This window comes from Prosthecodimorpha hirschii (assembly GCF_001305515.1).
GTDB lineage: Bacteria > Pseudomonadota > Alphaproteobacteria > Rhizobiales > Ancalomicrobiaceae > Prosthecodimorpha > Prosthecodimorpha hirschii.
In genome coordinates this window covers 214,929-272,417 of sequence record NZ_LJYW01000001.1, presented here as the reverse complement: position 1 = coordinate 272,417, position 57,489 = coordinate 214,929, and the positions used below count along the sequence as shown (strand labels likewise).

Here is a 57,489-nt window from a genome sequence, read left to right as displayed (position 1 = left end):
TCGGCGCGCTCCATGTAGACGCCGATGCGGGTGAAGCAGTAGCTGTCCGACCGCAGCATGGTCCGATAGGCCGATCCGTCGAAGGACAGCGAGGTCTGCTTCACGAAGCGCAGGAAGTCGGCCAGCCGGGACAGATTGTGGTCGCGCGGGCTGTAGTTCTTCAGTTCCAGCCAGGCCGAGTTGATGGTCTCCCAGAGTTCGGTCGTCAAAGCGGTGCGGACCGAGCGCGCATTGGTGCGCGCATTCTCCAGGCAGTTCTTGATCGAGGATGGATTCTGCGGCGAGAAGGCCAGGAAATCGACCACGGTTTCCGGCGTCGCCTCGTCGTAATGGGCGGCGAAATTCTCCTTGCTCCCGGTCGCGGCCAGGGCCGATTCCCACTCGTTCGTGGCGCTGCCGTAGCCGGCCGGCAGGGCGGCCAGACGGGAGGCGGCGTCGATGATGCGGGCGGTGTTCTCGGCGCGCTCGACGTAGCGGGAGAGCCAGTAGAGGCTGTCGGCTGTGCGGCTCAGCATCGGACAGGGTAACCTTTCGGCAGCGCGGGACCAATGGCGGCGGATCGGGGCTGGTGGGGCTCCCGTCAGGGACGGTGGCGGGATTGCTGCTGTTGCTGCTGCTGGAACTGCATGATGGCGGCGTCGGTGATCGGCACGTCGACGACCCAGGTATCCTTGGTGCCGCCGCCCTGGCTGGAATTGACCACCAGCGAGCCTTCCTTGAGGGCGACGCGGGTCAATCCGCCCGGCACGGTCTTCACCCCGTCGGCACCGGTCAGCACATAGGGGCGCAGGTCGACATGCCGGGGCGCGACGCCCTCGCCGACGAAGGTCGGCACGGTGGACAATGCGAGCGTCGGCTGGGCGATGAATTTCGACGGATCGCGGATCAGCTTCTGCCGGAAATTCTCGATCGTGGCGCTGTCGGCCTTCGGCCCGACCAGCATGCCGTAACCGCCCGATCCGTCGACCTCCTTGACCACCAGTTCGGGCAGGTGCTCGAGCACATATTTCAGGGCGTCGGGCTCGCGGCAGCGCCAGGTCGGCACATTGGAGAGGATCGGCTCGGCGCCGGTATAGAAGCGGACGATCTCCGGCATGTAGCTGTAGACCGCCTTGTCGTCGGCGCAGCCGGTCCCGACCGCGTTGGCGAGCGTCACGTTGCCGGCGCGGTAGGCCGACAGGAGCCCCGGCACGCCCAGCACCGAATCGGGCCGGAAGGCGAGGGGATCGATGAAGTCGTCGTCGACGCGGCGATAGATCACATCGAGCCGTTTCGGTCCCTCGGTCGTGCGCATGTAGACGATGTTCTCGCGCACGAACAGATCGCGGCCTTCGACCAGTTCGACGCCGAGCTTGTCGGCCAGGAACGAGTGCTCGTAATAGGCCGAGTTGAAGGCGCCGGGCGTCAGGACCGCCACGGTCGGCTCGCCGGGTGCCGAGCCCGGCGCGACCGATTTCAGGGTCGCGAGCAGTTCGTCGGCATAGTTCTCGACCGGCGCGATGCGATGGCGTGCGCAGAGATCCGGGAAGAGGCGCATCATCACCTCCCGGTTCTCCAGCATGTAGGAGACGCCCGATGGCGTGCGCGCATTGTCCTCCAGGACATAGAAGGTGTCGGCGTCGACGCGGACGATGTCGATGCCGGCGATCATCACGTAGATGTCGTGCGGCAGCTGCATGCCCTGCATCTCGGGCCGGAAATACGGATTCCGATAGACCAGATCCTCGGGCACGACGCCCGCCTTGAGGACCTCGCCCTTGCCGTAGATGTCCTTCAGGAACATGTTGAGCGCATTGACGCGCTGTTCCAAACCCTTGGACAGGCGCTGCCATTCCGGTCGGGTCAGGACGCGCGGCACGATGTCGAACGGAATCAGCCGTTCCTCGCCCTCGGCGTCGCCATAGACCGCGAAGGTGATGCCGATTCGCCGGAACAGGAGCTCGGCTTCCTGCTGCCGCTGGCGCAGCGTCTCCGCCGGGGTCGCGGCGAGCCATGCCTGGACGAGCTCATATCCCGATCGGCAACCGTCCCCCAGAGCCGTCATCTCGTCGAACGCCTTGGCGATCATGCGGGTCGCTTCCTTGCCGATTTGCTGATCCCATTTCCGCAAAGGTCGTGCCGTCGCGCAAGCCGGATTCATGACCAGCAAAGACCCGGAACTCGACTTTTTCTGCCGCAGGCTTCGGCAGTATGCCCGTTTTTGCGACATTCGCAGTTGACGTGTCTGCCTTTCCGTGAGGCGGCGGGATTTCGCTGCATGCGAGTCACCCGGCGCCGGCGGACCGGCGGCCACGGCTAGCCTGCGACGGGCGTGGGGAATCGGGTACGGCAGGGGGCCGAACCCGCACGTCAGCCCCGAGGCCCCATGCGCTTTCCCCGTCCCCTGATCACCGGCCGTCTCGTCCGCCGGTACAAGCGCTTCCTGGCGGATGTCGATCTCGACACCGGCGAAAGCGTCACCGCCCATTGCGCCAATCCCGGCTCCATGCTCGGCCTCGCGGCGCCTGGCATGCGGGTCTGGCTGTCGCGGTCCGACGATCCCAAGCGCAAGCTCGCCTATTCTTGGGAATTGGTGGAAGCCGACGGGGCGCTGGTCGGGATCAACACGGCCTGGCCGAACGGACTGGTCGAGGCGGCCGTCCGGGACGGCACGATCGGCGAACTTGCCGGCTATGCGGCGTTGCGCCGCGAGGTCAAGTACGGCCGCAACAGCCGCGTCGACATGCTGCTGGAGGACGAGGCCCGCGGCCGCGCCTATGTCGAGGTCAAGAATGTCCATCTGCTCCGGCGCGCGGGCCTGGCCGAATTCCCCGACAGCGTGACCGCGCGCGGTGCCAAGCATCTCGACGAACTGGCCGATCAGGTCGCCGAGGGGCACCGGGCCATGATGGTCTACCTGATCCAGCGCCCGGACGCCGACCGCTTCGCGCTCGCCGCCGACATCGACCCCACCTATGCCCGCGCCTTCGACCGCGCCGCCGCCCGCGGCGTCGAGGCCGTCGCCTATGCCTGCCGGATCACGCCGGAAGAGATCGCCGTCGAACGCAAGGTGCCGATGGTGTAGCGCACGGGATCCGGCAGCCCTTCGTCGGGCGGCCGATCGGGCATCCCGAAGCGCCGGCGGTGCGCCGATCGCGAAGCGGCGCTGTCCATCAGGGCCGTTCGAGGGGCAGGGATCGCCGGAAGTTCATGGCGAAAGTCCTCGCGACGTTTTATATGAACAACCAATCTGTGCGGCCCGCCGCTTCCCGAACTCTCGCGGATCTCCTTCCATGGTCACATATGTCGATGCGGCGACGGCGCCGCACAGGAATACAGGCGCGATCCGGCTCTACGGCCCCGACGGCTTCGCCGGCATGCGCAAGGCCGGGCAACTGGCGGCGCGCTGTCTGGACGAGCTCGCCGCGCTGGCCAAGCCGGGGACCACGACCGACGAGATCAACGATTTCGTCTATGCCTTCGGTATCGAGCACGGCGCGCTGCCGGCAACGCTGAACTATCGCGGCTATACCAAGAGCACCTGCACCTCGATCAACCATGTCGTCTGCCACGGCATCCCGAACGAGAAGCCGCTGCGCGACGGCGACATCGTCAATATCGACGTGACCTACATCCTTGACGGCTGGCATGGCGATTCCTCGCGCATGTACCTGATCGGCGAGGTCAAGCGGGCGGCCGAGCGGCTGGTCGAGGTGACCTACGAATCGCTTTTGCGCGGCATCGCGGCCGTGAAGCCCGGCCGCACGACCGGCGACATCGGCGCGGCGATCCAGGACTATGTCGAGGCGGAGCGCTGTTCGGTAGTGCGCGATTTCTGCGGCCACGGCGTCGGCCTTCTGTTCCACGACGCGCCGAACATCCTGCACTACGGCCGCCCGGGCGAGGGCATCGAGCTGAAGCCGGGCATGATCTTCACCATCGAGCCGATGGTCAATCTGGGCCGGCCGCACGTGAAGGTGCTCGCCGACGGCTGGACGGCCGTGACGCGCGACCGCTCGCTTTCCGCGCAATTCGAGCATACCGTCGGGGTGACCGAAACCGGTTGCGAGATCTTCACGCTTTCGCCGGCCGGATTGCACAAGCCGCCCTACAGGATCTGACGCCGGCCATGACAGGCTTCGACGAAGCGAGTCTTCCCGCATCGCAGGAGCCCCATTGGCACGGCCACCGCGAACGGCTGAAGGCGCGCTTTCGCGAGTCCGGTGCCGACGGCATGCCGGACTACGAACTCCTCGAACTGCTGCTGTTCCGCTCCATTCCGCGACGCGACGTGAAGGGCCTGGCCAAGACGCTGGTCGCCCGCTTCGGTTCCTTTGCCGAAGTCCTCGCCGCGCCGGTCGACCGGCTGACCGAGGTGCCGGGCATCGGCGAGGCGGTCGCGGCCGATCTGAAGCTCGTGCAGGCCGCCGCCCAGCGTCTGGTGCGCGGCGAGGTGTTCAAGAAGCCGATCCTGTCGAGTTGGAGCCAGGTGATCGACTATTGCCGCACCGCCATGGCCTTCGAGGCCCGCGAGCAGTTCCGCATCCTGTTCCTGGACAAGAAGAACGGCCTGATCGCCGACGAGGTGCAGCAGGTCGGCACCGTCGACCACACGCCGGTCTATCCGCGCGAGATCATCAAGCGGGCGCTGGAACTCTCCGCCACGGCCGTGGTGCTGGTCCACAACCACCCATCCGGCGATCCGACCCCGTCGCAGGCCGATATCACCATGACCCGCCAGATCATCGACGTGGCGAAGCCGCTCGGCATCCTGGTCCACGACCACATCATCGTCGGCCGGGACGGCCACGCCAGCTTCCGCGGGCTGAAGCTGATCTGACGCGTCGCGTCCGGCCGTGCGGCCCGTCGCTCAGTCCGTTCCGGCGTCGCCGCGGCCGCGCGCAAAGGCGCGCGGGGAGACGCCGTAGGTGGCTTTGAAGGCGCGGCTGAAATGCGCCATGTCGTTGAAGCCCCAATCGAAGGCGATCTCGGTGATGGTCCGTTGCCGTCCCGACCGGGCCAGTTCCTGACGGCAACGATGCAGGCGGCGCAGGCGGATCCAGCGCGAAACCGAAGCGCCGTTGTCGGCGAAGGTCGTGTAGAGCGTGCGGATCGACATGCCGTGGGCCCGTGCGATGCCGGCCGGCGAGAGGTCCGGATCGGCCAGGGCCGCTTCGATATAGGCGCAGATCCGGCGGAACTCCTCGCTGCCGGTGGACGGCCGCGGAGCGACCTGGGCGGTGAGCGCGGCCGAGACCAGACCGAGCACCGGTTCCATCACGGCGCCTGCCTGTCCGGTCTCGATGGTGTCGATCTCCCGGGCGAGACGGCGGAGCACATCGCTGGCGAGGGCCCCTGCGCCCGACCCGCCGCGGACGACCGCGCCGGCGTGCCGCTCGGGATCGGCGAGCCAGCCGGACAGTTGCGGCTTCGGGATCAACAGCGTCAGCTTGCGCAGCGGGGACAGGACGCGGAACTCCATCTCCCGCTCGCTGTCCCACATCACGAAGTCGCCGGGCTCCAGCACCGCCTCGCGACCGTCCTGGCGGATCACCTCGCGTCCGCCCAGTTCGAACAGCACACCGAAATAGGCGCCCTCCGTCCGGGCGATTTCCGGGCGACCGCGCCGACCGGTGCAAGGATCGCACGCGCATTCGACCACGTCGACGGCACCAAACCGCCGCCGGGTGACGGCGGCGCGGAAGGGCCGGTCGTCGCTCCGCTCCAGCGTCCATTCGAGATGGCTGGCATTCAGCGCGGCGCGCCAGGCGTCATATCTCTGGCCGGGTCGGATGGAGGCTGCCGTCCACCTGTCTGCGATCATGCGCCCGCTCCCGCGATCCGGACCGGCAGGCCGGCCCACTTGCGAGAATGGTCAAGTCGGGGCGCAGGCACAAGCAAGACGCATATCCTGCCGGGACGGATGATCGGCACGCATCGGCCGTGGAAGGACGATCGCCAAAGAGCCGAGTTCCGGGAGGAATGACCCCATGAGACGCGATATCTCGTTCAAGACCGAAGACGGCGTGACCCTGCGCGGCTGGCACTACCTGCCGGACGGGCGTACGGGCCGCGTCCCGACCATCGTGATGGCGCACGGCTTCTCGGCCGTGAAGGAGATGTATCTCGATCGCTTCGCCGAGGCCTTCGCCGCCGCCGGCCTGGCCGCGCTGGTTTTCGACAACCGCAACTTCGGCGCCAGCGACGGCGAGCCGCGTCTGGAGATCGACCCCTGGCAGCAGGTGCGCGACTATCGGGATGCGATCACCTTCGTGCAGGGGCTCGAAGAGACCGACCCGGATCGCATCGGCGTCTGGGGATCGAGCTACAGCGGCGGACATGTCCTGGTGCTTGGCGCCATCGACAAGCGGATCAAATGCGTCGTCTCCCAGGTGCCGCTGGCCAGCGGCCATGACAATGCGCTGCGTCTGATCCGTTCCGACACGATCGCGGCCGTGCGCGGCCTGTTCGATGCCGATCGCCGGGCGCGTGGCGCCGGCGAGCCGCCGGCCATGATTCCGGTCGTCAGCGAGGATCCGGCCGGGCCGGCCGCGCTGCCGACGCCGGACAGCTGGACCTGGTTCACCGAGACCGGCCGCCTCCGGGCACCGTCCTGGAAGAATGAGGTGACGCTCCGTTCGGTCGAGATGTTCACCGAATACGAGCCGGCCAGCTACATCCGGTCGATCAGCCCGACGCCGCTTCTCATGGTCGTTGCCCTCGGCGATGTCCTGACGGTCGCCGACCTGGCGCTGGCCGCCTACGAGAAGGCGCTCGAGCCCAAGAAGCTGGTCACGCTCACCGGCGGCCATTTCGACGCCTATGTGAACGACTTTGCGGCCGCGTCGTCTGCCGCGGCCGACTGGTTCCGCCGGCACCTGCTGGCGGCCTGACGGCCGTCGAGCCGGCGTCCTGCCGCACCCGGCCCAGCCCGCGGGCCGGGTGCGGCAGGCCTCATGCTGCAAGCGGTTGCCTTTTCGGTGGGCTGCCTAAAAATGCGCTCGACAGGGGCGTGGGCGCAGTGTGAACTGACGCCCCGATGACGGTGGTCCGCGCGGGCCGCCGGGCCAGTTCGGAGGCGTCCATGTCGATCGGAATTGCGAAAACTATGCTTGCCGGCGCGGTTGCGCTGGTATTTGGCGCCGGGGCGGCGCTGGCACAGACCAAGGACGTGAAATTCACCCTCGATTGGGCCGTGCAGGGCAACCACGCCATCTGGACGGTCGCGCAGGAGAAGGGCTACTTCACCAAGGAGGGCCTCAACGTCAAGATCGACCGTGGCTTCGGCTCGGGCGATGCGGTCACCAAGGTGGCGAGCGGCGCCTATGACATCGGCTTCTCGGACATCAACGCGGTCATCAAGTTCGTCGGCGACAATCCGTCCAATCCGGTGCTCGGCGTCTTCCAGACTTTCGACAAGACCCTGAACTCGATCATCACGCTGAAGAAATCGGGCATCAAGTCGCCGAAGGACCTGGTCGGCAAGAATCTCGGTGCGCCGGAAGCGGACAGCTCCCGCCTGATGTTCCCGGCCTTCGCCAAGGCGGCCGGCATCGATGCCGCAGCGGTGAAGTGGACCTCCATGCAGCCGCAGCTGCGCGAGGCGATGCTGGTGCAGGGCCAGGTCGACGCCATTTCGGGCTTCGCCTCGACCTCGGTCTTCAATCTGACCGGCATCGGCGTCGCGGCCGACGACATCGTGATCTTCCCCTTCCCGGAAAACGGTCTCGACCTCTACGGTTCGACCGTGATCGTCCGGAAGGACTATGCCGAGAAGAACCCCGAGATCGTCGCCGCCTTCGTGCGTGCGACCATCGCCGGTCTTAAGGATATCGCCAAGGACCCGGACGGCGCGGTGCCGTCGCTCTCCAAGGTCGATCCGCTGGTGAAGGCCGATCTTGAGAAGGCCCGCCTGAAATTCGTGCTCGACCGTGCCATGCTGACCCCCAGCATCAAGGCGAACGGCTTCGGGCATGTCGACCCGGCGCGGATGCAGAAGTCGATCGAGGTTGCGGCCGAGGCCTATGCGCTGAAGGTGGTGCCGAAGCCCGAGGACATCTACACGACCAAGTTCCTGCCGCCGGCCGATCAGCGCAAGCCCTGACGGGCGGTCGGTCGGACCATCCGGACGCGGGCCCCGCCGGGGCTCGCGTCATTTCGATCTTAACGCGCCGGCCGGTCCCAACGCGGATCGGCGACGGCCCGATCCGCTCGTTACGGAGCGGATCGCTCCCATGCGGATCCCGGCCTAACGGCCGTGTGCGGCAGCGGCGACGGTTGCCTTGACGCCGGATTCGAACAGGCGATCGAGGGCTTCGATGACCGGCCCGGTAAACCGGGGATCGGCCGGAAGATCGCTGCCGAAAATCTCGCGGATGGCCATCAGGCCGCGCGCGATCTGATGCGAATCGCCGTCGGCCTCGGTGATCACGTCGGCGAAGCGCGCCCCATGCGGATCCCGGCCTAACGGCCGTGTGCGGCAGCGGCGACGGTTGCCTTGACGCCGGATTCGAACAGGCGATCGAGGGCTTCGATGACCGGCCCGGTAAACCGGGGATCGGCCGTTCAGGATCCTCCGGGGCGACCAGCACTTCGCCGACGGCGCCGATCACCCGCAGGCTCTCGCCCGCCGCCGAGCGCACGGCGATCGTATAGAGGCCGTCCTGCGGCGCCAGGGCATCGCGCGTGTCGGCGCTGCGCAGGCTCGCGGCGACGATCCCCCAATCGGTTTCGCCGCGTGCGAGGATGTCGTCCAGGTAGACGGCCTGATGGGCGCGGTGGAAGGCCCCGATGCCGAGATGGATCACGCCGGGCGTGACGCCCGCACGATCGTAGGCGGGGCGGGCGACGGCGGGCGGAAGGGCGTCGAGGGTCGCGGCGGCGAGGCGCATCGGACGTCTGGCTCCTTGGGACTGCTTTTCGATTGTGGCGGGACCTTGACACGACCCCGTGAGATGCGTCAACGTTCAGGTCAATTGGTCTGACCAATAGACCGAGCCGACGATGCATCTCCCGCACGAAGATGCATGGCCGGAGAAAAGGTTCCGCTCAAGTCGGAATCGGGGGGAATTCGTTCGGGGGTTCGCGTGCCGCTCGAAGCCATCGCACCGCGCCGGCTGTACCGCCAGGTCGCCGACCAATTGAGGACCCTGATCGATCAGGGCGAGTATCCCGTGGGCGGGCGACTGCCGACGGAGCGTGAGCTGGCCGAGCAACTCGGCGTGTCGCGACCGACCGTGCGCGAGGCCTTGATCGCGCTCGAAGTGGAAGGCCGCCTGCGCATCCGCGTCGGCTCCGGAATCTATGTGGTCGAGCCGCCGGCGGTGCCGACCGCGGTCGATCACGCCGGGGAGGGGCCGTTCGAGGTGCTGGCCACCCGCGAATTCCTGGAAGCCGCGGTCGCCGCGGAGGCCGCGCGCCGCGCCACCCCGCTCGAAATCGCGGAGATCGACGAAATCCTCGCCCGCATGCAGGATGCCGAGAATCCGAGCGAGGAGGCGATCGTGCTGGATCGCGCCTTTCACATCACGCTGGCCGGTATCGCGGGCAACAGCGTGCTGGTCCGGATTGTCGGCGATCTGTTCGATCAGCGGATCACGCCCTTTTTCCGCCAGCTGGCCAGCTACTTCGAAAACCGCGAAAGCTGGGCGGCCGCCCATCGGGAACATCGCGCCATCCGCGACCGGATCGCTGCCCGGGATCCGGACGGCGCCCATGCGGCCATGCGGGAGCATATGCGGCGCTCGCAGGAGCGCTTTTCCGCTACCTTCGGGGAGGGCGGCCCAGCGCCGTCCCCGCCCGCCGACCGGACCCGTTCGCGGGGCCCCAAGCAACCGGCCGGTTGAACCGATCAGGTTGCAAGCCTGCTAAAATCTTCACGCAAGGGAGGAATTCCATGTTTGGACGGACCACGCTACTGATCGCCGCCGCGCTCGGGCTGACCCTCGGCACCAGCGCCGCCGAGGCCCAGATCAAGCTCAAATGGGCGCATGTCTACGAGACCTCCGAGCCCTTCCACACCGAATCGGTCTGGGCCGCGCAGGAATTCGCGAAGCGGACCAACAACAAGTACCAGATCGAGGTCTTCCCGGCATCGCAGCTCGGCAAGGAGACCGACATCAACCAGGGCCTTTCGCTCGGCTCGGTCGACATCATCATCTCCGGCTCGTCCTTCGCGGCGCGTGCCTATCCGCCGATCGGGGTGACCTACTACCCCTTCATCTTCCGTGACGCCGACCACCTCCTCGCCTACACCAAGAGCGATACCTACAAGGAACTCGCCAAGGGCTACGAGGACAAGACCGGCCATCACATCGTGGCGACCACCTATTATGGTGCGCGCCATGTCACGTCCAACAAGCCGATCAAGGCCTGCGCGGACATGAAGGGCCTCAAGATGCGCGTGCCGGACGTGCCGGCCTATCTGGCGATGCCGCGTTCCTGCGGCGCCAACACGACGCCGATCGCCTTCGCCGAAGTCTATCTCGCCCTGCAGAACGGCACCGTCGAGGCGCAGGAGAACCCGCTGACCACGATCGAGGCGAAGAAGTTCTACGAAGTGCAGAAGCACATCGTGCTGACCGCCCATATCGTCGATCATCTGAACACGATCGTCGCCAAGGGCACCTGGGACAAGTGGTCCGCCGAGGACCGCGCCACCTTCGTGGCCGTCGCCCAGGAAGCGGCCGCGCGCGCCACCAAGCAGATCCAGACGCGCGAAGCGGAACTGGTCGGCCTGTTCAAGGAGAAGGGCCTGACCGTCTCCGAGGTCGACAAGAAGGACTTCATCGACGCGGTCGCCAAGGGCGTGACCTTCGAGCAGTTCGGCTACCGCAAGGCCGACTACGACAAGATCGTCGCCATCAAGTGATCCGAGCCGGGGCGGCCCCGCGCCGCCCCCGTGCTTTTCGTCCTGAGGCCGGGGCGCCGCGCGTGCGGCGTCCCGAGCCCCCGGCCGTTTTTTCATCCCCAGACGATTCCGAGCCGAGGTCGCGCATGGCCCAGGAAATCCACACGCCGGTCACGGCGGAAGAACTCGCCCAGGTCTTCGACGAAGCGCCTCCGGCCGCCGATATCAGTGACTTCGCCATCGAGGACTGGGTCGCCATCGCCCTGTTCTGGACGATGGCCGGCATGGTCTTCGTGCAGTTCTTCACCCGCTACGTTCTCAACGACAGCTATGCCTGGACCGAGGAAATCGCGGTCTATTGTCTGATCGGCGTGGTTTTCGTCGGCTCGGCGATGTGCGTGCGCATGACGCGGCACATCCATGTCGACTTCCTCTATCGCTACCTCCCGTCGATCCTCGGGCGGATCCTGTCCCTGATGGTCGATCTCGTCCGGATCGCGTTCTTTGCCTATCTCGGCTACGTGTTCCTCAAATACATGAACATCGTCTCCGACGAGCAGATGACCACGGTCAATCTGCCCAAGGCCTGGGTCTTCACGATCGTCTTCCTGTCGTTCGAGCTCATGGCGTTCCGGGCCTGCGAAGTCTTCCTGGCCAATCTCCATCGCGGCTACTCGCCCCTCGAACGTCCGTCGGCTTTCGACGGTTCGGAGGACTGATTCCCATGCTGTTGTTGCTCGGTTCCTTCCTCGGCCTGATGATCCTCGGCGTGCCGGTCGCGGTCTCGATGGCGTCGGCGTCGATCCTGTACATTCTGACCTATGGCGTCGCGCCGGACGTGATCGTCGCCCAGCGCATGTTCGCAGGCGTCGAGAGCTTCCCGCTGCTCGCGGTGCCCTTCTTCATCCTGGCCGGCAACCTGATGAACATCGCCGGCGTGACCGGCCGCATCTATTCCTTCGCGGTCTCGCTGGTCGGCTGGATGAAGGGCGGCCTCGCCCAGGTCAACATCATCGGCTCGGTGATCTTCTCGGGCATGTCGGGCACCGCCATCGCGGATGCGGCCGGCATCGGCACGATCGAGATCAAGGCGATGAAGGACCACGGCTATCCGACCGAGGTCGCGGTCGGCGTCACCGCCGCCTCGGCGACGCTCGGGCCGATCATCCCGCCGTCGCTGCCCTTCGTCATCTACGGCATGATGTCGAATGTCTCGATCGGCGCGCTGTTCCTCGGCGGCGTCATCCCGGGCGCGGTCATGACCATCTTCATGATGCTGACCGTCGCCATCTTCGCCCGCCGCTACGGCTGGGGCTCGGATGCCCCGTTCGAGTTCAAGCGGCTCGCCGAGGCCGGCCTCGAAGTGCTGATCGTGCTGGCCTTCCCGGTCGCCGTCTACGCCATGCTCGAATACGGCCACCTGTCGCAGAACGTGGCGATCGGCATCGCCCTGGTGGTCCTGCTGGCGCTCGACTGGACCTTCAACTTCTCGGCCGTCATGGCCCTGATGACGCCGGTCATCCTGATCGGCGGCATGACGCTCGGCTGGTTCACGCCGACCGAAGCGGCCGTTGCGGCGGTCCTCTGGTCCCTGTTCCTCGGTCTCGTGCGCTACCGCTCGATGACCCTCAAGACGCTCGCCAAGGCGACCCGCGACACGGTCGAGACGACGGCCTCGGTGCTGTTCATCGTCACCGCCGCGTCCGTCTTCGCCTGGCTCCTGACCGTCAGTCAGGCGGCGCAGCTGCTCTCCGACGCGATCCTGTCGATCACCCAGAACAAGTGGGTGTTCCTGATCCTCGTCAATCTGCTGCTGCTGTTCATCGGCTGCTTCCTGGACACCATCGCGGCGATCACCATCGTGGTGCCGATCCTGCTGCCGATCGCCCTGAAGCTCGGCGTCGATCCGATCCATTTCGGCCTGATCATGACGCTCAACCTGATGATCGGCCTGTTGCATCCGCCGCTCGGCATGGTGCTCTTCGTGCTCTCGCGCGTCGCCAAGCTGTCGGTCGAGCGCACCACCGTGGCGATCCTGCCCTGGCTGGTCCCGCTGTTCGCGGCGCTGTTCGCGATCACCTTCATTCCGGAACTGACGCTCTGGCTCCCGAAATATATGGGAATGCTGAAATGACCGCCTCTGCTCTCGCCGCGACCCTGTTCGGCCCGGAAGACCTCCGGATGATCGAGCATCCGCTCGGTCCGCTCGCCCCCGGCATGGTGCGCATCCGCTTTGGCGCCGCCGGCATCTGCGGCTCCGACATGCACTATTTCCGCCATGCCCGGACGGGCGACTTCGTGGTCAAGGATCCGCTGATCCTCGGCCACGAGATCGCCGGCGAGGTGGCCGAGATCAACGCCGACGCGCCGGGCCTGAAGGTCGGCCAGCGCGTCGCCGTCAATCCGTCGCGCTGGTGCGGCCATTGCGCCCGCTGTCGCGAGGGCCGCGCCAATCTGTGCGAGAACATCTACTTCATGGGCTCGGCCTCGAAGTATCCGCACATGCAGGGCGGCTTCGCGACCCTGTTCGACGCGGTGCCGGCGCAATGCGTGCCGGTGCCCGACCATGTGCCGCTGAAGGCGGCCGCGCTGGCCGAACCGCTCGCGGTCTGCCTGCACGCCGTGCGGCGGGCCGGCGACATTGCCGGCAAGCGCATCGTACTGTTCGGCTCCGGCCCGATCGGGCTCCTGACGCTGCTCGCCGCCAAGCGGGCCGGCATCGCCTCGTCGGCCATGGTCGACATCGCCCCCGCACCCCTGGCCTTTGCGGCCCGTCTCGGTGCCGACGACATCGTCGACGTGTCGGGCGGAGACGATGGCTTGAAGGATCTGGCGGCCCGCAATCCTTTCGACGTCGCCTTCGAGGTCTCGGGCACGGCCGCCGGCCTCGCGTCGGCGATCGCCACGGTCCGTCGCGGCGGCACCATCGTGCAGATCGGCAACCTGCCCGGCGGCTCGATCCCGGTGCCGGCCAATGCGATCATGGCCAAGGAGATCGACTTCCGCGGCTCGTTCCGTTTCGACCGGGAATTCGACGAGGCCATCGCGCTGATCGCCGATGGCGGCGTCGACGTGCTCCAACTCGTCACGGCCGAGCGCCCGCTGGCGGAGGCGCCCGACGCGCTTCGCCTCGCGCTCGATCGCTCCCGCAGCGTGAAAGTCGTTCTGACGGCGAACTGAAGGCAATCGACAGATGCGTGAAGGCTGGCGGTGGTACGGACCGAACGATCCGGTGTCCCTCGACGACGTACGGCAGGCGGGGGCGAAGGAGATCGTCACGGCGCTGCACCAGATTCCGATCGGGCAGGCCTGGACGGTCAAGGAAGTCGAGGAGCGCAAGCGGATCGTCGAAGGCGGTCCGCGGACGCCGCTCGCCTGGACCGTGGTGGAGTCCATTCCGGTCCCGGACGACGTGAAGCGGCTCGGCGGCCGGGCGAAAGCCTCGATCGACGCCTGGATCGCATCGATGGAGGCGCTGGCCGCCTGCGACGTGAAGATCATCTGCTACAACTTCATGCCGGTGGTCGACTGGTGCCGGACCGATCTCGAATGGGAGCTTCCCAACGGGGCCCGGGCGCTGCGCTTCGACCGCGACCGCTTCGCCGCCTTCGAACTCTTCATCCTGGAGCGGCCGGCCGCCAAATTCGAGTATTCGCCCGAGGTCCAGGCCCGCGCCAAGGCGGTCTATGACGGCTTCACCCAGGCCGATATCGACTATCTGGTCATGGTCATCGCCAGCGCGCTGCCGGGCTCGACGACCGATCCGCTGACCATTCCGCAATTCCGCGACAAGCTGGAGAGCTACCGCGAGATCGACGCCGCGGTGCTGCGGCGCCATCTCGTCGAGTTCCTGGAACCGGTCTGCCGGCGCGCCGACGAACTCGGCGTCAAGCTGACGCTGCATCCCGACGATCCGCCGCGGCCGCTGTTCGGCCTGCCGCGCATCGCCTCCTCGGCCGAGGATTACCGGGCGCTGTTCGCGGCGGTGCCGTCGCCGGCCAACGGCATCTGCTTCTGCACCGGCTCGCTCGGGGTCAGGGCGCAGAACGACCTGCCGGCCATGGCGCGCGAATTCGGCCCCCGGATCGGCTTCGCCCATCTGCGCGCAACCAAGCGCGAGGCGGACGGCGTCTCCTTCCATGAGAGCGATCATCTCGACGGCGATGTCGACATGGTGGCGGTCGTGCGCGCGCTGCTCGAAGAGGATCACCGCCGGGCGGAGGGCTCGAAGATCGTGTTCCGGCCCGACCACGGGCACCGCATGCTCGACGATCTGGCCGCCACCAAGCGCACCAACCCGGGCTATACGGCGATCGGCCGCCTGCGCGGACTGGCGGAATTGCGCGGCGTCATCCGCGCGCTCGAGACGGTGATGTAGGCCTGCGAGAGGCTTTGCGCCCCCGGCGTGCCGGGGGCGGCAGCGGGTCGCCTGGGGCGCTTCCGCCCCCTTGCCCCAAGACCTGCCGGGATGCCGTTCAGGCCACAGACTGGATGGTCGACAAGGCCGGCAGGCGGCGATGCGCCGAGAAGTAGCCGACCTGATCGGCGGCGATCGGCCGGCCGAACAGGTAGCCCTGGCCGTAGCTGCAGCCGGACTCGACCAGCATCTGCGCCTGTTCTTCCGTTTCGATGCCTTCTGCCACCGTCGCGATGCCGAGGCTGCGTGCCAGCATGGTCACGCCATGGACGATGGCCGCGTCCTCGCGGTCGGTGGTCATGTCGCGCACGAAGGAGCGGTCGATCTTCAGGGTCGCGATGTTGAACTGGCGCAGATGCACCAGCGAGGAATGGCCGGTCCCGAAATCGTCCAGTGCGATGTAGACGCCCTCGGCATCGAGCGTGTCGAGCACCTTGGCGACGGCGACATTGTCCTGTTCGACGAGCGAGTTCTCGGTCGCCTCGATGATCAGCCGGTTGGGCGGTATGCCGCGGGTCGCCAGGGTATCGAGGACCCGCTCGGCGAAGCCCTCGGATTTCAGGTCCGCCGCGGTGACGTTGACGGCGACGCAGCCGAAATCGATGCCGGCATCGAGCCAGGCGCGCATGTCGCGCGTGACAGCATCCAGCATGTAGCGGCCGATCGCCACCGCCAGTTCGGGAATGTCGAACACCTCGGCGAAATCCGCGGCCGTCAGCAGGCCTTCCTGCGGATGGTTCCAGCGCAGCAGGGCCTCGTAGCCGCGGATGGTGAAATGGCTGAGATTGACCACGGGCTGGTAGTGCGGAACCAGTTCCCCGTCGCGCAGGGCCTGCCGGAAGCGCACCGTCAGGGTGTTCAGGCGGACCAGCTTGGCGCGCATGTTCTGGTCGAACAGCGTCAGCCGATTGCGCCCCTCCGCCTTGGACGCATAGAGCGCCACATCGGCATTCTGCATCAGGGTGACGGGCTCGGTGCCATCCTCCGGAACGATGGCCGCACCGGCACTGCCCGAGATCTGGATGATCTCGCCGTTGCAGATGATCGGATCGTCGAAGATGCGCGGCACCTCGGCCAGCACGGTCGCCGGATCGCGCCCCGAACCGGCCACGACCAAAGCGAATTCGTCGCCGCCGAGGCGGGCGACCATGTCGGTCGGGCCGGCCAGCCGCGCCAGGCGACGCGCCACCACGCGCAGCACGGCGTCGCCGGCGGCATGGCCGAGCGTGTCGTTGATGATCTTGAACCGGTCGAGATCGACCAGACACAGAGCGACCTGACTGCCTTCCCCCTTCGCCTGGGCGATCGCCTCGGCGAGACGATCCTGGAACAGGGCGCGGTTGGGCAGGTCGGTCAGGGGATCGTGATGCGCCAGATGCTTGATCCGCGCCTCGGCACGGAGGCGTTCGGTGATGTCGACGACACCGAACAGCAGCGCCGGCCGGTCCTCGAAATCGATGGTCCGGATGAAGGGCAGCACGTCGATCGGGGTGCCGAAGGCGCGCCGATGGCGTTGCGGGCGCGGCGCGGCATGCCCGTCCGTGGTCGCCTGCAGGTCGATTTCCGATCGCATGACATCCGGACAGCCGATGCAGATGTCCGGCAGGGCCATGGCCAAGGCTTCGGCGCGCGAATAGCCGTAGAGATGCAGTGTCGCGTCATTGACGGCGATGACCCGCAGCGTTTCCGCATCGCACAGCCAGAGCGGCACCGGGTTGCGGTCGAACAGGAGCTTGATGCTGGTTTCGCGCTGCTTCAGCTCGGTGATGTCGACCCGAATGCCGATCGTGCCACCGTCGGCGGTCTGCCGCTCGTCGTATCGGAACCAGCGGCCGTTCTCGAAGCGCTGCTCGCGGACCGCCACGGCAGGCGGTGTCGGCCGGTCGAGCAGGGGGCCGATATCGGCGGCGCTCCCGCCGGTCGGCGGCTCCGGCCGCCATGGCTTCACGACATCGGGAAAGAGTTCGCTGTAGCGCCGGTTCCACAGTTCCAGCCGCTTTTCGGCATCCATGAACACGATGGCTTCGGGCAGGATGTCGATGGCCTCGCGCAGCCGCGCATGGGCCGCCCGCGCCACGGCCTCGGCCGCCTCGGCCTTCTTCTGAGCCTTCGCCAGAACGACGCTCCGGCGGCGCAGTTCCAGGCGGTCGACCGTGATCCGCGCCAGACTGGCGATGGCGTCGAGCTGGCTCTGAAGCACCTCGGTTCGCGGACTGGAATCCAGGCAGCAGATGGTCCCGATCTGATAGCCCTCGGCATCCGTCAGCGGACAGCCGAGATAGAAGCGCAGGTGGGGGGGACCGACCACGTAAGGATTGTCTGCGAAGCGCGGATCGGTGGTCGCGTCCAGCACCACGAAAATCTGTCCGCTGGCGAGCGTATGGTCGCAGAAGCTCACGTCGCGCCGCAGGAAGGGCAGATCGATGCCGACGCTCGCCTTGGTCCAATGGCAGGACTCGTCGGCAATGCACAACAGGGCGATCGACGAATTGATGACGGTCGCGGCGAGGCGCGCGATCTCGTCGAACGACGCTTCCGGGGGAGTTTCCAGAATATGGTACTGGCGCAGCCGCCGCAGGCGCTCGGCCTCCGTCGGGGGCGTCGGGCGGCCGGATCCGGCCCTGTCGGAAAGCGCGATCGACTGCATTCCGCCTTTCTATGCCGGCAGCCGTTAAAGTGGGGTTTCGTGAATATGTGAGAAACGGCCTCTTCCCGCCTTCCATTGGCTTATGTTGCAGTGCACAAAGAAGCCTTAGTGCGACGCTATTCTTGAGACAGACCGAGACCGAGGATGTCCTCGAGGCGGTCGCCACAGGTGATCAGGAATGACGATCTCGTTCGAACCGCGCAGCGACAATGGCCTGGCCGATGGGGCGTCTCTGGCGGGGTTCTTCTCCGGCAGCGGCTTCGCCGGCGCGGCTCGATTGACCGAGATCGAAGATTTCGGCGCCAATCCGGGCCGCCTGACGATGCTCTGTCATGTGCCGCAGGATGTCGCCGGCCCGATGCCGCTGGTCGTCGTCCTGCACGGCTGCCAGCAGACGGCGTCGATCTACGATCGGGGCGCCGGGTGGGCCGCCATGGGCGACCGGCACGGCTTTGCGGTCCTCTATGCCGAGCAGCAGCGGCGCAACAATCCGCATCTGTGCTTCGACTGGTACCTCCGCAACCATTCCTCGCGCGACCGCGGACAGCCCGCTTCGATCCGGGAGATGATCGATCGCATGGTGGCCGATCATCCGATCGACAGGACGCGCATCTTCGTGACCGGGCTGTCGGCGGGCGGCGCGATGGCGTCGATCCTGCTCGCCACCTATCCGGAGGTCTTCGCCGGCGGCGCCATCCTGGCCGGATTGCCCTATCGAGCCGCCACCACATTGCGCGGCGGCGTCGACGCCATGACCCGCGGCACCGGACGCAGCCACGCGGCGCTGGCCGATGCCGTGCGCGAAGCGACCGACCATGCCGGACCCTGGCCGCGGATCAGCGTCTGGCACGGCACGGCCGACGACACGGTAGCGCCGGCGAATGCGGAGGAGATTGCCGGGCAATGGCTGGCCTTGCGCGGACTGGACCGCACGGCGCCGACCCATGACCGTCACGACCGGTCCGGGCGCCATGTGGTCTGGTCCGACGGAAGCGACCGGCCGGTCGTCGAACTGCGCCTTCTCGACGGTCTCGGCCATGGGGCGCCGGTCCGCGCCGGCGCCGCGACCTGGCCGATGCCCTTTTTCCTGCCTGCTGCGGTTTCATCGACCGAAGAGATCGCGAATTTCTTCGGGCTGCTGCCGGAAGCGGCCGCGCGCCCGACGCCGGCCTTGGCGGCCATCGACGACAAGGGCGGCTTCGGCGCCTGGATCGCGAGCCATCTCGGTTCGCTGCTCGACCGGTTGCGCTTGCGCGGCTGAGGCGGCGGGCCGATCCTGCGCGGGGATCGGCGAACCGAGGGGCGCCGGCCAGGGAGCCTGGGAGTGCCCGGGCTCCGGTGCCGGGCCTTCGCGTCAGGGAGCGGGACGATGCTGTTCATGGTCATCGAGCGGTTTCGGGATGACGATATGGTCCCGGTCTACGAGCGGCTGCGCGAGCGCGGGCGGATGCTGCCCGAGGGGCTTGAATATGTCGACAGTTGGGTCGAGGCCGGCTTCGGCCGCTGCTTTCAGCTGATGCGCTGCGACGATCTCGCGCTGCTTCAGGCCTGGGTGCTTTCCTGGCGCGGCACCGGCGCCACCTTCGAGATCGTCCCGGTGTTGCCGTCCGCGCTCAATCGCGCGGTCGTCGAGGCCGCCGAGAATCGCAATCCGCCAGCAGCCGGCGCCTGAGCCGGTTCGGGCTGCGCAGCCGGATGCTGCGGGCCGCCGGTGGCGCAGCCGGGCTGCCCGGCGCTGCACGCCACGGCATTTCGCATCCGCCGCCATCGCGAGCATCGGTTTGCGCCTGCGAGCGAATAAACGCGATTGAATAGGATATAAAAAAGATAGATTATAGGCATGGAGGTGCCGAATGTTCCATTCCGTGCTGTTGACCTCTGACGATCTCCTGCAGGGCGCCGGCTACACCGACGATCCGCTGCCCGCACGCCTCGATCGCGAGGCCGACACGCTGTTGACCCGCCTCGGTCGGCACCTGCGCCACGCGGTGACGATCGTCGTGGTGATCTCTGCGGAGATCGACCGGCGCACCCGTCTTCTCGTTTCCGAATTGGTTCAGTAGGCCGCTCTCCGCCATGACTGCGGGGCTGCTCTCGCGGCTCGCCCGGCGCGGCAGGGCAGGGCTTCCATCGCGGGCGGGCGGATCGAGGACATGCGTCTGCGTGCCGCTCTGCGCCTGCCCCGGTCGGAAGCGAGCGCCGTGGGTTGCCGCGTTGCGCTCGCGGCCTGCCGCGGCGCCAGCGGGGGGCCGGCAAACGAACTTTGTCGATGCCTGCCGAACGGATCGCGACGGCTCGAAATCGCCATGGTCCCGATCGCGCGATTGACCACGCTTCAATCCCGACGTAACGCTCGCGCGCGTTCGGGAAAAAGCGGTTATGTTGACCAACAAAGGGAAGTATGGGCTGAAGGCCCTTGTCCATCTGGCCGGGCTGACGCCGGGGACGACGACCTCGATCGCGGCGATCGCCGAGGCCGAGAATATCCCGAAGAAGTTCCTCGACACGATTCTGCTGGAACTGCGCAATGCCGGCCTGGTGCGCTCGAAGAAGGGACCGGGCGGCGGCGTCGCGCTCGCCAAGGCACCGGAGGAAATCCGCGCCGGAACCGCGATCCGCATTCTCGACGGGCCGCTCGCCCCGATCGGCTGCGCCAGCCGCACCGCCTACCAGCCCTGCGACGACTGCGCGGACCACGACAGCTGCGCGATCCGGCTGACCATGGTCGATGTGCGCGATGCGATGTCGCATATCCTCGACAATACCAGCATCGCCCAGATGGCGACCCGCGCACGCAATGCCGCCGTCTGGTCCGGAGGCAGGCTCTGACGGTGCGCGGCTTCGCGCCATCGCGTTGCGTTCCGTTGCCGTGCCTACGCCCGGCCCCAATCGGTGACTGCCGGATCGCGGACCGGCCGGGCCGCGACCTCTCCGGGGGTTTGACGACCATGACCGTTCCTTTGCCGGCCTGAAGGGCTCGGCCCGGTCGCGCCCGTCGAAACGCGTCCCACCATGCCGGTCGCCCCGCGGGCGGCCGGACCGGCCCGCTGATCCGGCTCGGATTCGCCCATCGATCGCGACCGCAGGACTCTCGCCTTCGGCGTTTCCGAAGCATCCTTTTTCCGCGTCGACCGGGTCCGCCCTTTCCGCGCACCGTGGCCGGCGCCCTCAAGCGAACCCCATGCTTATTTGCCTTCGGACTTGTGCGGAGGTTGCGTCCGTGTCGATAAAGTTAATAATAACGATAGACTAACATATCGAATGGAGCGAACGGATGGCCGGACTCGATACAGCTCCCGCGCAGACGCCGGGTTGCGATGCGCCGGTCCCTCATTTGCCCGGGTGGATGGCACGCCAGTCTATAGGACCCACGAGGAGCCACTGGTATTCTATCGGAAAATTTCCCGTATAGCTTGCGTTCGGTCTGCAAACGATTAGCATGTAAATGAACAACAGTTGCCAGGGAGTGAATGAATGTTCGGAATCGTGAGAAATCTTTCGCAAGTGTTTGATATTGGCTCGAAACGGGCCTCGGTTGGCTCGACTGTTCGAAGATAACTTCGGAAATTGTGTAAGCAATCGTATTTTTGTCAAAAAAAGGTCCGCATGAAATTCCACGTGTTCGCCAGTGACGATGGTGTGGTCGGACGAACAATCCTCATGGAGCGCGCCTATGGCCCGGCTTGATGCAACCCTTTCGTCGACGCTGGATCGAGACCCGCCGATCCCGTCCTTCGGTTCGAACTGGTTCGCGCCCGTGCTGAACATCTTCCGGGACCCGCCGGATTCCCCGCTGGCCCGCATCGACGATCGCATCGCCGCCCTTCGGACCGCCGCCGACAGCCGGATTCCGGCCCTGCCGGCGGCCACCCGACTGGCCAAGATGCTGTTCGATTTCCGTGGTCCGACGCCCCAGACCCTGCGCGCTCTGGAGGACCTGCAGGCGCGGGTTCCGGCCCTTGCGCGCAGCTTCACGGGCCGTCTGAGCGCGATCCAGGCTGCCGCTTACGGCGAAGCCTTCAACTGGGGCAAGGCGGTCGAGGTGACGGCGCCCCTTTATCGGCGCAACAAGGTTGCGGCCGTGGCGATGTCGAGCCTCGCCGTGATCGAGAAGATGCACCTCTTCGGGATCGACAAATCGGGGGTCGGCGCGTCGGCCGGCGAGGCGCTGCGGCGCAGCCAGGAGCACGAGGCGGGGTTCCTGGAACGCCTGACCGATCGTTCGGTGTCGATCGCCGTGGTCGGCAATTCGCCGATCGAGATCGGGCGCGGGCAGGGCGCGGCGATCGACCGCCACGACCTCGTGGTGCGCTTCAACAACTATTCGGCCGACCCGGCCTTCCACGTCGACTATGGCGGCCGGGCCGACATCTGGGTGCGCGCGGCCGGCCATACCGGCGTCTGGTCGCGGCCGGGCAGCAAGTTCTCGTCGATCGTGTTCAGCGGCCCCGACCGCCGGCACCACGGCTTCGCGCCCTGGGATATCCTCGATGTCGTGGGCTCCGGCGGCAATCCGGTCTTCGTGCCGACGCCGGTCTATGTCGACCTCGCGGCCGAACTGCAATATGCGCCGAGTGCCGGGCTGACCTTCCTTTACTGGCTCCGGCGCCTGCGCGGCGCGTTCCAGGACGCCAACGTGTCGGTCTACGGCTTCGCCCTGATCGATCAGCCGCCGGGCGGCTCGCGGCACTATTTCGAACGCCCGCGGTCGGTCGCCCATGCCACCAGTTCGCACAATTGGATGGCCGAGGCCGAACTCTTCCAACGGATCCTGCAATCGTGACCATGCTCGCCCTGGCTCGCCGTTCTGCGCTCGAGCCCCTGGCTTCCTATCTGGCCCTGCGCCTGCCGCGGCTTTCGGGATCGCCCGCGCTGCTCAATGCCGCCGACCGGCTGTTCGCCGCGCTCGGCCGCGATCCGGGCCGCAGCTTTCTTTATGCGGCCCGCATCCGGCGCCGCGAGGACGCCGTCCCGTCGGGTCGGCGGCTCGCGATCCTGGCCCATCTCCTGACCCGCGCCGGCGCTCATGGCGATGCCTTCGCGGTGGTGCGCGACGCGGTCGCGGCGACCGGCCATGACCGCGACGGGACCGCGGCGGCGCTGCTGACCTCGATCGCCCAGGAATGGATCGTCTATGCCGACGGCGACGCCGTTCTCGACCGGGTCCGCGGCCTGGCGGAACTCCCTGGGTTCGTCGGCACGGTCCCGGACATGCTTCTCGCCGTTTGCGCGCGCCGATCGCTGATCGAGCCGGACATGCTGGCGCGGTCGGCCGCCATCCTGGCGGATCCGGAGATCGAACCGACGACAGGCCAGGCCGCCCTGGAGCTGCATCTCGGCCGCTATGGCGTCGACACGGTGGCGGTCGAGGCGGCGATCCGGCTTGCGGCGCGGCCCGATGCGGCGGCCGGTCCGCCCAGCCTGCGGCTCGCGGCCGTTCTGGAGGCGGGCGGAGAGCAGGATCGTCTCGTCGGCTACTACCGCCGGCTCGGCGCCCCCGTCCATAAGCTGGTCCCCGAAAGTCCGGCCCTGGCGACCGCCTGTCTGGCAGTCCCCGGCGGCAGTGCCGATCTGCGCCGCATGGCCGAAGCGACCCTCGAGCGCCGGACGCAGGTCCGCGCCGCGCAAACCCGTCTCGTCGCCGATCTGGCCGATCCCGCACAGGACTGGGCGATCGTCGGCAATGCGCCGGCCGGGCGCGGCAGCGGGCAGGGCGCGGCGATCGACGGCCATGCCCAGGTGGTGCGCTTCAACCGCTTCTCCGTGGAGCCGGAATTTGCGCCGGATTTCGGCCGCAAGACCACCCTCCATGTCCGCCCGCTCTGGTTCGGCGGCGGCGAGACGGCCGCGCCGCGCGTCGTCGTCACCGGCCTGCACGGCGAGATCCTGTGCCGGTCCTGGTCGGCGATCGGGGCGCTGCAGGCCCGCGGCCACGACGTCGCGTTCTTTCCGCCCGATGTTCAGACGCGTCTCGTCGCCGAACTCGGCCGGGCACCGAGCGCCGGCCTGACCTTCGCCGCCCTGGCGGCGAGCCTGCGCGGCGGGCGAGGGGTCGACCATTACGGCTTCTCCTTCACCGACCAGACCCAGGGCGGGCGCATCGCGCATTATTTCGATGCCAAGGCGCCGTCGGGCCGGCATGCCTGGCAGCGGGAGCGGAGGCTCTTCGAGGAGGTCACGGGCACCCGGTTGCCGGCGCCGCCGGTGGTGCCGGTGCATGCCGAGCGCGACGATCGCCTGCGCATCCGCTTTGTCGGCGATCATGCCGGCTACCATGCCGGCTCGGATGCCGTGACCGCCTATTTCCGACAGGCGTTCGAGGCGGTCGGGCGGGTCGTCGAGGCGCATGAGGACTACGACGTGGTCGTGGTCAACGGCGAAGGCTCGATGCACCACGGCGTGCATTCCTTCCATCAGAAGATGCTGAAGCTTGCCGAGGCGGTGGCGCGCCGACGGCCGGCCTTCCTGGTCAATACCGTGTGGCAGAAGAACGGGCGCCTGTTCGACCATGTCCTGCGCCACCTCGATGCCATCACGGTGCGCGAGCGGGCCAGCCAGCGCGACCTGAAGGCCCGGCACGGCATTGATGCCGATCTGCGCCTCGATGCCTCGTTCTGGGCGCCGGTGGCGCCGGTCGAGCCGCGCGAGACCTTTGCCGGCGGCATGGTGGTCACCGACTTCTATTCCCGCCAGTTCGGCAACTTCGTGCGCATGACCGGCGGCCTGCTGAAGGCCAAGCCCTATATCGACATGGGTGAATACGGCTGGTCCGAACTGGTCGCCAGCCTGCGCACGGCGTCGCTTCTGGTCACCGGGCGGCACCACGCGGTCTATGCGGCCTGCCGCGCGCGGCTGCCCTTCGTGGCCATGGCCGGCAACACCCACAAGATCGAAGGCCTGATCGAAGCCTCCGGGCTGCCGATCCCGATCGCGCGCGAAGCACAGGAACTGCCGGGCCTGATCGACTGGGCCGACCGCCACCGGTCGACCTATGTCGAACTGTTCGACTGGATGGAGGCGCAACCCCGTCTCGACCTGCAGGAAAGGCTCGCCGCCCTGCCGATCCGGCGCCGCTGAACGGCGCCGTCGGCCCTCCGTCCCCGCTTTCTCCGGCCCGGATCGGTCTGCTCGAAATCTCCAGAGTGGACCTTATGGGCAGTCCAATTCGAGTGACACACTACTGTCATCGAATGGCAACGTCCTGGTGACGACAGGTCCAGGCGTGGGAGGCTCCGGGTGACGGCCGATTTGTTCGCGGCAGACTTCAGACCCGATTGTTATTGGTGGGATCGGACGCCCCGTGCGGCAGCCGGATCGGGGGTTTTGCCGGCTAAAGCCGATGTCGTCGTGATCGGCTCCGGCTATACCGGCCTGCACGCCGCGTTGCAGACCGCCCGCGCGGGGCGCGCGACCGTGGTGATCGATGCCGAGGATCTGGGCTTCGGCTGCTCGACCCGCAATGGCGGGCAGGTCTCGACCAGCGTCAAGCCGGGCTTCGATGCGCTCGCCCGCCGCCACGGGCCGGAGCGCGCCTTCCGGATCATCAGGGAAGGGCAGAACTCGCTCGCCTTCCTGAAGGATTTCATCGTCGCGGAGGGGATCGACTGCGACCTCGTTCGCCGCGGCCGCTTCCATGCCGCCCATAGCGCGGCCGAGTACGAGGCCCTGGCGCAGACCTTCGCCAACCAGCCGAAGGGCCTGGAGACCGAGGCCCACATGGTCGCCCGCAGCGCCCAGCGCGCGGAGATCGGCTCGGACTTCTATCATGGCGGTGTGGTCCAGCCGCAGCATGTCTCGGTGGACCCGGCGCGCTACCATCAGAGCCTGCTCGACCGGGTGCGGCAGGCCGGGGCGACCCTGGTGGGCCGCTGTCCGGCGACTGCGATCGAGAAGACCGCGACCGGCTTCACGGTGACGACGCCGAAGGGGCGGATCGCCGCCCGCGACGTGCTCGTCGCCACCAACGGTTATACCGGGCCGCTGACGCCCTGGCTGCGGCGCCGGGTGATCCCGATCGGCAGCTACATCATCGCCACCGAGGAACTGCCCGAGGCGACCGTCGAGCGGCTGTTCCCGAGCGGCCGGCACATCACCGACAGCCGCAAGGTGGTCTACTACTACCGCGCCTCGCCGGACCGGCGCCGCATCCTGTTCGGCGGCCGGGTGTCGCTGTCGGAAACCGATCCGCGCGCGAGCGGGCCGAAGCTGCTCGCCGACATGGTGCGCATCTTCCCCGATCTCGCCGGCACGCGCATCGCGCGGTCCTGGATGGGCTTCGTCGCCTACAGTTTCGATGAGCTGGCTCATGTCGGGCGCCACGAGGGGCTGTGGTACGCGATGGGTTACTGCGGCTCCGGCGTCGGCATGGCGAGCTATCTCGGCATGCGCATCGGCCAGCAGATCGTCGGGCTGAAGGAGGGTGCGACCGCCTTCGACGGGCTCGGCTTCCAGACCCGGCCCTTCTACACCGGCAATCCCTGGTTCCTCGCGCCCTCGATCCTCTATTACCGCTGGAGGGATCGGCGGAGCTGACGGCGCAGCCAGAAAAGGCGCGGGGAGGCGACGGACCCCCGCATCAGAACCATCGACCCGTCGACATATCGCTTGCAGGGAGAGACGCGATGCAGAGCCTCAAAGCCGGAATTCTTGCCGCCCTCGCCGCCGTTCTGGGGGCGACCACGGCCATGGCCCAGGAACTGACGGTGGTATCCTTCGGCGGTTCCTACCAGGAAGCCCAGAGCAAGGCCCTGTTCCAGCCGGCCGCCAAGGCGCTCGGCATCCGCCTCAAGGAGGAGACCTATACGGGCATCGCCGACCTGCGCCTGAAGGTGAAGGCCGGTGCGGTCGCCTGGGACGTGGTCGCCAGCGGCTCGGGCAGCGCTGCCCGCGCCGGCGCCGAGGGCATCCTCGAGAAACTCGACTACAAGGTCATCGACGTGTCGAACTTCCTGCCCGGCACCGCGCAGGACTACTGCGTCGGCGGCGACGTGTTCTCGACCGTGCTGGCCTGGAACACCAAGACCTACGGCGATGCCGGTCCGCAGAGCTGGGCCGACTTCTGGGACGTGAAGAAGTTCCCCGGCAAGCGCGCCTATCGCAAGGGCGTCGCCGGCGCGCTCGAACCGGCGCTGATGGCCGACGGCGTGCCGCCCGAGAAGGTCTACGAGGTGCTGTCGGCGCCCGGCGGCATCGACCGCGCGATCAAGAAGATCCGCGAGCTGAAGCCGCATATCGCGGTCTGGTGGTCGTCCGGCGCGCAGCATGCGCAGCTGATGAAGGACGGCGAGGTCGACATGGTCACCGGCTGGAACGGCCGCTTCGACGTGGTCGCCAAGGACGGTGCCAAGGTCGCCTATACGTTCAATCAGGCCCTGCTCGACTACGACTGCTACGCCATCGCCAAGGGGGCGCCGAACAAGGACCTGGCGATGAAGTTCCTGGCCGAGATCAGCAAGCCGCAATACCAGGCCGAATTCACGAAATACATCACCTACGGTCCGACCGACAAGCGCGCCTACGAGATCGGGGCGATCGAGGCCGGCTATGCCAAGCGGCTGCCCTCGCATCCCGACAATGCCAAGAAGCAGCTGACCATCGATCTCGCCTGGTACATCAAGAACGAGGCGGCGGCCGCGGCGGCCTATCAGAACCTCCTGACCGAGTGATACGGTCGGCCGGGCCGGCGGAAAGGCTCCCGTTCGATCCGCCCGGCGCGAACGGACGGGACCCTGCCGCCACCCTGCCATTCGCCGATGCCGCCCGCCGGCGGCATCGGTCTCGCGGGCGACGGGTGGGCGGACGGCCCGCCGGCGCCTGAGACCGGCAACAGACCGCTGCATCGCGATCCCGCCCGCAAATCCGGGGGCGGCGCGCGGCGGCGTGCCAGGACGCTCGATCGAGAAGGGGCTCCCGATCCCATGGGTCCAAGTGCGGCGCTCGACATCACCATCCGTGAATTGACCAAGGCCTATGGGCCGGTGCGCGCGCTCGACGCGGTCGATCTGGACATCCGCGCGGGCGAATTCCTGACCCTGCTCGGGCCGTCCGGCTCGGGCAAGACGACGCTCCTGATGGCGCTGGCAGGGTTCCTGCGGCCCGATCGGGGCAGCATCCGTTTCGGCGGGCGCGAGGTGGTGCGGCTCGCCCCGCACAAGCGCGACATCGGCATGGTGTTCCAGAACTATGCCCTGTTCCCGCATATGGACGTGGCCGCCAATATCGCCTTCCCGCTGAAGCTCAGGCGCGTGGCGGCGGCCGAGATCGCGCGCCGCGTCGAGGCCGCGCTCGCCATGGTGCAGCTCGGCGGCTACGGGCCGCGCCGGATCGACCAATTGTCCGGCGGCCAGCGGCAGCGCGTGGCGCTGGCCCGCGCCATCGTGTTCGAACCGCGCATCGTGCTGATGGACGAGCCGCTCTCCGCGCTCGACAAGCAGCTGCGCGAGGCGATGCAGATCGAGATCCGCCAGCTGCACGAGAAGATCGGCTCGACCACCGTCTACGTCACCCACGACCAGCGCGAGGCGCTGACGATGTCGGACCGGGTCGCGGTGGTCAATCACGGCCGCATCATCCAGATCGGCGCGCCGCGCGACATCTACGAGCGGCCGAACAGCCGCTTCGTCGCCGAGTTCATCGGCGAATCCTCGTTCCTGCCGGTCGAGCGGCGCGACGGCGTCTGGCATCACGGCGGCACGGCCCTGACGGTGGCGACCGAACCGGCCGGTTCGGGCCGTCATGTCCTGATGATCCGGCCCGAACGGCTGCAACTGGTCGGGGAGGGCGATGGGGCCGGGGGCCATGCCGGGCGATCGTTCAACCGCTTCGGCGGGGTCCTCGCCAATGTGGTCTACCAGGGCGACACCATCCTGATGCAGGTGCGCCTTGCCGACGGCACGCCGCTGCAGCTGCGCCAGACCGTCCGCACCTTCGGCGCGGCGCTACCGGAGCGCGGCGCGGCAGTGCGGCTCGGCCTCGCGCCGGAGGATACGGTGCTGATCGCCGAGGACCGGGAGGGTGCCCGATGACCCTGCCGACCGGTTCCGCAGCGACCGCGCCGGCGGGCGACTGCAACGCCGCGGCCCTGCGCCGCGACCATGCCTTCGAAAGGCTGGCCCTGTTCGGCCTGGCCGTGCCGGCGCTGGTGCTGGTGATCGTCACCATGGCGATCCCGACCGCCTGGCTGTTCTGGCTCTCCTTCGTCGGCGACGACGGCAGCGTCAGCCTGGTCAACTACCAGCGCATGATCGAACAGCCGTCCTACATGCGCACCTTCGTGGCGACCTTCCAGATCGCCGGCCTGACCACCGCCATCTGCGTGCTGGTCGGCTATCCGCTGGCCTATTTCCTGTCGCAGCTGCCGGAGCGGGTCGCCAATCTGTGCATGATCGCGGTGCTGCTGCCCTTCTGGACCTCGCTCCTGGTGCGCACCTATGCCTGGCTCGTGCTCCTGCAGCGGACCGGGCTGATCAACACCTGGGGCATCAAGGCGGGCCTGTGGAGCGAGCCGCTGCCGCTGGTCCACAACCAGACCGGCACGCTGATCGGCATGGTCCATGTCCTGCTGCCCTTCCTGGTGCTGCCGCTCTACGGCGCCATGCGGGCGATCGACCGCGACCTCCTGCGCGCGGCTTCCAGCCTCGGGGCGACGCCGAGCCAAGCCTTCGCCAAGGTGTTCCTGCCGCTCTCCGTGCCGGGACTGACCGCCGGGGGGATGATCGTGTTCATCCTGTGCCTCGGCTTCTACGTGACGCCGGCCGTGCTCGGCGGCGGCAAGGTGACGATGGTGTCGAACCGGATCGCGGACAATATCGAGGTCTTCTTCAACTGGGGCGCGGCCAGCGCGCTCGGCGTGGTGCTCTTGGTCGTGACCTTCGCGCTGCTCTGGCTGGCCGGCCGGCTCGCGCGCGGCGTCGATCTCTTCGGCGGAGGGCACGGCTGATGTCCTGGCTCGACCGCCCCGCCTCGGAAACCCAGATCACCCACCGCAACCGGCTCTGGCTCTATGCGCTCGGCATCCTGACGCTGGCCTTCCTGGTGCTGCCGACGCTGATCGTGGTGCCGATGTCCTTCTCGGACTCGCAATATCTCGAATTTCCGCCGCGCCGCTGGTCGCTGCGCTGGTACGAGGCCTATTTCGCCTCCGCCTCCTGGATGGATGCGACCGCGACCTCGCTCAAGGCCGGCATCCTGACGGCGCTGATCGCCACCCCGCTCGGCACCGCCGCCGCCTACGGCTTCTTCCATTCGCGCTTCTGGTTCGGCAATCTCGGCTTCTGGCTCCTGATGACGCCGATCATCGTGCCGGTGATCCTGGTCGGCATCGCGATCTTCTATGCCTATGTGCAGCTGAAGCTGGTCAATTCGCTGATCGGCATCGTGCTCGCCCATGCGGTGCTGGCCATCCCGATCGTGCTGGTCATCGTCACCTCGGCGCTGAAGAGCTTCGACGCCAACCAGGAGCGTGCCGCCCAGAGCCTCGGCGCCTCGCGGGCGCGGGCCTTCTTCCTGGTGGTGATGCCGCAGATCCGGTTCCCGCTGGTCACCGCGGCGATCTTCGCCTTCCTGACCAGCTTCGACGAGGTGGTCGTTGCGATCTTCATATCGGGCGGGCCGAATTCCACGCTGACCCGCAACATGTTCGCCTCGCTGCGCGACCAAATCGACCCGACCATCGCGGCGATCTCGAGCATCATGATCGCCGCCACCACGGTGCTGATCTTGTTGACACAACTGCGCGGCGGCGGGCGGCAGCGGTAGGCGCTGCCGACGGCCCCGGTCGGAGGACGCCGGCCGGCAAGCCTATTCGCCGCGCATTCGGCTCGGCGGCGCGTCATGCACCCGCCCCCAGGCACGGCGCAACTGGCGGGTCGAGCCGAAGCCGGCGCGTTCGGCGACGGTCTCCATGTCGAGACGCGAGCCGGCCAGCAGGTCGCGGGCGAGCGCCAGGCGGATGCGGTTGACATAGTCGGTCACGCTCGAACCGGCATGTTCGTTGAAGAGCCGCGACAGATTGCGCGGGCTCGTCCCGGCGACGCGGGCGAGGCTCGCCACAGACCAGTCGCGCGCCGGCTCGGCCGCGACCGCATCCTGCGCGCGGTGGACCGCCGGATGGATGTGGTTGCGCCCCTCGAGCCAGGGCGAGAGCTGCGGGTCCTGGCCGGTTCGTCGCAGATAGACGACCAGATAGCGCGCGACCGACAGTGCCACGGCCGGCCCGGCGATGCGGGCGACCAGATGCAGCATCAGGTCGATTCCGGCCGTGATCCCGGCCGAGGTCAGCACGTCGCCGTCGTCGACGAAAAGCCGGTTCTCGCGCACCCGCGCGGTCGGGGCGAGGCGGGCGAGTTCGTCGAGACAGGCATGGTGGGTGGTGCAGTCGCGGCCTTCCAGGAGGCCGGCCCGGGCGGCGAGCAGTGCGCCCGAGCAGATCGAGACCAGCCGGATGCCGGCGGTTCGCCCGCCATCCGGCCTGCCGGCTGGTCCGGCGACGCGGGCGAGCCAGCGCACGATCTCCCGCTCCGCCGCGCCGTCCCGGTCCTCGCCGGGCCTCACCCCGCCGAGCGGCACTTCGGTGCTGCCCGGCACGATCAGGATCGTGCCGGGGGCGAGACGGTCGGGCAGGGGGGCGAGACCGGCGAGGTCGAGGCCGATGGAACTGCCGGCCGACCCGGCCGGCGCCACATAGCTCACCTCGAAGCGCACCGCCTCCTGTTCGAGATTGGCCTTGCGCAGCACCTCGATCGGCCCGGCGAGATCGAGCAGCAGCACCCGCGGCGGCACCACGGCGACCACCGGCACGATCCCGGCCGGGATGCCGGCGCCGACCATCGCTTTCGGGGGGACCGGGGGCGGCACGTCCGTCATGCGGCGATCCGGGCGGGCAGGGAACCGAGCGCCTCGGCGACGGTCACGATCCGGGCGAAGCGGCCGGCGAGCACCAGTTCGGTGCGGGCCGCGATCTCGGCCGGGCTCCAGACGCGCCCCGCGGCATCGGTCATCGGGAAGCTGTGCGTCGCCTCGGTGCAGAAGTCGACCTTGTAGCCGAGATCGGAGGCGTGCCGGGTGGTCGTCTCGCAGCACTGCTCGGTGCGGATGCCGGAGACGACCAGCCGGCCGATGCCATGGCTGGTCAGCCAGACATCGAGGCCGGTCCCGACCAGCGCCGAATGCCGGCGCTTGTGGAAGACGGCATCCGGCGCGATCGCGAGCGGCGCCAGCGGCACCACATGGCCGGAGGCGAGCGCGAAGGGGCCCTGATCCTCGACATGGAAGATCTGGACGACCGGGATGCCGGCGGTCTTGGCGCCGTCGATCAGCGCCTGCTGGCGCTCCAGATAGGCGTCGAGGCCGACGGGCGTGAAATAGGGGCGGTGGCGGAACGACTCCTGCACGTCGATGACGATCAGGGCGGTCTTCAGGTCGGACATTCTCGTCTCCCTCGGTTCGAGTACGGATACGAGCCTAGTCTTGGGGCGAAAAGCCGAAAGCACCGCGACGGACGAAGAGCGGACAGATCGCGCCATCGCAGAATGCCGCGGGAGTGAGGTCCCGGATCAACGTGCCGACAGCGCCCTGAGCCAGCGGCCGAAGCGCAAGGCCGCGACCCGTGCCGCCGCGAGGAATGGCGCCAGTGCCGCGCGCACCCGGCCGAGCAGGCCGCGCAGCCGCGCCTTGAGCGCCTTTGCGAAGGCGGCCGCAATCTGCCAGGCCCGGGTCGCCTTGACGATGCCGAAGGCCCAGTCGCGCCAGCCCATCACCTTGCCGTAGCACCAGGCGAACCAGCCGATGCTCAACAGCTTGTCGCGGGTGACATGGAACAGGCGCTCGATGGCCATGAAGCCGAAAATCTTGAGCGCCAGATAGACGGCGAGGCCGGCGATGAAATGGCCGGTCGCCATCAGGTAGACGGCATAGAGCTTCGGCGGCCAGATCGCCGCGAAGGGGATCAGGAACAGGAGCAGGGACGGGTAGGGCGGCAGACGGTGGATCGCTTCGCCGAGGCGGGCGAACAGGCGCAGTTCCGCCAGCCAGCGGAAGACCGGCCGGATCGCCGCGAAGACGACATCGTCGATCAGGAAGGACAGCGCGACCAGGATGACCAGCGGCACCCGCGCGATGTGGCGCAGGAGGGCATATCCGCGATGCGTCGGCTGCCGGTCGTCCATTCCACCCCTCGAAATATCGTAACGTCGCCCCCAGGTAAGCGGTTGCCGGGAGGTCTGGCAAGCTGGCTTCGGCACGCGGCTTGACCTCGGCGCCGGATCCGTTACCACCGCGCTGCACAATCGGCGAAGGACCTCCCCCGCAATGACCCGTTCCAGCCTCGAAGCCCTGCTCGCCGAGCGTCCCGTCCTGCTCGCCGACGGCGCGACCGGGACCAATCTCTTCGCCATGGGGCTCGAGGCCGGCGATCCGCCGGAATTCTGGAACGACCTGCACCCCGATCGCATCCGCGCCCTGCACCAGGGCTTCGTCGATGCCGGCGCCGACATCATCCTGACCAACAGCTTCGGCTGCAACCGCCGCCGCCTGGCGCTGCACAAGGCCGAGGGGCGCACGCGCGAACTGGCCGAGAAGGCCGCCCGGCTCGCTCGCGAGGTCGCCGACGCGGCCGGCCGTCCGGTCGTGGTCGCCGGCTCGGTCGGGCCGACCGGCGATCTCTTCGCCCCGCTCGGGCCGATGACCGAGGAAGAGGCGATCGACGTCTTTGCCGAGGAGATCGAGGGGCTGAAGGCCGGCGGCGCCGATGTCGCCTGGATCGAGACCATGTCGGCGCCGGAGGAGATCCGCGCCGCGACCGCGGCCGCGATCCGGGTCGGCCTGCCCTTCACCGTGACGGCGAGCTTCGACACGGCCGGACGGACCATGATGGGACTGCCGCCGGCGGCGCTGGCCGATCTCGCCGCCGGGCTGGCGCAGGCCCCGCTTGCGGTCGGCGCCAATTGCGGTGTCGGCGCCTCCGACCTGCTCGCCTCGGTCGGCGCCATGACCGAGGCCCATCCGGAGATGGCCGTGGTCGCCAAGGCCAATTGCGGCATCCCGCGGGTGGACGGCGACAAGGTCGTTTATACCGGCACGCCGGAGCTGATGGCCGACTATGCCCGGCTGGCGATCGATACCGGCTGCCGGATCGTCGGCGGCTGCTGCGGCACCTCGTCGGGCCATCTCGCCGCCATGCGCCGGGCGGTCGACGAGCATATCCGCCGCGCCCGTCCGAGCCTCGACGAGATCGTCGCCGCCGTCGGCCCGCTGCAGAGCCCGCCGCCGAGCGCCGAGACCCGCGCCCGCGGCGGCCGCCGGCGCGGGTGAGCCCCGCGCCGGGTCGCGTCGTTCCGGCTCAGCCCTGTTCGCGCCGCAAGACGGCGCAGACGGGCTTCTCGGGACCGCTTCAGCCCTGTTCGCGCCGCAGCACGGCGCCGAGCACGTCGCGCACCCCGATGGCGCCGACCAGATGGTCCTCGGCATCGAACACCGCGACCGGCCCGGCATCGCGCTGCATGGCATGCATGACATGGCGCAGCGGCGTCGACTGGCGCGCCCAGAAGGCGACATGAGCGCCTTCGGGGAAGGGCTTGCCGGCATCCTCGGTTGCCACCCAGGTCGCCGCGCTGCCCATGGCCTCGGCCTGGACGACCTTGCGGTCCGGTCCGAGCCGGAAGCGCGTGGTGCGCCGGCGGTCGAGCCACAGCCAGCCTTCGCCGGCCGGTTCCAGGTCGCGGGCATCGCGCATGACGTTGTAGGCGCTGAGCACGTTGAGCGGGTTCACGTTGGCGACGAATTCGCGGACATAGTCGTTGACCGGCTTGAGGATGATGTCCTCCGGCGGCCCGTATTGAACGACCCGGCCGCCTTCCATGATCGCGATGTGGTTGCCGAGCTTCAGTGCCTCGTCGAGATCGTGGCTGACGAAGACGATGGTCTTCTTCAGCTCCTTCTGCAGGGAGAGAAGCTCGTCCTGCAGCTTGGTGCGGATCAGCGGATCGAGGGCCGAGAAGGGCTCGTCCATCAGGAGGATGTCGGCGTCGGTCGCGAAGGCGCGGGCGAGGCCGACGCGCTGCTGCATGCCGCCGGACAGTTCGTTGGCGAACTTGTCGGCCCATTTCGACAGGCCGACCATGGCGAGCTTCTGGTCGACGACCGCGTCCCGCTCCGGCTTGGTCATGCCGCGCAGTTCGAGGCCGAAGCCGACATTCTCGCGCACCGTCCGCCAGGGCAGCAGCGCGAACTGTTGGAACACCATGGTCACGCGCCGCTGGCGCAGCCGTCGCAGCGTCTCGGCCTCGCAGGAGGCGACGTTGATCATCTGGCCTTCGTCGGCGACCAGGATCTCGCCGCGGCTGACCTCGTTCAGCCGGTTGATCGCGCGCAGGATGGTCGACTTGCCGGAGCCCGACAGGCCCATCAGCACGCAGATCTCGCCGCGCTTGACCTCCAGCGACACGCCGGCCGCGCCCAGCACCGCATTGGTGGCGGCGAGGATTTCCTCTCGGCTGCGTCCCTCGTCGAGCAGCTTGAGCGCCGGCGCCGGGTTGGCGGCGAAGACGATGTCGACGTTGCGGATCGAAATGGCGGTTTCGCCCTCGCTCATGGCGTCCCCCTCTTGCGTTCGGGGGCCTTGCACACCCGGTCGAGAATGATGGCGAGCAGCACGATGGAGAGGCCTGCCTCGAAGCCCATCGGAATGTTGACGCTCGACAGTGCCCGCACCACCGGCTTGCCGAGGCCGCCGGCGCCGACCATGGCGGCGATCACCACCATCGACAGGCTGAGCATGATGCACTGGTTGATGCCGGTCATGATGGTCGGCAGCGCGGACGGCAGTTCCACCTTCCAGAGCAGCTGCTGCTTCGTGGCGCCGAAGGCCTGGCCGGCTTCGAGCAGCGGCTTCGGCACCGAGGTGATGCCGAGATAGGTCAGCCGGATCGGCGCCGGAACGGCAAAGATGACGGTCGAGATGATGCCCGGCACCACGCCCAGTCCGAACAGGACCAGCGTCGGGATCAGGTAGACGAAGGTCGGCAGCGTTTGCATCAGGTCGAGCACCGGCCGCATGGTGTCGTAGAGCCAGGGGCGGTGTCCGGCGGCGACGCCGAGCGGGACGCCGATGACGACCGAGAACAGCGTCGCATAGCCGACCAGCGACACGGTCTCCATCAGGGCTTCCCAGTAGCCGAGATTGGCGATCAGCAGGAGCGCGGCGGTGACGCCGACGGTCAGCGAAACCTTGCGGTGCAGCCACCAGACCAGGGCGGCGACGAGCGCGATCATCGCAAGCGGCGGCAGCAGCAGGAACACCCAGGTGGTGCCCTCGATGATGAACTTCATCACGTCCGTGATGCCGTCGAGCGCCGTGCCGAAATTGTCCTGGATGAAGTCGATGACCACCTTCATCCAGGCCCCGAAGGGCAGCTTCCAAGCCGTCAACCACTCTTCCATGCCGAGGCCCCCCGAGACCGCCGGCCCACCGGCCGACGTCACAATGGCTGGAAAGACCGCTCCCGCCCGAAGCCGCGGGACTCGGGAATGCTCTGCCGACCGACCCGGCGGACGGTCCCCTTGCGGGCCGTTGGCGCAGGACCAGACCGATCCCTGCTCATGCCTCCGACAGTCCCGCCCGATCCCCCGGTTCCTTCGCCTTCTCCCCTTGAGGGGGAAAGGGGATGTTGCGGGATCGTGCGATACGGCACCAGGGCACGGCTCTTTGCCGAGTCAATCGCCCGCGCCCGATCTCCCGGCTCCTTCGCCTTCTCCCCTTGAGGGAGAAGGTGCCCGAAGGGCGGATGAGGGGTCTCGATATCGCATCCCGACAAGACCTCCCGGTCCCGCTCGGGCCGGACTTGGACCGCGGATCCGGCGGATATCCGCCCGATCCACCCCCTCATCCGGCCTTCGGCCACCTTCTCCCCCCACGGGTGGGAGAAGGGGATGTTGCGGGATCGTGCCGATCCCCCGGCTCCTTCGCCTGTCTCCACGCGGGAGAAGGAGATGCTGCGGGTTGGTGCCCAAGGCACGCAGACCATCGATCCACACCCCGCCCGATCCCCCGGCTCCTTCCCCTTCTCCCCTTGAGGGAGAAGGTGCCCGAAGGGCGGATGAGGGGTGCGATGTCGCATCCCGGCAAGACCTCTCGGTCCCACTCGGACCGGACTTGGACCGTGGAGCCGGCGGGTTTTCGCCCGATCCACCCCCTCATCCGGCCTTCGGCCACCTTCTCCCCCCTCCAGGGGGCGAAGGGGAGGTTGCGGGATGGTGCCGTTCCTCCGGTTCCTTCGCCTTCTCCCCAAGCGGGGGAAGGAGATCATGAGGAATCGTGCCAAATGCACGCAGACCATCGATACGCACTCCGCCCGATCCCCCGTTTCCTTCCCCTTCTCCCCTTGAGGGAGAAGGTGCCCGAAGGGCGGATGAGGGGTGCGATATCGCATCCCGACAAGACCTCTCGGTCCCGCTCGGACCAAAAGCCCGGTCCGGCGGTCAGGTCAGAGGCCGAGGCTCTTCTTGACGGCGGGGAGGCCGGGCTTGCCGTCGAGGGTGGAGACGTTCTTCAGCCAGTCGTCGAGCACCTTGGGGTTCGACTTCAGCCACTTCTCGCCGGCCTTGCTGCCGTCGAGGCCGCCGTCGAGGATCAGGCCCATCACCTCGTTCTCCATCTTGAGGGAGAACTTCAGGTTCTTGAGCAGCTGGGCGACGTTCGGGCATTCCGACAGATAGCCGGCGCGGACGTTGGTATAAATGGTCGCGCCGCCGAGATTCGGTCCGAACACGTCGTCGCCGCCTTCCAGATACTTCATCTTGAACTTGGTGTTCATCGGATGCGGCTCCCAGCCCAGGAACACGACGTGCTCCTTGCGCTTGGACGCGCGCTCGACCTCGGCGATCATGCCCTGCTCGGAGGATTCCACCAGCTGGAAGGTCTTCAGGCCGAACTTGTCGTCCTTGATCATGTCCAGGATCAGACGGTTGCCGTCGTTGCCGGCCTCGATGCCGACGATCTTGCCCTTCAGCTTGTCCTTGAACTTCGCGATGTCGTTGAAGGTCTTCAGGCCGGCATCGTAGGTCGGCTGCAGGACCGCGAGGGTATACTTGGCGCCCTCGAGATTGGCTTCCAGGACCTCGACCGACTTGTCCTCGACGAAGGGCTTGCGGTCCGCCTCCATCGACGGCATCCAGTTGCCGAGGAACACGTCGATGTCCTTGTTCTTCAGCGACTGATAGGTCACCGGGACGGTCAGGACCTCCGACTTCGGCGTGTAGCCGAGGCCGGTCAGGACGCGCGAGGCCAGTCCGGTCGTGGCCGTGATGTCGGTCCAGCCGACGTCGGAGAAGCGGACGGTCTTGCAGCTTGCGGGCTCCGCAGCGGCCGCGCTGCCGGCAAAGAAGGCAAGGCCGAATGCCAGGGCGGCGCCGGCGACGAAACGCTTGGATTGCATGGATCTCACTCCTCCCGAACGACCGGCCCCGCCGCCAGCGGCATCCGCGGGAGCCGGCCCCCGATACCGTATCGGTAATGGGGATGCCCGACCATATCCCAATCGATCCCGATCGTCCCACCGGGAACAATCGATTGAACACCTGATCAATGAAGCTTCAGATGTCTGAAAGCGACGGACTCAGGCGCATTCGCGTCAAGGCCGGCAAAGCGCTCCGGGCCTTCTGGTCGGCCTTCCGGCGCCTCTTCGCCGCGCCGCAGTCGTCGCTCGTGCGGCCCCTTCCGACGGGAACCGGAATTGGGCGCTGCGACGCCGATCCGGTGCCGCTGCCGGGTTCCTGTCTGGTCGCCATGCGTCATGCGATGTCGCGCCCGCGCTTGTCCTCGATCCGGCATGCGGTAGATTGAACGCACGTTCAGAAAACTGCCTCGAGCCCGAGACCGCCCTTGCCGCAGACCGCCCGCCGCACCGTTCGAGCCCGGACGCCCGAGGCCGAAGACTGGCGCCGCCGCCAGATCATCGAGGCGACGATCGACGAGATTGCCGCGGTCGGCTTCGCGCAGACGACTCTGGCCGGGATCGCCGGCCGCGCCGGCATTTCGACCGGTCTGGTCGCCTTTTACTTTACCGACAAGGGCGGATTGCTGGAGGCGACGCTCCGGCATCTCGCGGCCGGGCTCGGCGCCTTGGTGTCGGAGGGCCTGAGGGCCGCCGGCACGCCGCGCGAGCGCATCCAGGCGGTCATCGACGCCAATCTGGGCGAATGCCAGTTCGAACGGCGCATCGCGACCGTCTGGCTCGCCTTCTGGGGCGAGGTCACGGTCATGCCGCGCTTCCGGCGCGTCCAGCGCGTCTACGAGCGGCGCATGATCTCCAACCTGAAGGCGGGCTTCCGCGGCTTTGCCGGGCCGGACGCGGCGCAGCGCCTCGCCGAGGCGACCGCGGCCATGATCGACGGGGTCTGGCTGCGCGCCACGCTGTCCGACCGCCCGCTCGACAGCGCGGCCGCACGGGCGACGGTCTCCGCCTTCGTCGATGCCCAGCTCGCCCTGCTCGCTCTTGCCCTCGTTGCGCCCGCACCGACAAGGACACGCCCATGACCCGCTTCCCCCTGGTCCGCAACCATATCGGCGGCAACTTCGTATCGGCCCGGTCGGGCGAGCGTTTCACCAGCCTCGACCCGGCGCGCGGGGAACTGCTGGCCGAGATCGAGACTGCCGGGCCCGAGGAGGTCGAGGCTGCGGTCGTGGCGGCGGAAGCCGGATTCAAGGTCTGGTCGCGCATGACCGGCGCCGAGCGGGCCCGCATCCTGCGCCGGACGGCCGACATCCTGCGCGCCCGCAACGCGGAACTGGCCGAACTGGAGACCCGCGACACCGGCAAGCCGATCCAGGAGACCAGCGTCGTCGACGTGCTGTCCGGCGCCGATTGCCTCGACTATTTCGCCGCCATCGCCGCGACCCTGACCGGCGAGCAGGTCGATCTCGGACCCTCCGCCTTCGGCTATGTCCGGCGCGAACCGCTTGGCGTGGTCGCCGGCATCGGCGCCTGGAACTATCCGCTGCAGATCGCCTGCTGGAAGGCGGCCCCGGCGCTCGCCTGCGGCAACGCGATGGTGTTCAAGCCGGCCGAACTGACCCCGCTTTCGGCTGTCAAATTGGCCGAGATCTTCGTCGAGGCCGGGCTGCCGGCCGGCGTCTTCAACGTGGTACAGGGCGATGCCCGGACCGGGCGGGCGCTGGTCGCCCATCCGCGCATCCGCAAGGTGTCGCTGACCGGCGAGGTCGGCACCGGCAAGCGCGTGATGGCCGATGCGGCGGCCAGCCTGAAGCATGTCACACTCGAACTTGGCGGCAAGTCGCCGATCCTGGTCTTCGACGACGCCAATCTCGACAATGCCGTCGGCGGGGCGCTGCTCGGCAATTTCTATTCGGCCGGCGAGGTCTGCTCCAACGGCACGCGCGTCTTCGTGCATCGCGCCGTCAAGGCCGAGTTCCTGGCCCGCCTCAAGGCGCGCGTCGAGCGGATGGTGGTCGGCGATCCGCTCGATCCGGCGAGCCATGTCGGCGCGCTGATCTCTGCCGACCACATGGAAAAGGTGCTCGGCTATATCGGGAAGGGGCGGGCGGAGGGGGCGCGCGTGCTGACCGGCGGCGACCGGGTCACGCGCGACGGTCTCGACCGCGGCTTCTTCGTCGCGCCGACCGTGTTCGACGGCTGTTCGGACGACATGGCGGTGGTGCGCGAGGAGATCTTCGGGCCGGTCATGACCGTGCTCGAGTTCGACGACGAGGACGAGGTCGTCGCCCGCGCCAACGCCACCGAGTTCGGGCTCGCCGCCGGTGTCTTCACGCGCGACCTGACCCGCGGCCACCGCGTCGTGGCGGCGCTGGAGGCCGGCACCTGCTGGATCAACCACTACAACGTGACGCCGATCGAACTGCCGTTCGGCGGCGTCAAGCTGTCCGGGCTCGGCCGGGAGAATTCCCGCGCCGCGGTCGAGCACTACACCCAGGCGAAGAGCGTCTATGTCGCGCTCGCCGATGTCGAAAGCCCCTATTGAGCGGCCGACCGGTCCAACCGCCGCCGCATCGCTTCAAACGTCCGGGATGCCGTCCATGGAGTTCGATTTCGTCATCGTCGGTTCGGGATCGGCCGGTTCGGTCCTGGCCGCCCGCCTGACCGAAGATGGCCGCCACAGCGCGATCGTGCTGGAGCGCGGCGGCTGGGACGGCTCGATCTTCATCCAGATGCCGACCGCGCTGTCGATTCCCATGAACCAGCCGCGCTACAACTGGTTCTACGAGACCGAGGCCGAGCCGCATCTCGGCGGCCGCCACCTGCATGTCCCGCGCGGCAAGGTGATCGGCGGCTCGTCGTCCATCAACGGCATGGTCTATATCCGCGGCAATCCGGCCGATTTCGATCGCTGGGCGGAGGAGGGCGCCGAGGGGTGGTCCTATGCGGACGTGCTGCCCTACTTCAAGCGCGCCGAGACCCGGGCGGAGGGCGAGACGGAGTATCGCGGCGGGTCCGGTCCGCTGAATACCTCCTACGGCACGCTGAAGAACCCGCTCTACCGCGCCTTCGTCGAGGCCGGCCGCGAGGCCGGCTATGCCGAGACCGACGACGTCAACGGCTACCGGCAGGAAGGCTTCGGCCGCATGGACATGACCGTCCATCGCGGCCGGCGCTGGTCGACCGCCAATGCCTATCTGAAGCCGGCCCTGAGACGGAATAATCTGGCGCTGATGACCGACGTCCTGGTCACCCGCGTCGTGTTCGAGGCCGGCCGGGCGGTCGGTGTCGAGATCGAGCGGGGCGGCGCCCGCGAGACGATCCGGGCGCGGCGCGAGGTGATCCTGTCGGCCGGTCCGATCGGATCGCCGCAGATCCTGAAGCTCTCGGGCGTCGGACCTGGGGCGGAACTCGGTCGTCTCGGCATCCCGGTCCTGGCCGACCGGCCGGGGGTCGGCGAGAACCTGCAGGATCATCTGGAATTCTATTTCCAGGTCGCCGCGCGCGAGCCGGTCACGCTCTATTCGCATATGAACCCGCTCGCCAAGGCGCTGATCGGCATGCGCTGGATCCTGCGCCGCGACGGGCTCGGCGCGACCAATCATTTCGAGACCTGCGGCTTTATCCGCTCGCGTGCCGGCATCCGCTATCCGGACATCCAGTATCATTTCCTGCCCGCGGCGGTGCGCTACGACGGCGCCGCGCATGTCGACCGGCACGGCTTCCAGGCCCATGTCGGGCCGATGCGCTCCAAATCGCGCGGCCATGTCCGCCTGAAAAGCGCCGATCCGCAGGACAAGCCGTCGATCCTGTTCAACTATATGAGCCATCCCGACGACTGGGAGGAGATGCGCGCCTGCGTGCGGCTGACGCGGGAACTGTTCGCGCAGCCGGCCTTCGCCCGCTGGCGCGCCGAGGAGATCCAGCCGGGCGCGGACGTGACCTCGGATGCGGCGATCGACGACTGGATCCGCGGCAATGTCGAGAGCGCCTATCATCCCTCCTGCACGGCCCGGATGGGGCGGCGCGACGACGGCCGGGCGGTGGTCGACGGTGAGGGCCGGGTCTATGGGGTCGACGGCCTCCGGGTCGCCGACAGTTCGATCATGCCGTCGATCACCACCGGCAATCTCAATGCGCCGACCATCATGATCGGCGAGAAGATCGCCGACCATGTGCTCGGCCGGACGCCGCTGCCGCGATCGAACGCGCCCTATTTCATCCATCCGGACTGGGAAAACCGGCAGCGCTGACGGCAAGGGCCGCGCGGGGCCGTTCAGCGGCGCACGGCCCGCTTCAGGCGGCGCAGGGCGAAGCGGACAAGGTTGGCGATCCGCTCCAAAGCCGGGCCGAGCCGACCGCGATCGTATTTGCCGCCCGCCCTGCGGCTCGGCCCGACGACTGCGGCCAGTTGGTCGGTCAGCCGGTCGATCGCGGCCTGGGCGGCGACCGGATCGGCGCGGTCGATCGGGGCGACCGGACTTCCCAGGATCCCGGCGAGCGCCGCGCGCGTCTCGTCGCTCCACGCCGCCGCGCCCGCGACCTTTGCGGGATCGGCGCCGGCGAAGAATGGATGCCCGGTCTCTGCGCGCAGCCAGGCCACGTCCGCCTCGACCGCCTGCATCACCGCCCGCAGCACGGGCTCGGGCAGCGAGAAGTGGGAGCCGGGAACATCTTCGAGGCGGTCGCGCAAGGGAGCGAAGGCCGGGCGGTGGCCTTCACGGCTGCGCCGCAGATAGCTGTCGAGGATCAGGATGGTCTCAGCATTGCGGGCGGTCTTCGTCCAGATCCCGGCAAGCGCCGCGTGCAGGGTGTCCGGCACGCCGACCACATGGCAGAAATCGACCAGCAGGTCGCCGCCGACGAACTGCTTGCGGTCGAACTCGCGCAGGATCATCGCGTCCTGGCCGAAGACGGAGGCCCAGGTTTCGACATGCTCCCGGTAATGCGGCACCAGCGGGCTGCGGCCGGCATGGATCGCGGCCAGATCGGCCATCTCGCCGAGAGTGCCGCGGGCGCCTTTGACGTTCTGCTGCGCGCGGCTGTTGGCAAGGCTCAGGGGCTCGCGCAGGTAGGCGACGACGCGGATCGTATCGAAATGCGGCGACAGGAACCGGTGCAGGTCGCGGCACTGGGTCTTGGAGAAGCGGAACAGCATTTCCCCGGAGGCGATCGTGATCCCGGCATTCGGCAGCGTCAGCTGGGTCTTGAAAGCCTGTTCGAGGTCGTCGAGAGAGTAGTCGGTCATCGCGGTGTCGGCACCGAGATGCTTGGTGACCCTCGCCCGCAGTTTCATCTTCTTCGGCGAGAACAGCGCCAGAAAAACCTTGGAATGGCTCGGCCCGAAATCGAGATAGTTGATGCCTGCCGCTGAAAGTTCAGCCCGGTGGGCATCGAACGACTCCTGGATCGAGGTCGATCCCGTCTTCGGCATGCCGATATGCAGATAGAGTGTTCGCGCCATAGGGGCCAACCTAGGGGGCGGATATACTGCCATCAATGTCCAACGAACATGACGACATTGAAATGAACGCGGTCTGCGCCGGGTGTTGCAGCCGTGCAGCGGTCGGGCGGTTCAGGCCGTTCGTTTTCCGATCGTGCGGTCGGGACCGGCGCCCGACCCGCCGCAACCTGGCTGACTCGGGCGGCCGTGCACCCCGTCGATCGCATCATGACCGAGCCCGAGGGCGCGTTCCTCGCCGCCGACACCCGTCCGGAATGACGGGCGTCGTCTTGGCGAGGGGCGGGACCGGTTCCCGGGCCGAGGGAAAGGGTGCCAACGGGCCGGATTGCGGGGCGGATTGTACCGACGGTCATGGAATGATCGTCGGTATTCGATACGCGAATTTCTCATGCCTCTGACGCCTATGAGAAATTCGCGTTGCTTCAACGGCCCGATGCGTCAGCATCCTGGGCCGTTGGTATTGCGGGGGTCGGATTACGGAGCGTCCACGGTCCGTGTCGGCGGTGACTTTCGGGCCAGGATGGCGGCCGCATAGGCGTCGATCAGGCCATAGCCCAGGTTGCTGTCCCAGCCCGTGGCCGGCTTGTCGAGCGCGGCCTTGCCGGTGATGACATGGCCGTCCGAGAAGGTCAGCCGAACCGTCATCCCGTCCAGACTGGCGGCGAGCCGCGAACGTGAGTTCACATCGAGATAGTAGATGAAGCTGAACTGGCGTTGCTGGCCCGCCGACGGTCCGCCGCTGTTGAAGGTGTAGGTGGCGGCGCGCGCAGTGCTGCCGGTATTGGGCGCGATCGTCACATCCACGGCGGGCGACGATGCCAGGAACTGGATCGAGTTCGGGACGAGTGCGACGGGTTTCGTTGCGGTGGAGAGATCGAGGCTCATCTGGCGCAGGACGGCCTGGTTCGGCGCCTTGTTGATCGTCAAGGTGAAGTTGGTCGAGTTCCGGTAGACGGCGCCGGTCACGTTCAGAGTTGCCTGATATTTCTTGTCGCCGAAGCTGAGCGTCATATCCTGACTGCGCAGAAGGTGGGCCGGCGCGGATTTCTTGAGCAGATCGGCCAGCCAGGCCGGCGAGGACTTGCCGGCATCGGCCCAGATCAGGGCGCCGACGGCAGCCGCGTGCGGGGCGGCAGCGCTGGTGCCGAAGAAGCGCGGATAGCCCGACGGTCCCGCGGCTCCGTAGAAGAAGGTCGTGCTGACACCGTCCGGCGCGGCAATGTCCGGCTTCCGACGCAGAATAGGCTTCTTCAGGCGGCTGCCGGCGGTGTCCATGGTGATCACGCAGGGACCTTGCGAGGAATAATCCTCCGGCTGGGAAGGCGTGCCGGCGAAGACGGCCGCGACCGTGTTGGCGCCGGCCGCGCATCCATGTCCGATCGTGGTCGGCGCATGCGGCTGATAGACATCGTAAAAGGCGACATTCCCCCACACATAGGTCTGCAGAATGGTTTTTCGAGACGACGTATCGGTCGTGCCGCGAAGGCCAATGACATAGCGATAGGGGTACCCGGGAAGCGAAAATCCTTCGACCGGAACGTCGATGCTGGCATTCGGATCGTCGACAGCGCCGAGATACGTGCCGTCCACATCGTAGATATAGAGTGCGAAGTCTCGCTTGACCGCGCCGTTACCGGTCGGCTCGTCCCAATTGAGCAAAAAGGTTCCGTAAAGATAAACCTTTTGATTCAAGGCAGGCGATTGCGCGGTGCCAAAATTGTGCACCGAGATCGGACGCTCATTGACAGGGATCTGGTTGAGTAGGGGATCCGCAATCGCCGCGTCTGCAAAGGCGATCGGGTTGTACTCGGCCCTATAGCCACTGGAGTTCGAGTTTCCCGCAGAGGTGAAATACGCGACCCCCCGGCTGGTCACGTCATCGACGGCTTGCGAGACGATTCCGTCCTGAAAGGCGGATTCGTCGGAGTAGGTCACATCGTCGACGATGATGTCCGCCTTGCAGGGGCCATTGCGATCCGCCAGGGCGCGGATATTGGCGGCAAAGGAGGAAAGGCCGTTGAAGGCGCTGGCGAAGCAGATCCGGGCTCGGGGCGCCACGTCATGGATGATCTGCGCCATGCCGCGGCCTTCGTCGGCCGAATCGACCGGTCCCTCGTCGAGGATGACAATTCCGCCCGGCAGGTCATCCGAGGCCACGTCGTCGGCCATGTTGGGATGCGTCTGGACGACGTTGAAACTGTCCGACAGCACGCCGACCGTGATGCCCGCGCCCTTGCGGTCGAAGGCCTGGCTGAACAGTTTGGGCACGTTCATCGGCGCGAGGCCTTCGCTCGTGATCACGCCCGCATTCTTGTGAGGGATCGACAGCCGCAGCGCGCGGATGCCCGGGATGCCGGCGACCTTGCCGATCGCCGAAACCGGCAGATAGGCATCGATATGGCCAGTGCCGACATCCGAAATGCCCGTGACGCGCCCCCCGGCGGCCCCGATGGCGATGCGTACCGCGTTGGCGGTCGCGCTGCCGTCGAGCGGGATCGCGGTCAGGACCCGGCTCTCCTTGTCGAAGCGGGCGAGGCTCGCCTTTGAGGGGATGAAGCCCTTCGTCTTGTCGGGCTGCACGGCTTTGCCACCCGCGGCGACGACCTCCTGCAGGCCGGAATCAATCGTGGCAGGAGACCCTGCAAGCGCGACCGCGGAGGTTGCCGCCAAGAGCAGGGCGGCCAGGCCGGGACGCCAGTTTCGCAATGACAAGAAAAGGTTACAGGACACGGGCCGATACTCCCCCTGAAGTCGCGTCCGGGATCCCGTCCGCCCATTATGGGTGCATAGCCTAGCCTGGAAACATTCCTTCACGCAAAGTTACTGATGGGATATTTTTGCGTATATCTGCCGAAGGCCGTAGATGACCGAAAGATGACGTCGGTGTTAGGTTTCGATGACGCTGCCGCGGCGATCCGGCCAGAGTTGAACGAGCAGAATGGCCCCGAAGATCAGAATGCAGCCGATCGCGCCCGCGGCCGTCAGCCTTTCGCCGAGCAGGAGGGCGCCACCGATGGCAGCGAACGGTGCCTCGGCGGCAAAGACGATCGCCGCGTCCGAGGCTCTGGTATGCCGCTGGGCCAGCGCCTGCAGCGTGTAGGCGAGCCCGCCGGACAGAAGACCGCCATAGAGAAGCGGCCAGACGGCGTCGCGGACGGCGTCCAGGGCGATCGGCGCCGTGGGGATCGCGATCGCCACGCAGGCGAGCCCGGTGAAGAGGCTCTGCACGAAGGCCAGCCCGACCGGTCGGCCGGCCGCCTGAACCACCCGCCCGATCAGCACGATCAGCGCCGCCCAGCCGACCGCCGTCAGCACGATCATGCCGTCGCCGCGGGTGAAGCCCGAAAGCCCGCCGCCGAGCAGCCACGTGCCGGACAGGCCGATCGCGGCCCCGACCCAGACGATCGGCCGCGGCCGGTCCCGATAGAGCAGCCAGCCCACGATCGGGGTGAAGAGCACGTAGAGGCTGGTCAGGAAGCCGGCATTGGTGGCCGTCGCCGATACCATCGCCACCTGCTGCAGGGCCGAGGCGGCGAACATGACGAGGCAGATCGCCACGACCGTGCCGACATGGCGACGCGGAAAGGGCTGCGGCGCGCGCCGCCGCTCGGCCGCCGCGAAGGGGGCCAGGGCGACCGCAGCGATCAGGAAGCGCAATCCGCTGAACCAGAAGGGATCCAGCGTCTTCATGGCCACGGATTGGGCCACGAAGGCGGTGCCCCAGATGGCGGCACAGGCGAGAAGCATCAAATTGGCGGTGGAACGGCGCATCGGCAGGACATATCGGGGCGAGGCTGTCGGGACAATCGAATTCGCCGCCGATGCGGCGTTGGCCGCCGATGCGGCGTCGGCCGCCAATGCGGCGTTGGCCGCCAATGCGGCGTCGACCGGCGGGCAGGGCGCAGGCTTGCGGTTCAGGCCTTGGCGGCGATCCAGTCGCTGAGGCCGCCGAGCCCGGTCGTCCGCATCTCGAAGGCGAGACCGAGGCGCCGGGCGGCGGCGCGCGCATCGGCCTCCAGGATCGGGTCGGGCATCTGCGCCAGATAGATCAGTCGCGTGTAGTTGCCGAAATAGGCGGAGAGCAGGTCGGGATGCCGGTCGAGGCCGAGCCCGCGCCAGACCAGGCTGTCGAAATGGCGGGCGAGATAGTCGGTCAGGTAGAAGGTCGCCGGATCGGCGTCGTGCAAGGCCGCGAAGTCGTCGATGCCGGCAAAGAAGGCGTAGCAATGATCGCCCGCGATCCGCTCGACGCCCTCGGCGGCGAGCATCCGGTCGAGTTCGCCGCCGGTCCCGCAATCGCCATAGGCGACCAGGATGCGGCCATAGCCGTCGCGGATGCGCGCGCTCGCGATTCGGCAGCGGACGGCGTCGGGGATCTTTTCGGGACGGTTGTGCAATTTGGCCGGGATGCCGACGACATCGACATGATCGAGCCCGGCGAGCCGCAGCGCCGCCATCGCCTCGCGCACGACCGCGCCGCAGCCGATCACCAGGGTGCGGGCGGACCGGTCGACGGCCGGTCGGGTGGAGGGGCTGGGTTTGCAGGCGGCCGCGACCGGCGCCGCCGTGTCCCGGCCGGGGGACGCAGCGGAGGCATCGGTGGTCGTCGTCGGCCAGGCCGGAGAGACGGTCCGGGTCGCCCGCTCCATCGCGGCCGCCCGGCCGCCACGGCGACGGCCGGCCGTAGCGCGTTCGGTCGTGGCGTGCTCGACCGTGACGCGTCCGGCGCCGGTGGCGCCGTCGTCGGGCTTGCGATCGTCGTCGCCGTCGTCCGTCATCAGGTTCGGTCCGTCCGGGCGCGGCGAAGGCGGCAACCGGGGTTGCCGCCGATCTCGATCACCCGCGCGCCTGCACGGAGCCCTGGCGCCGTGCCATCCAGGACTTGGCGGTCTCGACCGCAATGGCCGCATCGCGGCAATAGGCGTCCGCGCCGATCGCCTCGGCGAAGGCTTCGTTGAGCGGGGCGCCGCCGACCAGCACGACGTGATCGTTGCGGATGCCCTTCTCGCGCATCGTGTCGATGACCACCTTCATATAGGGCATGGTCGTCGTCAGCAGCGCCGACATGCCGAGAATGTCGGGCTGATGCTCGTCGATCGCCTTCAGGTAGTTCTCGACCGGATTGTTGATGCCGAGGTCGATCACCTCGAAACCGGCGCCTTCCATCATCATGCAGACGAGATTCTTGCCGATGTCGTGGATGTCGCCCTTGACCGTGCCGATGACCATCTTGCCGATCTTCGGCGCGCCGGTCTCGGCGAGCAGCGGCCGCAGGATGGCCATGCCGGCCTTCATCGAATTGGCCGACATCAGCACTTCCGGCACGAACAGAATGCCGTCGCGGAAGTCGACGCCGACGATGCGCATGCCCTCGACCAGCGCCTTGGTCAGAATGTCGTAGGGCGTCCAGCCGCGCCCGAGCAGGATGTTGACGCTGTCCTCGATCTCGGCGGCGAGGCCGTCATAGAGGTCGTCCCACATCTGCTCGACGAGTTCGTCGTCGGAGAGCGAATTCAGATCGAGATCGTCATCGGCCATTTCGGTCGGATCCTCAGGGGGATAGGGGGCGCACGAAGCCGCGCCGTACCGGCAGGTTTCCAATCGTGAGGCTGCCTCGCCGCCGCCCGCCGGGCTATCGTCTCCCGGACCGTCACTGTCGGCGGAGCGACATGGCGCGACGATGGCGCGAACTCACGCCGCCCTGTCGCAGGACGAGCCCGCGCCGGGGCCGCCGCGATAGGCGGAATTGGCGGAGAGGTGGAACGACAGGGTCGAGCGCGCCGCCGACAGCGTGGCGACCTCCGCCGCACCGTCGCCGATCGCGGCCGAGAAGCCGGCGACCATCTCCTGCGTGAATTCGAAATCGGCCGTCACGCTGCCCTGGTCGGTCACCACCTCGAAGGCGCCCTTGATGGAGATCGACAGGCTTTCGGCCCGGGAGATCGTCGCGGCGGCTCCTGCACCGGATGTGGCGCCTGCTGGCTCCGGCGGGGCCGCGAAGGTGCCGAGCAGGCCGCGATAGTCGGCCGCCCGGTCGGGCGGCAGGTTCGCCCGATCCGCGACCTTGCTCATCGCCGCGCCGAAGGCGGCCTTGGCCCCGTCCGCGGGTTCCTTGCCGCCGGCCACGTCGGCGAGATAGCCGAGCATGGCGATCTTGTCCGACGACGACAGATCCCGGTCCTTCAGGATCATCTGCAGGCTGTCGAGCAGGAACTGCAGCCGGTCGAGCTTGTCGCTCCCCGACGCGTCGCCGCCCTTGGCGAGAAGATGGTCGAGGGAGGCATCGAGCGACTTCAATCCGCCGGCCAGCGTATCGCGCGGGTTCGGCGTGGCGATCGCGAGGGTCGTCGCGGTCGATCGGGTCACGGAGACCTCGATGGCCGCCGCGGTGCGCCGGCCGGCCGGTTGGTCGCGCGTCGCGCTCGCACCGGCGCCGCCGCCCGTTGCGGCGAGCGCGGCGGTCAGGCTGGTGGCGGATGCGGACGAGCCGGCGATGGCGAGCATGGCGTGTCACTCCCAGTGCCGGAGAGTGTGACGCCGGACCGTTCCCGTATGGTTAACGATTTCTGTAAACCTGCGCCGGACAGGTCGAAATCGGCAGATCGAGGCCGGGGCGGGGCGTCCCGTCGTCCGAGGCGGCGCGGTCAGGCTTTGTCCTCGGCGAGCGTGTGCGCGACGATCGCATTGGCGTGGCCGTGCCCCATGCCGTGCTGCTCCTTGAGCATGGCGACCAGCTCCATGTGCCGGGCCGGATAGGCGGCACGGACCAGCGCTTTCCATTCGGCAATGGGACGGCCGTATTTCTTCTCGATGGACGGGAAATACGACGCGGGGCCTTTGATCGTCTCGGTCATCGGCAAATGAGAATGCCGCAGGCCGGCGAAGTCAATGCGATCTCGCAACCGGGCAGGGCACCCGTCCGGGCCGCAGCATATCGATGCCGCGGCCCGGGCCGTCTCGTTGCGGGGCGGACTTCAGGCGCGCAGGCGCAGATTGTCTGGATCGAACGGGCTCTCCGGCACCACCACGGCGCGGTGCTTCGTGCCAAGCACGGTGACCTCGAGTTCGGTGCCGACCTCGCCGAGATCGGGCCGCACCATGGCCAGCGCCAGCGACTTGCCGGTGCGCCAGCCATAGCCGCCCGAGGTGCAGCGGCCGACGAGCACGCCGTCCTTCAGGATCGGCTCGGAGCCGCGCGCATCGGCATCGGTCGCGTCGAGAAGTTCGAGCGTGACGAAGCGGTTCGGGTAGCCCTTCTCGCGGCCGGCGACCAGCGCGTCGCGGCCGATGAAGTCGCCCTTGTTGGGATGAACGAAGCGGTCGAGCGCGCTTTCATAGGCGGAATATTCGATCGACAGTTCGCGTCCCATGTTCCGGTAGGACTTCTCCAGCGCCATCGACACCATGGCGCGGATGCCGAAGGGCCGGATGCCGAGCGGCTTGCCGGCCTCAATGATCAGGTCGAACAGCCGGTTCTGCATCTCGATCGGGTGATGCAACTCCCAGCCCAGTTCGCCGACGAAGTTCACGCGCAGGGCATCGACGCCGACCGTGCCGACCGAGAGCGCCTTGCCGGTCAGCCACGGGAAGGCGGCATTCGACAGGTCGGTATCGGTCAGCGACTGTAGCAGTTCGCGCGAGCGCGGGCCGGCCAGCACGAAGACGCCCATCGAAGTGGTCAGCGGCCGCAGATTGACGCTGCCGTCGGCCGGCAGCAGCCGCTCCAGCACGTCGTGGTCGTGGCGCTCCAGGCCGCCGGCGGAGACCAGATAGAACTGGTTGGCGGCGCGCTCGTAGACGGTGAACTCGGCGCGGACGCCGCCCGACGGGGTCAGCAGGTGGCTGAGCGCCAGCCGGCCGCGCTGCTTGGGGATGCGGTTGGCCAGGATGCGGTCGAGCCAGGCGCGCGCGCCCGGGCCGGTCACCAGCATCTTGGCGAAGGGCGTCATGTCCTGCAGGCCGACGCCCTCGGTGACCGCGCGGATCTCATTGCCGACATGCTCGAAATAGTTCGACCGGCGGAAGGACCAGATCTCCTTCACGGTGCCGTCGGCATCCGGCGTCGGATGGTTGTGGTTGGTGATCACGTCCGGCTTGTCGAGGCTGGCCACGTCGATGCCGTAGCCCGCGGGTGCGAACCAGTTCGGGCGCTCCCAGCCGTAGACCGAGCCGAACACGGCGCCGAGCGCCTTCATCCGGTCGTAGCAGGGCGAGGTCTTGAGCGGGCGGGCGGCCTCGCGCTCCTCGTCCGGATAGTGCGGCGTGAAGACGTTGCGGTAGGCCTCCTCGTTCTTCTCGCGCAGATAGCCGCGCGAGGCATAGGGGCCGAAGCGGCGCGGGTCGACGCCGCCCATGTCGATGGTCGGCTCGCCCTCGACGATCCATTCGGCCAGCTGCCAGCCGGCGCCGCCCGAGGCGGTGACGCCGAAGGAATGGCCCTCATTGAGCCAGAAATTCTTCAGGCCCGGTGCGGGGCCGACGATCGGCGAGCCGTCCGGCGTATAGGCGATGGCGCCGTTATAGACCTTCTTGACGCCGACCTCGCCGAAGGCCGGCACGCGCACCATGGCGGTCTCGATATGCGGCGCGAGCCGGTCGAGATCCTCCTGGAAGAGCTCGTATTCGCTGTCGTCGGCCGGGCCGTCCATGTAGCAGCACGGGGCGCCCTTCTCGTAGGGGCCGAGGATCAGGCCGCCGGCCTCCTCGCGCATGTACCAGGCGCTGTCGCTCTCGCGCAGGACGCCCATTTCCGGCAGGCCGGCGGCGTGACGCGCCTGGATCGCCGGATGCGGCTCGGTGACGATATACTGATGCTCGACCGGGATGACCGGGATGTCGAGCCCGACCATGGCGCCGGTCTTGCGGGCGAAGTTGCCGGTCGCCGAGACGACGTGCTCGCAGGTGATGTCGCCCTTGTCGGTCTTCACCAGCCAGAGGCCGTCCGGCTGCTGCTCGATGCCGGTGACGGTGGTGAAGCGGTAGATTTCGGCGCCGCGCTGACGGGCGCCCTTGGCCATCGCCTGGGTCAGGTCGGCGGGCTGGATATAGCCGTCGTCGGGGTGGCGGATCGCGCCGAGGAGCCCGTCGGTCTCGCAGAGCGGCCAGATGGCCTTGACCTCGTCGGGCGTCAGCACCTCGACACGGATCCCGATCGTGTCGGCGATGCCCTTGTAGTACATGTATTCGTCCCAGCGATCCTTGGTCCGGGCGAGACGGATGTTGGAGACTTTCCGGAAGCCGACATGCTGGCCGGTTTCGGCTTCCAGGCTCTCGTAGAGCTTGACCGAATATTTGTGCAGCTGGCCGACCGAATAGGACAGGTTGAACAGCGGCAAGAGGCCGGCCGCGTGCCAGGTGGAGCCGGAGGTCAGCTCCTTGCGCTCGATCAGGCAGACATCGGTCCAGCCCTTCCTGGCGAGATGATAGAGCGTGCCGACGCCCACCACGCCACCGCCGATGACCACCACGCGCGCATGCGTTCTCATTGTCTTTCCCCCGGATCCCGGCGCTGCAACGGTCGGGAGTGTCGGAGCCGGCGCCGTCCGGAGCTATCCGCCGGACGACGCGGCATGTCGCGGCAGGGATAGGGCGCCTTGCCCCTTGCGGCCACCGCGCAGCCGCTCGCGACCCGGCCAGGCGCCTTCGGCATTTGTCGTCAAGGCGTCGGGGCGGACGGCGGCGGCGCGGGCACATCCGGGATGGTGGCCGCCAGACGCTTCTCGGCCGAACGGCGCCAGAAGGCGACCGTCCAGGCGACCGCGATGCCGACCGGTATGGTGATCCATCCGGTCAACATGACTCCGAAGAAGAGCCCGTAGGTCATCGCGAAGGCGATCATATAGGCGAAATCCTCCAGCCGGGAGGAGCCGGGCGTGGTCTCGATCGGCTTGTCGGACAGGAAGGCCTCGAAGGGCAGGCCGACGGCGAGCATCACCGGGTAGCTCACCAGGACCACGGCGGCGCCGAGCCCGACCGCGCCCCAGAGCGAGGTCCGGGGTGGACGGGTCACCATCGGCCGCCACAGGATGAAGGTCGCCACCAGAGCCGAGAGAGCCGCCGGGATGGCGAGCCACAGGCCCTTGGACAGCGAATAGGCCGTGGTGTAGGCCGCCAGCCCCATGGCCAGGCTGGCGACCCAACGGTCGTGCCGCAGGATGAAGGCTGACGGAGGGGCCGGGGCCGGCGTCATCGCGGATCGGGCTTGAAGTCGCCGCCGCCGCCACCGCCCGAAGCGGCTTCGCCGACGGTCATCCGCGACTTGCCGGCCGTGCGCAGCCCCTCCATCGAACGCAGGGCGCCGTTGAAGGTCGGGTTGGCGCGCAAAGCCTCGCGGCCGGCCTCGATGACCAGGTCGACCTGGGCGGCCGGCAGCTGCAGGCTGGTCGGCACCTGGTTGAGCGCGGCCTGCCGGTCGGGCACGTTGTCGAAGGCGACTTGGCCGATGAAGAATTTCAGATCGCGGCAATCCCAGCCGGCGGTCGAACCGCGCAGGCGCTTGACCTCGCTGAAGGAAAGCTTGCAGCGATATTCGATCAGCTGCTGCTGCCAGTCGCGCATGGTCATCCGGAACGCGTCGTAGCTCTCGGCAACCGTCGATTCGATCATCGCGTCGGTGACGGCGCTGAGGAACTCGCCGCCGCTCGGACCTTCGAGGCGGCGCCCCCAGTCGCCGATCTGCTCGCGGCCGGCATTGACCACCAGATAGACCATCCGCTTCATGCGCACGGCCTGACGCGGCGTGAGGGGGCCATAGGGCGTCTGCGACGCGGCGCGGGCGATGGTCAGGCCGGTGACGCCGAAATTGTCGGCGAGGCCGCCGTCGAGCAGCTTGACATATTTGAGCTTGGCCGGGTCGCGGTAGTTCTCCAGCGCGCGGGCATAGTTCTTGAGGCTTTGCGCGGCCTGCATGTTGTGGCGCGCGGTCTCCAGCCAGCCGGGCGGATTGTAGGTGCAGCGCGGGCCATAGGCCTCCAGCACGATCGGCGCGAAGGCGACCGGCACCGCCGCCGAGGCGGCGACGGCCTCGGACAGCGGCAACTGGTTCAGGTCGCTGCACAGAGCCCGGAACGTCTCCGCTTCGAAGATGAAGGGCGCCCGGCTGTAGAGATCGGTCGCATTGATCCAGACCACCGGCGCCCCGGGCCGGCGCATCTGGCCGAAGCGGGCATTGCGGAACACCTTTTCGTCGAGCCAGCGGGCGAAGCCGGTGCGGTCGTTGACGCCGCCGGACAGGGCGCGCAGCAGGTTCGACGGCCGGACCACCGAGGTGCGCAGATATTCCTCGGCATTCTGGGTCAGGAAGGTCTCGCGATAGTCCTGGAAACCCTGTGGCCCCTTGAGGCCGAAATAGGCGGCGGTGACCGACCCGCCCGAGACGCCGGAAACGAAGCCGACCGCGTCGATCAGATTGCGCTTGCCGCCCTCGCCGGGCAGCGGCGTCGCCGCCATTTCCTTGAGCACGCCATAGGCAAACGCGGCCGCCCGGGTGCCCCCGCCGGAGAAGGACAGCCCGATCAGGGTGGCGTTGTCCTCCGAACTCGGTGCGACGAACTCGGCCGCGTTGGCGGCTTCGACGGCCGGCAGGTTGATGGGCTCATTGAGCACGCTTGCGCAGCCGGACAGGAGGCCGGCCGCGAGGACGAGGATGGTGGACGACAGCGGACGCGACATTGAGGGATGCTCGAAGAGGGCGATGCGTTTGAAGCCTGCGGGATTGTTCGGGCACGACCCCGCACTTGTCCACGCATCCGCCGTGAAATTCGCGATATGACGCATCTTGTAATCCACCGTAACCGGAGCCGTGTTGCAGATCCGCACCGAGCCTGAGCGAGCCCGGCCCGCAGACCGGTCCCGAAGTGCGACCCCGTCGGCCGGACGGTCGACGGGTCAGGTGGCCGAACCGAGGGGCAGCCGGAACGTGACGGTCAGGCCCGGTTCGGCATCGGTCAGCTCGATCCGGGCGCCGTGGCGGATGGCGATGGCGCGCACGAGGCTGAGGCCGAGGCCATGGCCGGGCACCTCCGCGGTGTCGGCGCCGCGGGTGAAGCGGTCGAAGGCGCGCTTGCGGAAGGCCGGGTCGAGCCCGGGGCCGCGGTCGGTCACCGACAGCACGGCGAGATCCTCGGCGACCGTGAGCGCGATCGTCACCCCGGCCTCCGGGGGCGAGAATTTCACCGCATTGTCGACCACGTTGGCGAGCATCCGCGCGAGCAGCATCCGGTCGCCGAGCACCGGCACCGGACCGGCCGCGGCGACCGTCAGCACGATGCCGCGATCCTCGGCCACCGCCTCGTAGAGGTCGGCCACGTCGGCGACCACCGCGGCGAGGTCGACCGGCGCCAGGCCCGCCCGGTTGCCGGCCTCGGCCTCCGTGGTCGCGATGTCGAGCAAGGCCTCGAAGACCCGCACGGTGTCGGCGACCTCGGTCCGGGCGGCCTCGGCGGCGGCGGCCCGTTCGGTCTCGCTGCCCGCGTCGGCGATCAGATCGATCCGGCCGCGGATGCGGTTGAGCGGCGTGCGCAGTTCGTGCGCGATCCGGTCGGAGACCTCGCGCAGGCCTCCGATCAGGCGCTCGGTGCGTTCGAGCATGGCATTGACGTGGCGCGCGAGGTCGCCGAACTCGTCCGGCCGGTCGGCTCCGGCGACGCGTGCCGCCATGGTGCCGGCCTCGACCGCGGCGGCGACCTCGTTGACGGCCAGGATCCGGGCGAACAGCCGCCGGCTGGCCAGCACGCCGCCGCCGATCCCGAGCGCCAGGGTGGCGGCGGAGGCCCCGATGAGGATCAGGGCGAGGCGGGCGAGATGCGTGTCGTCCTCGGCCAGCGCATGGCCGATGACGAGCCGGAATCCGCCCGGCAGGGTCGTGCCGGCGCCCCAATAGTCGCCGGGCGGGCGGCCGTCGGCGCTAGCGGTGAAGCGGCCGAGCCGTTCGCCGGTCGGGACGCCGTCCGGCCAGCGCGCCAGGTTGCCGGCGAGCCGGCCGTCCCTCTTGTCGGTCAGGAGATAGACCGCCGCCACGGTCGGATCGCGTTCCAGCCGCGTCTCGATCGCCTCGCGCAGCGCGATCAGGCGGCGCTGGGCGTAGAGATCGGCGAGGCCGGTCAGATCGGCGCGGACCAGCGCCTCGGTGCGGGCCGCCACCTCGCGCGCGGCGAACCAATAGACCCCGGCGAAGATCACCCCATTGGCGACGGCGATCGCCAATGCGATGCCGAGCGCGAGACGGAACGTCGCCGAGCGGATCAGGGCGGTCGGGCGGACGGCCGCCGGCGCCGTCACGGCTGCCGCGCGCCGGTCGCGTCCGGGCCCCCCGGCTCGCTCGGATTCGTCGCGTCCATCGGACCCTTGGCGCCGGCCAGATCCTTCGCCTCCGATGGGGAGACCGGCTCGAAGGCGTAGCCCTCGCCGCGCTGGGTGACGATCGGATTGGGCAACCCGTCGATCTCCAGCTTGCGCCGCAGCCGGCTGACATGGACATCGACCACATTGGTCTGCGGGTCGAAGCGGAGGTTCCAGACCGCGTCGAGCAGCATGGAGCGGGTCAGCACGTCGCCGGCATGGTCGGCCAGCTTGTGCAACAATTCGAATTCCTTGCGCGACACGGCGACGAATTGGCCGCGCCGATGCACCGTCCGCGCCTTGACGTGGATCTCGACATCGCCGAGCCGGACCAGATCGGGGCTTTCC

At 68.0% G+C, this 57,489-nt stretch carries 50 protein-coding genes and 1 pseudogene (2 of these 51 running past the window's edge); 27 read left to right on the top strand and 24 right to left on the bottom strand.

The genetic code is table 11. From position 1 onward, the window contains the following. Positions 1-515, bottom strand: partial view of an alpha-E domain-containing protein gene (locus ABB55_RS01095; protein ID WP_054357156.1) — the 5' portion only. Its footprint begins 427 nt before the window's first position; the window shows 515 of its 942 coding nt (coding positions 1-515); its start codon is at positions 513-515; the stop codon falls past the left edge of the window. 65 nt (positions 516-580) lie between these two features. Beyond that, the gene (locus ABB55_RS01090; protein WP_083464028.1) at positions 581-2,065 is read right to left on the bottom strand and encodes a circularly permuted type 2 ATP-grasp protein; all 1,485 of its coding nucleotides are present in this window, start codon (positions 2,063-2,065) and stop codon (positions 581-583) included. Positions 2,066-2,365: 300 nt separating this feature from the next. Here ABB55_RS01090 and sfsA point away from each other — a divergent pair, with 300 nt between their 5' ends. From sfsA to radC, 3 genes are all read left to right on the top strand, one after another. Then, the gene (gene sfsA / locus ABB55_RS01085; protein ID WP_054357155.1) at positions 2,366-3,064 is read left to right on the top strand and encodes a DNA/RNA nuclease SfsA; all 699 of its coding nucleotides are present in this window, start codon (positions 2,366-2,368) and stop codon (positions 3,062-3,064) included. A gap of 208 nt (positions 3,065-3,272) precedes the next feature. Further along, a complete protein-coding gene (gene map, locus ABB55_RS01080) occupies positions 3,273-4,100 on the top strand; it encodes a type I methionyl aminopeptidase (RefSeq protein ID WP_054357154.1) in 828 nt (275 codons plus the stop codon). 8 nt (positions 4,101-4,108) lie between these two features. Then, complete coding sequence (gene radC / locus ABB55_RS01075; RefSeq protein ID WP_054357153.1) at positions 4,109-4,819, top strand: RadC family protein; 711 nt, start codon at positions 4,109-4,111, stop codon at positions 4,817-4,819. Between the two features lie 30 nt (positions 4,820-4,849). Here the strand turns inward: radC and ABB55_RS01070 are convergent, their stop codons facing one another. Next, positions 4,850-5,803: an AraC-like ligand-binding domain-containing protein gene (locus ABB55_RS01070; protein WP_054357152.1), complete on the bottom strand. Its 954-nt coding sequence runs from the start codon at positions 5,801-5,803 to the stop codon at positions 4,850-4,852. 166 nt (positions 5,804-5,969) lie between these two features. Between ABB55_RS01070 and ABB55_RS01065 the strand changes: the two genes are divergently transcribed. Beyond that, entirely contained in the window at positions 5,970-6,872 is a 903-nt protein-coding gene (locus ABB55_RS01065; protein WP_054357151.1) for an alpha/beta hydrolase, read from the top strand. Between the two features lie 191 nt (positions 6,873-7,063). Then, positions 7,064-8,083, top strand: coding sequence for an ABC transporter substrate-binding protein (locus ABB55_RS30760; protein WP_160321136.1), 1,020 nt, complete (start codon positions 7,064-7,066; stop codon positions 8,081-8,083). A gap of 144 nt (positions 8,084-8,227) precedes the next feature. On the opposite strand, the gene ABB55_RS30755 is transcribed toward ABB55_RS30760, so the two are convergent. Then, entirely contained in the window at positions 8,228-8,410 is a 183-nt protein-coding gene (locus ABB55_RS30755) for a hypothetical protein (RefSeq protein ID WP_054357149.1), read from the bottom strand. A gap of 133 nt (positions 8,411-8,543) precedes the next feature. Continuing rightward, a pseudogene (locus tag ABB55_RS30750) lies at positions 8,544-8,870 on the bottom strand (mannitol dehydrogenase family protein); the annotation flags it as partial. A 195-nt stretch (positions 8,871-9,065) separates the two neighbouring features. Here ABB55_RS30750 and ABB55_RS01050 point away from each other — a divergent pair. From ABB55_RS01050 to uxuA, 6 genes are all read left to right on the top strand, one after another. Beyond that, a complete protein-coding gene (locus tag ABB55_RS01050; protein ID WP_054357148.1) occupies positions 9,066-9,824 on the top strand; it encodes a FadR/GntR family transcriptional regulator in 759 nt (252 codons plus the stop codon). Positions 9,825-9,874: 50 nt separating this feature from the next. Then, on the top strand, positions 9,875-10,849 hold the full coding sequence (locus ABB55_RS01045) for a sialic acid TRAP transporter substrate-binding protein SiaP (protein WP_054357147.1): 975 nt from the start codon (positions 9,875-9,877) through the stop codon (positions 10,847-10,849). A gap of 125 nt (positions 10,850-10,974) precedes the next feature. Continuing rightward, positions 10,975-11,547 (top strand): TRAP transporter small permease, encoded by a 573-nt coding sequence (locus ABB55_RS01040; protein WP_054357146.1) that lies wholly within the window; start codon positions 10,975-10,977, stop codon positions 11,545-11,547. Positions 11,548-11,552: 5 nt separating this feature from the next. Then, complete coding sequence (locus ABB55_RS01035) at positions 11,553-12,962, top strand: TRAP transporter large permease (RefSeq protein WP_054357145.1); 1,410 nt, start codon at positions 11,553-11,555, stop codon at positions 12,960-12,962. Next, positions 12,959-14,008, top strand: a complete 1,050-nt coding sequence (locus tag ABB55_RS01030; protein WP_054357144.1) for an L-idonate 5-dehydrogenase — start codon at positions 12,959-12,961, stop codon at positions 14,006-14,008. Before ABB55_RS01035 ends, ABB55_RS01030 begins: the two co-directional genes overlap by 4 nt. A gap of 13 nt (positions 14,009-14,021) precedes the next feature. Then, entirely contained in the window at positions 14,022-15,206 is a 1,185-nt protein-coding gene (uxuA, locus tag ABB55_RS01025) for a mannonate dehydratase (RefSeq protein WP_054357143.1), read from the top strand. A gap of 97 nt (positions 15,207-15,303) precedes the next feature. Here the strand turns inward: uxuA and ABB55_RS01020 are convergent, their stop codons facing one another. Further along, on the bottom strand, positions 15,304-17,892 hold the full coding sequence (locus tag ABB55_RS01020) for a sensor domain-containing phosphodiesterase (protein ID WP_054357142.1): 2,589 nt from the start codon (positions 17,890-17,892) through the stop codon (positions 15,304-15,306). Positions 17,893-18,070: 178 nt separating this feature from the next. Here ABB55_RS01020 and ABB55_RS01015 point away from each other — a divergent pair, with 178 nt between their 5' ends. The 11 genes from ABB55_RS01015 (at position 18,071) to ABB55_RS00965 (ending at position 30,648) form a co-directional block, all read left to right on the top strand. After that, a complete protein-coding gene (locus ABB55_RS01015; RefSeq protein ID WP_054357141.1) occupies positions 18,071-19,153 on the top strand; it encodes an extracellular catalytic domain type 1 short-chain-length polyhydroxyalkanoate depolymerase in 1,083 nt (360 codons plus the stop codon). A gap of 108 nt (positions 19,154-19,261) precedes the next feature. Next, the gene (locus tag ABB55_RS01010; protein WP_054357140.1) at positions 19,262-19,564 is read left to right on the top strand and encodes a DUF3303 domain-containing protein; all 303 of its coding nucleotides are present in this window, start codon (positions 19,262-19,264) and stop codon (positions 19,562-19,564) included. A 181-nt stretch (positions 19,565-19,745) separates the two neighbouring features. Next, complete coding sequence (locus ABB55_RS01005; RefSeq protein ID WP_054357139.1) at positions 19,746-19,955, top strand: hypothetical protein; 210 nt, start codon at positions 19,746-19,748, stop codon at positions 19,953-19,955. 316 nt (positions 19,956-20,271) lie between these two features. Continuing rightward, positions 20,272-20,721 (top strand): RrF2 family transcriptional regulator, encoded by a 450-nt coding sequence (locus tag ABB55_RS01000; RefSeq protein WP_054357138.1) that lies wholly within the window; start codon positions 20,272-20,274, stop codon positions 20,719-20,721. Positions 20,722-21,565: 844 nt separating this feature from the next. Beyond that, on the top strand, positions 21,566-22,675 hold the full coding sequence (locus ABB55_RS00995) for a glycosyltransferase family 29 protein (protein WP_054357137.1): 1,110 nt from the start codon (positions 21,566-21,568) through the stop codon (positions 22,673-22,675). A 2-nt stretch (positions 22,676-22,677) separates the two neighbouring features. Then, the gene (locus ABB55_RS00990; protein ID WP_054357136.1) at positions 22,678-24,969 is read left to right on the top strand and encodes a glycosyltransferase family 29 protein; all 2,292 of its coding nucleotides are present in this window, start codon (positions 22,678-22,680) and stop codon (positions 24,967-24,969) included. A gap of 246 nt (positions 24,970-25,215) precedes the next feature. Next, entirely contained in the window at positions 25,216-26,424 is a 1,209-nt protein-coding gene (locus ABB55_RS00985; RefSeq protein ID WP_244471939.1) for an NAD(P)/FAD-dependent oxidoreductase, read from the top strand. An 89-nt stretch (positions 26,425-26,513) separates the two neighbouring features. Further along, the gene (locus ABB55_RS00980; RefSeq protein ID WP_054357134.1) at positions 26,514-27,557 is read left to right on the top strand and encodes an ABC transporter substrate-binding protein; all 1,044 of its coding nucleotides are present in this window, start codon (positions 26,514-26,516) and stop codon (positions 27,555-27,557) included. Between the two features lie 252 nt (positions 27,558-27,809). Continuing rightward, entirely contained in the window at positions 27,810-28,916 is a 1,107-nt protein-coding gene (locus tag ABB55_RS00975; RefSeq protein ID WP_054357133.1) for an ABC transporter ATP-binding protein, read from the top strand. Beyond that, positions 28,913-29,830: an ABC transporter permease gene (locus ABB55_RS00970; RefSeq protein WP_054357132.1), complete on the top strand. Its 918-nt coding sequence runs from the start codon at positions 28,913-28,915 to the stop codon at positions 29,828-29,830. Before ABB55_RS00975 ends, ABB55_RS00970 begins: the two co-directional genes overlap by 4 nt. Further along, positions 29,830-30,648 (top strand): ABC transporter permease, encoded by an 819-nt coding sequence (locus ABB55_RS00965; protein WP_140941549.1) that lies wholly within the window; start codon positions 29,830-29,832, stop codon positions 30,646-30,648. Before ABB55_RS00970 ends, ABB55_RS00965 begins: the two co-directional genes overlap by 1 nt. A gap of 42 nt (positions 30,649-30,690) precedes the next feature. Here ABB55_RS00965 and ABB55_RS00960 read toward each other — a convergent pair whose 3' ends face one another. The 3 genes from ABB55_RS00960 to ABB55_RS00950 all read right to left on the bottom strand — a co-directional run bounded on the left by ABB55_RS00960 (position 30,691) and on the right by ABB55_RS00950 (position 33,056). After that, on the bottom strand, positions 30,691-31,719 hold the full coding sequence (locus ABB55_RS00960) for a GlxA family transcriptional regulator (protein ID WP_054357131.1): 1,029 nt from the start codon (positions 31,717-31,719) through the stop codon (positions 30,691-30,693). A 32-nt stretch (positions 31,720-31,751) separates the two neighbouring features. After that, positions 31,752-32,318: an isochorismatase family protein gene (locus ABB55_RS00955; protein WP_054357130.1), complete on the bottom strand. Its 567-nt coding sequence runs from the start codon at positions 32,316-32,318 to the stop codon at positions 31,752-31,754. Positions 32,319-32,444: 126 nt separating this feature from the next. Continuing rightward, the gene (locus ABB55_RS00950; RefSeq protein WP_054357129.1) at positions 32,445-33,056 is read right to left on the bottom strand and encodes a hypothetical protein; all 612 of its coding nucleotides are present in this window, start codon (positions 33,054-33,056) and stop codon (positions 32,445-32,447) included. 142 nt (positions 33,057-33,198) lie between these two features. Here ABB55_RS00950 and bmt point away from each other — a divergent pair, with 142 nt between their 5' ends. Further along, entirely contained in the window at positions 33,199-34,200 is a 1,002-nt protein-coding gene (gene bmt, locus ABB55_RS00945) for a betaine--homocysteine S-methyltransferase (RefSeq protein WP_054357128.1), read from the top strand. A 79-nt stretch (positions 34,201-34,279) separates the two neighbouring features. Here bmt and choV read toward each other — a convergent pair whose 3' ends face one another. From choV to ABB55_RS00930, 3 genes are all read right to left on the bottom strand, one after another. Beyond that, positions 34,280-35,479 carry a choline ABC transporter ATP-binding protein gene (choV, locus tag ABB55_RS00940; RefSeq protein ID WP_054357127.1) on the bottom strand — a complete coding sequence of 400 codons (1,200 nt, stop codon included), beginning with the start codon at positions 35,477-35,479 and terminating at the stop codon, positions 34,280-34,282. Further along, a complete protein-coding gene (gene choW, locus ABB55_RS00935; protein WP_054357126.1) occupies positions 35,476-36,327 on the bottom strand; it encodes a choline ABC transporter permease subunit in 852 nt (283 codons plus the stop codon). The genes choV and choW overlap by 4 nt, the downstream gene beginning before the upstream one ends. Before the next feature lie 1,043 nt (positions 36,328-37,370). After that, complete coding sequence (locus tag ABB55_RS00930; protein WP_083463244.1) at positions 37,371-38,321, bottom strand: choline ABC transporter substrate-binding protein; 951 nt, start codon at positions 38,319-38,321, stop codon at positions 37,371-37,373. A 161-nt stretch (positions 38,322-38,482) separates the two neighbouring features. Between ABB55_RS00930 and ABB55_RS00925 the strand changes: the two genes are divergently transcribed. From ABB55_RS00925 to betA, 4 genes are read left to right on the top strand one after another with little or no spacing between them, the layout of a single operon-like run. Then, complete coding sequence (locus tag ABB55_RS00925; protein ID WP_152981878.1) at positions 38,483-38,728, top strand: hypothetical protein; 246 nt, start codon at positions 38,483-38,485, stop codon at positions 38,726-38,728. A 39-nt stretch (positions 38,729-38,767) separates the two neighbouring features. Beyond that, entirely contained in the window at positions 38,768-39,421 is a 654-nt protein-coding gene (gene betI, locus ABB55_RS30570; RefSeq protein WP_054357124.1) for a choline-binding transcriptional repressor BetI, read from the top strand. Then, a complete protein-coding gene (gene betB / locus ABB55_RS00915) occupies positions 39,418-40,884 on the top strand; it encodes a betaine-aldehyde dehydrogenase (protein ID WP_054357123.1) in 1,467 nt (488 codons plus the stop codon). The genes betI and betB overlap by 4 nt, the downstream gene beginning before the upstream one ends. Before the next feature lie 55 nt (positions 40,885-40,939). Then, positions 40,940-42,592: a choline dehydrogenase gene (betA, locus tag ABB55_RS00910; protein ID WP_244471938.1), complete on the top strand. Its 1,653-nt coding sequence runs from the start codon at positions 40,940-40,942 to the stop codon at positions 42,590-42,592. A gap of 23 nt (positions 42,593-42,615) precedes the next feature. Here betA and ABB55_RS00905 read toward each other — a convergent pair whose 3' ends face one another. The 12 genes from ABB55_RS00905 to ABB55_RS30140 all read right to left on the bottom strand — a co-directional run. Beyond that, positions 42,616-43,803 carry a hypothetical protein gene (locus ABB55_RS00905; RefSeq protein WP_054357121.1) on the bottom strand — a complete coding sequence of 396 codons (1,188 nt, stop codon included), beginning with the start codon at positions 43,801-43,803 and terminating at the stop codon, positions 42,616-42,618. 474 nt (positions 43,804-44,277) lie between these two features. Further along, positions 44,278-46,533 (bottom strand): S8 family peptidase, encoded by a 2,256-nt coding sequence (locus tag ABB55_RS00900; protein ID WP_152981877.1) that lies wholly within the window; start codon positions 46,531-46,533, stop codon positions 44,278-44,280. Between the two features lie 156 nt (positions 46,534-46,689). Then, positions 46,690-47,574 carry a DMT family transporter gene (locus ABB55_RS00895; protein ID WP_152981876.1) on the bottom strand — a complete coding sequence of 295 codons (885 nt, stop codon included), beginning with the start codon at positions 47,572-47,574 and terminating at the stop codon, positions 46,690-46,692. A 143-nt stretch (positions 47,575-47,717) separates the two neighbouring features. Continuing rightward, the gene (locus ABB55_RS00890) at positions 47,718-48,581 is read right to left on the bottom strand and encodes a DUF1638 domain-containing protein (RefSeq protein ID WP_244471937.1); all 864 of its coding nucleotides are present in this window, start codon (positions 48,579-48,581) and stop codon (positions 47,718-47,720) included. Positions 48,582-48,639: 58 nt separating this feature from the next. Further along, positions 48,640-49,341: a corrinoid protein gene (locus tag ABB55_RS00885; protein ID WP_054357118.1), complete on the bottom strand. Its 702-nt coding sequence runs from the start codon at positions 49,339-49,341 to the stop codon at positions 48,640-48,642. A 153-nt stretch (positions 49,342-49,494) separates the two neighbouring features. After that, positions 49,495-50,307 (bottom strand): hypothetical protein, encoded by an 813-nt coding sequence (locus tag ABB55_RS00880; RefSeq protein ID WP_054357117.1) that lies wholly within the window; start codon positions 50,305-50,307, stop codon positions 49,495-49,497. A gap of 140 nt (positions 50,308-50,447) precedes the next feature. Next, a complete protein-coding gene (locus ABB55_RS00875; RefSeq protein WP_054361762.1) occupies positions 50,448-50,657 on the bottom strand; it encodes a DUF4287 domain-containing protein in 210 nt (69 codons plus the stop codon). Positions 50,658-50,777: 120 nt separating this feature from the next. Continuing rightward, positions 50,778-53,288 carry a GcvT family protein gene (locus ABB55_RS00870; RefSeq protein ID WP_054357116.1) on the bottom strand — a complete coding sequence of 837 codons (2,511 nt, stop codon included), beginning with the start codon at positions 53,286-53,288 and terminating at the stop codon, positions 50,778-50,780. 170 nt (positions 53,289-53,458) lie between these two features. After that, the gene (locus ABB55_RS30145; protein WP_054357115.1) at positions 53,459-53,992 is read right to left on the bottom strand and encodes a hypothetical protein; all 534 of its coding nucleotides are present in this window, start codon (positions 53,990-53,992) and stop codon (positions 53,459-53,461) included. Next, the gene (locus tag ABB55_RS00860; protein WP_083463243.1) at positions 53,989-55,473 is read right to left on the bottom strand and encodes a patatin-like phospholipase family protein; all 1,485 of its coding nucleotides are present in this window, start codon (positions 55,471-55,473) and stop codon (positions 53,989-53,991) included. The genes ABB55_RS30145 and ABB55_RS00860 overlap by 4 nt, the downstream gene beginning before the upstream one ends. Positions 55,474-55,689: 216 nt before the next feature. Continuing rightward, the gene (locus ABB55_RS00855) at positions 55,690-57,081 is read right to left on the bottom strand and encodes a HAMP domain-containing sensor histidine kinase (protein ID WP_054357114.1); all 1,392 of its coding nucleotides are present in this window, start codon (positions 57,079-57,081) and stop codon (positions 55,690-55,692) included. Then, a protein-coding gene (locus ABB55_RS30140; RefSeq protein ID WP_083463242.1) for a response regulator transcription factor crosses the window boundary here: on the bottom strand, positions 57,078-57,489 show its 3' portion. Its footprint extends 371 nt past the window's final position; 412 of the gene's 783 nt are visible here — the last part of the coding sequence; its start codon lies beyond the right edge, outside the window; its stop codon occupies positions 57,078-57,080. The genes ABB55_RS00855 and ABB55_RS30140 overlap by 4 nt, the downstream gene beginning before the upstream one ends.

Bases quoted from the DNA above. Each gene is read 5' to 3' on its own strand.
- bmt (WP_054357128.1), top strand. From the start codon at position 33,199: ATGACCCGTTCCAGCCTCGAAGCCCTGCTCGCCGAGCGTCCCGTCCTG.
- ABB55_RS01030 (WP_054357144.1), top strand. From the start codon at position 12,959: ATGACCGCCTCTGCTCTCGCCGCGACCCTGTTCGGCCCGGAAGACCTC.
- ABB55_RS00965 (WP_140941549.1), top strand. From the start codon at position 29,830: ATGTCCTGGCTCGACCGCCCCGCCTCGGAAACCCAGATCACCCACCGC.
- ABB55_RS00885 (WP_054357118.1), bottom strand. From the start codon at position 49,341: ATGGCCGATGACGATCTCGATCTGAATTCGCTCTCCGACGACGAACTC.
- ABB55_RS01045 (WP_054357147.1), top strand. From the start codon at position 9,875: ATGTTTGGACGGACCACGCTACTGATCGCCGCCGCGCTCGGGCTGACC.
- ABB55_RS00870 (WP_054357116.1), bottom strand. From the start codon at position 53,288: ATGAGAACGCATGCGCGCGTGGTGGTCATCGGCGGTGGCGTGGTGGGC.
- ABB55_RS01020 (WP_054357142.1), bottom strand. From the start codon at position 17,892: ATGCAGTCGATCGCGCTTTCCGACAGGGCCGGATCCGGCCGCCCGACG.
- ABB55_RS00970 (WP_054357132.1), top strand. From the start codon at position 28,913: ATGACCCTGCCGACCGGTTCCGCAGCGACCGCGCCGGCGGGCGACTGC.
- sfsA (WP_054357155.1), top strand. From the start codon at position 2,366: ATGCGCTTTCCCCGTCCCCTGATCACCGGCCGTCTCGTCCGCCGGTAC.
- ABB55_RS01035 (WP_054357145.1), top strand. From the start codon at position 11,553: ATGCTGTTGTTGCTCGGTTCCTTCCTCGGCCTGATGATCCTCGGCGTG.
- ABB55_RS30760 (WP_160321136.1), top strand. From the start codon at position 7,064: ATGTCGATCGGAATTGCGAAAACTATGCTTGCCGGCGCGGTTGCGCTG.
- ABB55_RS01040 (WP_054357146.1), top strand. From the start codon at position 10,975: ATGGCCCAGGAAATCCACACGCCGGTCACGGCGGAAGAACTCGCCCAG.
- ABB55_RS00890 (WP_244471937.1), bottom strand. From the start codon at position 48,581: ATGACGGACGACGGCGACGACGATCGCAAGCCCGACGACGGCGCCACC.
- ABB55_RS01065 (WP_054357151.1), top strand. From the start codon at position 5,970: ATGAGACGCGATATCTCGTTCAAGACCGAAGACGGCGTGACCCTGCGC.
- ABB55_RS30145 (WP_054357115.1), bottom strand. From the start codon at position 53,992: ATGACGCCGGCCCCGGCCCCTCCGTCAGCCTTCATCCTGCGGCACGAC.
- choW (WP_054357126.1), bottom strand. From the start codon at position 36,327: ATGGAAGAGTGGTTGACGGCTTGGAAGCTGCCCTTCGGGGCCTGGATG.
- ABB55_RS00880 (WP_054357117.1), bottom strand. From the start codon at position 50,307: ATGCTCGCCATCGCCGGCTCGTCCGCATCCGCCACCAGCCTGACCGCC.
- radC (WP_054357153.1), top strand. From the start codon at position 4,109: ATGACAGGCTTCGACGAAGCGAGTCTTCCCGCATCGCAGGAGCCCCAT.
- ABB55_RS00875 (WP_054361762.1), bottom strand. From the start codon at position 50,657: ATGACCGAGACGATCAAAGGCCCCGCGTCGTATTTCCCGTCCATCGAG.
- ABB55_RS01000 (WP_054357138.1), top strand. From the start codon at position 20,272: ATGTTGACCAACAAAGGGAAGTATGGGCTGAAGGCCCTTGTCCATCTG.
- ABB55_RS00905 (WP_054357121.1), bottom strand. From the start codon at position 43,803: ATGGCGCGAACACTCTATCTGCATATCGGCATGCCGAAGACGGGATCG.
- ABB55_RS00955 (WP_054357130.1), bottom strand. From the start codon at position 32,318: ATGTCCGACCTGAAGACCGCCCTGATCGTCATCGACGTGCAGGAGTCG.
- ABB55_RS00930 (WP_083463244.1), bottom strand. From the start codon at position 38,321: ATGCAATCCAAGCGTTTCGTCGCCGGCGCCGCCCTGGCATTCGGCCTT.
- uxuA (WP_054357143.1), top strand. From the start codon at position 14,022: ATGCGTGAAGGCTGGCGGTGGTACGGACCGAACGATCCGGTGTCCCTC.
- betA (WP_244471938.1), top strand. From the start codon at position 40,940: ATGGAGTTCGATTTCGTCATCGTCGGTTCGGGATCGGCCGGTTCGGTC.
- choV (WP_054357127.1), bottom strand. From the start codon at position 35,479: ATGAGCGAGGGCGAAACCGCCATTTCGATCCGCAACGTCGACATCGTC.
- ABB55_RS00860 (WP_083463243.1), bottom strand. From the start codon at position 55,473: ATGTCGCGTCCGCTGTCGTCCACCATCCTCGTCCTCGCGGCCGGCCTC.
- ABB55_RS01005 (WP_054357139.1), top strand. From the start codon at position 19,746: ATGTTCCATTCCGTGCTGTTGACCTCTGACGATCTCCTGCAGGGCGCC.
- ABB55_RS00960 (WP_054357131.1), bottom strand. From the start codon at position 31,719: ATGGTCGGCGCCGGCATCCCGGCCGGGATCGTGCCGGTGGTCGCCGTG.
- ABB55_RS00950 (WP_054357129.1), bottom strand. From the start codon at position 33,056: ATGGACGACCGGCAGCCGACGCATCGCGGATATGCCCTCCTGCGCCAC.
- betB (WP_054357123.1), top strand. From the start codon at position 39,418: ATGACCCGCTTCCCCCTGGTCCGCAACCATATCGGCGGCAACTTCGTA.
- map (WP_054357154.1), top strand. From the start codon at position 3,273: ATGGTCACATATGTCGATGCGGCGACGGCGCCGCACAGGAATACAGGC.
- ABB55_RS01070 (WP_054357152.1), bottom strand. From the start codon at position 5,803: ATGATCGCAGACAGGTGGACGGCAGCCTCCATCCGACCCGGCCAGAGA.
- ABB55_RS00995 (WP_054357137.1), top strand. From the start codon at position 21,566: ATGGCCCGGCTTGATGCAACCCTTTCGTCGACGCTGGATCGAGACCCG.
- ABB55_RS01010 (WP_054357140.1), top strand. From the start codon at position 19,262: ATGCTGTTCATGGTCATCGAGCGGTTTCGGGATGACGATATGGTCCCG.
- ABB55_RS01015 (WP_054357141.1), top strand. From the start codon at position 18,071: ATGACGATCTCGTTCGAACCGCGCAGCGACAATGGCCTGGCCGATGGG.
- ABB55_RS00895 (WP_152981876.1), bottom strand. From the start codon at position 47,574: ATGCGCCGTTCCACCGCCAATTTGATGCTTCTCGCCTGTGCCGCCATC.
- ABB55_RS00925 (WP_152981878.1), top strand. From the start codon at position 38,483: ATGTCTGAAAGCGACGGACTCAGGCGCATTCGCGTCAAGGCCGGCAAA.
- ABB55_RS00990 (WP_054357136.1), top strand. From the start codon at position 22,678: ATGCTCGCCCTGGCTCGCCGTTCTGCGCTCGAGCCCCTGGCTTCCTAT.
- ABB55_RS00975 (WP_054357133.1), top strand. From the start codon at position 27,810: ATGGGTCCAAGTGCGGCGCTCGACATCACCATCCGTGAATTGACCAAG.
- ABB55_RS00980 (WP_054357134.1), top strand. From the start codon at position 26,514: ATGCAGAGCCTCAAAGCCGGAATTCTTGCCGCCCTCGCCGCCGTTCTG.